Annotated in this window: 37 protein-coding genes (2 of these 37 cut by a window edge); 13 read left to right on the top strand and 24 right to left on the bottom strand. The window is 43.2% G+C overall.

Annotation, left to right across the window (positions count from 1 at the left end):
• The 3 genes in view from AB5062_RS00435 to mnmD are tightly spaced (at most 4 nt apart) and all read left to right on the top strand, a layout consistent with a single transcriptional unit that may run on beyond the window.
• Positions 1-206, top strand: partial view of a hypothetical protein gene (locus tag AB5062_RS00435; RefSeq protein WP_032952951.1) — the final stretch only. It extends 730 nt beyond the left edge of the window; 206 of the gene's 936 nt are visible here — the last part of the coding sequence; its start codon lies off the left edge, out of view; its stop codon occupies positions 204-206.
• Complete coding sequence (locus tag AB5062_RS00440; RefSeq protein ID WP_005844155.1) at positions 182-649, top strand: YqaA family protein; 468 nt, start codon at positions 182-184, stop codon at positions 647-649. The genes AB5062_RS00435 and AB5062_RS00440 overlap by 25 nt, the downstream gene beginning before the upstream one ends.
• Positions 650-653: 4 nt before the next feature.
• A complete protein-coding gene (mnmD, locus tag AB5062_RS00445; RefSeq protein WP_032952950.1) occupies positions 654-1,337 on the top strand; it encodes a tRNA (5-methylaminomethyl-2-thiouridine)(34)-methyltransferase MnmD in 684 nt (227 codons plus the stop codon).
• A gap of 396 nt (positions 1,338-1,733) precedes the next feature.
• Here mnmD and AB5062_RS00450 read toward each other — a convergent pair whose 3' ends face one another.
• Positions 1,734-4,616, bottom strand: coding sequence for a hypothetical protein (locus AB5062_RS00450; RefSeq protein WP_368326933.1), 2,883 nt, complete (start codon positions 4,614-4,616; stop codon positions 1,734-1,736).
• Between the two features lie 57 nt (positions 4,617-4,673).
• Positions 4,674-5,171, bottom strand: a complete 498-nt coding sequence (locus AB5062_RS00455; RefSeq protein WP_005844149.1) for an AraC family transcriptional regulator — start codon at positions 5,169-5,171, stop codon at positions 4,674-4,676.
• Between the two features lie 674 nt (positions 5,172-5,845).
• Here AB5062_RS00455 and AB5062_RS00460 point away from each other — a divergent pair.
• The 4 genes from AB5062_RS00460 to AB5062_RS00475 all read left to right on the top strand — a co-directional run bounded on the left by AB5062_RS00460 (position 5,846) and on the right by AB5062_RS00475 (position 12,075).
• Positions 5,846-6,751: a metal ABC transporter solute-binding protein, Zn/Mn family gene (locus AB5062_RS00460; RefSeq protein WP_016271758.1), complete on the top strand. Its 906-nt coding sequence runs from the start codon at positions 5,846-5,848 to the stop codon at positions 6,749-6,751.
• A gap of 9 nt (positions 6,752-6,760) precedes the next feature.
• Positions 6,761-7,528, top strand: coding sequence for a metal ABC transporter ATP-binding protein (locus AB5062_RS00465; RefSeq protein ID WP_005844145.1), 768 nt, complete (start codon positions 6,761-6,763; stop codon positions 7,526-7,528).
• Between the two features lie 460 nt (positions 7,529-7,988).
• Positions 7,989-11,393, top strand: a complete 3,405-nt coding sequence (locus AB5062_RS00470; protein ID WP_368326934.1) for a DUF2723 domain-containing protein — start codon at positions 7,989-7,991, stop codon at positions 11,391-11,393.
• A 70-nt stretch (positions 11,394-11,463) separates the two neighbouring features.
• Positions 11,464-12,075 (top strand): polysaccharide deacetylase family protein, encoded by a 612-nt coding sequence (locus AB5062_RS00475; protein WP_005844141.1) that lies wholly within the window; start codon positions 11,464-11,466, stop codon positions 12,073-12,075.
• Positions 12,076-12,132: 57 nt separating this feature from the next.
• Here the strand turns inward: AB5062_RS00475 and AB5062_RS00480 are convergent, their stop codons facing one another.
• The 8 genes from AB5062_RS00480 to AB5062_RS00515 form a co-directional block, all read right to left on the bottom strand.
• Complete coding sequence (locus tag AB5062_RS00480) at positions 12,133-13,305, bottom strand: DUF4861 domain-containing protein (protein WP_005850038.1); 1,173 nt, start codon at positions 13,303-13,305, stop codon at positions 12,133-12,135.
• A gap of 96 nt (positions 13,306-13,401) precedes the next feature.
• Positions 13,402-14,205, bottom strand: a complete 804-nt coding sequence (locus tag AB5062_RS00485; RefSeq protein WP_005844136.1) for a gluconate 5-dehydrogenase — start codon at positions 14,203-14,205, stop codon at positions 13,402-13,404.
• Between the two features lie 36 nt (positions 14,206-14,241).
• Positions 14,242-15,084, bottom strand: a complete 843-nt coding sequence (gene kduI, locus AB5062_RS00490; protein ID WP_005844134.1) for a 5-dehydro-4-deoxy-D-glucuronate isomerase — start codon at positions 15,082-15,084, stop codon at positions 14,242-14,244.
• Positions 15,085-15,254: 170 nt separating this feature from the next.
• Complete coding sequence (gene dacB, locus AB5062_RS00495) at positions 15,255-16,655, bottom strand: D-alanyl-D-alanine carboxypeptidase/D-alanyl-D-alanine-endopeptidase (RefSeq protein WP_022508077.1); 1,401 nt, start codon at positions 16,653-16,655, stop codon at positions 15,255-15,257.
• A complete protein-coding gene (lpdA, locus tag AB5062_RS00500; RefSeq protein WP_032952947.1) occupies positions 16,655-17,995 on the bottom strand; it encodes a dihydrolipoyl dehydrogenase in 1,341 nt (446 codons plus the stop codon). The genes dacB and lpdA overlap by 1 nt, the downstream gene beginning before the upstream one ends.
• A gap of 15 nt (positions 17,996-18,010) precedes the next feature.
• Complete coding sequence (locus AB5062_RS00505; RefSeq protein WP_008666544.1) at positions 18,011-18,424, bottom strand: PH domain-containing protein; 414 nt, start codon at positions 18,422-18,424, stop codon at positions 18,011-18,013.
• A gap of 3 nt (positions 18,425-18,427) precedes the next feature.
• Positions 18,428-18,838 (bottom strand): PH domain-containing protein, encoded by a 411-nt coding sequence (locus AB5062_RS00510; protein WP_005844126.1) that lies wholly within the window; start codon positions 18,836-18,838, stop codon positions 18,428-18,430.
• A 75-nt stretch (positions 18,839-18,913) separates the two neighbouring features.
• Entirely contained in the window at positions 18,914-19,474 is a 561-nt protein-coding gene (locus tag AB5062_RS00515) for an ORF6N domain-containing protein (RefSeq protein WP_005844124.1), read from the bottom strand.
• Positions 19,475-19,629: 155 nt separating this feature from the next.
• On the opposite strand from AB5062_RS00515, the gene nadB reads away from it, so the two are divergent.
• Positions 19,630-21,210 (top strand): L-aspartate oxidase, encoded by a 1,581-nt coding sequence (nadB, locus tag AB5062_RS00520; protein WP_005844122.1) that lies wholly within the window; start codon positions 19,630-19,632, stop codon positions 21,208-21,210.
• 249 nt (positions 21,211-21,459) lie between these two features.
• The gene (locus AB5062_RS00525) at positions 21,460-23,187 is read left to right on the top strand and encodes an ATP-binding protein (protein WP_117615942.1); all 1,728 of its coding nucleotides are present in this window, start codon (positions 21,460-21,462) and stop codon (positions 23,185-23,187) included.
• 51 nt (positions 23,188-23,238) lie between these two features.
• On the opposite strand, the gene AB5062_RS00530 is transcribed toward AB5062_RS00525, so the two are convergent.
• The 13 genes from AB5062_RS00530 to AB5062_RS00590 all read right to left on the bottom strand — a co-directional run bounded on the left by AB5062_RS00530 (position 23,239) and on the right by AB5062_RS00590 (position 51,668).
• A complete protein-coding gene (locus AB5062_RS00530; RefSeq protein ID WP_032953005.1) occupies positions 23,239-24,594 on the bottom strand; it encodes a DUF1593 domain-containing protein in 1,356 nt (451 codons plus the stop codon).
• A gap of 16 nt (positions 24,595-24,610) precedes the next feature.
• A complete protein-coding gene (pelA, locus tag AB5062_RS00535; RefSeq protein WP_032952946.1) occupies positions 24,611-26,752 on the bottom strand; it encodes a pectate lyase in 2,142 nt (713 codons plus the stop codon).
• Between the two features lie 268 nt (positions 26,753-27,020).
• Complete coding sequence (locus AB5062_RS00540) at positions 27,021-29,330, bottom strand: hypothetical protein (RefSeq protein ID WP_032938936.1); 2,310 nt, start codon at positions 29,328-29,330, stop codon at positions 27,021-27,023.
• Positions 29,331-29,349: 19 nt separating this feature from the next.
• Positions 29,350-31,389 (bottom strand): RagB/SusD family nutrient uptake outer membrane protein, encoded by a 2,040-nt coding sequence (locus AB5062_RS00545; protein WP_005844111.1) that lies wholly within the window; start codon positions 31,387-31,389, stop codon positions 29,350-29,352.
• Positions 31,390-31,401: 12 nt separating this feature from the next.
• Positions 31,402-34,737 carry a TonB-dependent receptor gene (locus AB5062_RS00550; RefSeq protein ID WP_005844109.1) on the bottom strand — a complete coding sequence of 1,112 codons (3,336 nt, stop codon included), beginning with the start codon at positions 34,735-34,737 and terminating at the stop codon, positions 31,402-31,404.
• Positions 34,738-35,266: 529 nt separating this feature from the next.
• Positions 35,267-37,510 carry a DPP IV N-terminal domain-containing protein gene (locus AB5062_RS00555; RefSeq protein ID WP_032952945.1) on the bottom strand — a complete coding sequence of 748 codons (2,244 nt, stop codon included), beginning with the start codon at positions 37,508-37,510 and terminating at the stop codon, positions 35,267-35,269.
• Between the two features lie 11 nt (positions 37,511-37,521).
• Complete coding sequence (locus AB5062_RS00560; protein ID WP_032953004.1) at positions 37,522-39,927, bottom strand: glycoside hydrolase family 127 protein; 2,406 nt, start codon at positions 39,925-39,927, stop codon at positions 37,522-37,524.
• Between the two features lie 70 nt (positions 39,928-39,997).
• Positions 39,998-42,400, bottom strand: coding sequence for a family 43 glycosylhydrolase (locus AB5062_RS00565; protein ID WP_032952944.1), 2,403 nt, complete (start codon positions 42,398-42,400; stop codon positions 39,998-40,000).
• Between the two features lie 36 nt (positions 42,401-42,436).
• On the bottom strand, positions 42,437-45,160 hold the full coding sequence (locus AB5062_RS00570) for a glycoside hydrolase family 97 catalytic domain-containing protein (RefSeq protein WP_032952943.1): 2,724 nt from the start codon (positions 45,158-45,160) through the stop codon (positions 42,437-42,439).
• Between the two features lie 310 nt (positions 45,161-45,470).
• On the bottom strand, positions 45,471-46,481 hold the full coding sequence (locus AB5062_RS00575) for a DUF4859 domain-containing protein (RefSeq protein ID WP_032944056.1): 1,011 nt from the start codon (positions 46,479-46,481) through the stop codon (positions 45,471-45,473).
• Positions 46,482-46,497: 16 nt separating this feature from the next.
• Entirely contained in the window at positions 46,498-46,923 is a 426-nt protein-coding gene (locus tag AB5062_RS00580; RefSeq protein WP_032952942.1) for a hypothetical protein, read from the bottom strand.
• A 24-nt stretch (positions 46,924-46,947) separates the two neighbouring features.
• Complete coding sequence (locus tag AB5062_RS00585) at positions 46,948-48,615, bottom strand: RagB/SusD family nutrient uptake outer membrane protein (RefSeq protein WP_032952941.1); 1,668 nt, start codon at positions 48,613-48,615, stop codon at positions 46,948-46,950.
• 20 nt (positions 48,616-48,635) lie between these two features.
• On the bottom strand, positions 48,636-51,668 hold the full coding sequence (locus tag AB5062_RS00590; RefSeq protein ID WP_032953003.1) for a TonB-dependent receptor: 3,033 nt from the start codon (positions 51,666-51,668) through the stop codon (positions 48,636-48,638).
• A 191-nt stretch (positions 51,669-51,859) separates the two neighbouring features.
• Here AB5062_RS00590 and AB5062_RS00595 point away from each other — a divergent pair, with 191 nt between their 5' ends.
• Entirely contained in the window at positions 51,860-52,159 is a 300-nt protein-coding gene (locus AB5062_RS00595; protein ID WP_008781323.1) for an AAA family ATPase, read from the top strand.
• Positions 52,152-52,715 carry a PD-(D/E)XK nuclease domain-containing protein gene (locus AB5062_RS00600; RefSeq protein WP_317218649.1) on the top strand — a complete coding sequence of 188 codons (564 nt, stop codon included), beginning with the start codon at positions 52,152-52,154 and terminating at the stop codon, positions 52,713-52,715. The genes AB5062_RS00595 and AB5062_RS00600 overlap by 8 nt, the downstream gene beginning before the upstream one ends.
• Positions 52,716-53,555: 840 nt before the next feature.
• Here the strand turns inward: AB5062_RS00600 and AB5062_RS00605 are convergent.
• Entirely contained in the window at positions 53,556-54,167 is a 612-nt protein-coding gene (locus tag AB5062_RS00605) for a master DNA invertase Mpi family serine-type recombinase (protein WP_005844090.1), read from the bottom strand.
• A gap of 378 nt (positions 54,168-54,545) precedes the next feature.
• Between AB5062_RS00605 and AB5062_RS00610 the strand changes: the two genes are divergently transcribed.
• Entirely contained in the window at positions 54,546-56,981 is a 2,436-nt protein-coding gene (locus tag AB5062_RS00610; RefSeq protein WP_008666516.1) for a glycoside hydrolase family 127 protein, read from the top strand.
• A gap of 31 nt (positions 56,982-57,012) precedes the next feature.
• Positions 57,013-57,671, top strand: the 5' portion of a protein-coding gene (locus AB5062_RS00615; protein ID WP_224205244.1) for a TonB-dependent receptor. It continues 2,389 nt past the right edge of the window; 659 of the gene's 3,048 nt are visible here — the first part of the coding sequence; it begins with the start codon at positions 57,013-57,015; the stop codon falls past the right edge of the window.

Here is a 57,671-nt window from a genome sequence, read left to right on the forward strand (position 1 = left end):
AAGCCTGGATTTATTTACTGGGTATCTTACAGCCACAGCATTTCGACATCCTGTTGCAGATGCAGATCATTGTAGGATCCATTTTAACAGGACATTTATTTACTTTAACCCACAACCGCTTTACCGGCATCTTTTTCATCATTACATTTGTTCTATTAATAGTTCTAACTATATACAATTTATGGATGCAATTCTTCAATTCCTGATCGACTGGGGATATTGGGGTCTTTTTCTAGGCTCTTTTATAGCCGGAAGTGTTCTCCCCTTCAGTTCGGAGGCCGTATTGGCAGCCTGTGTAGGTCCGTTGGGCTTAGACCCGGTGATCAGTATAACCGCCGCCACCGCCGGCAATGTTGCCGGAGGCATGACCTGCTACTGGATGGGACATCTGGGCAATATGGAATGGATCGAGAAATATTTTCATGTAAAAAAAGAGAAGATGGACCGTGCGGAGCGGTTTGTACACGGACGGGGTGCCTGGATGGCTTTCTTCGCCTTTATCCCTATTTTGGGAAGTGCCATATCCATTGTATTGGGCATGATGCGTGCCAATATATGGATTGTCATTCTCGCTATGACCATCGGAAAGATACTCCGCTACGCCTTATTGGTATGGGGAGTATTGGAAGCCTCCGCTTTAATGCATTAAAATTATGAAACTGGAACAAACAGCAGATGGAAGTTATACCCTCTATGTACCCGAACTGGACGAACATTATCATTCGGTGAAAGGGGCACTGACGGAGTCACAACATATTTTTATCGAAATGGGATTAAAGCATTCTCCCGTTTCCGAGCCCCACATTCTGGAGATAGGACTAGGAACAGGGCTGAATGCCTTTCTGACACTGCTTTCAGCAGAAGAGACCCGACGGAAAGTACATTATACCGGTATCGAACGCTATCCGTTAGCCGAAGAAACCTTGAAGCAACTGGACTACCCCCGCCTGATCGGCAAACAGCATGAGGAGGATTATTACGCCATTCACCGGGCGCCCTGGAACACAGAAACAGAGGTATCCCCTTGGTTCACATTACATAAAATTGAAGATGATTTTACCCGGCTTTTCAATACGGAGGAAAGCAGCCGTCCCGCCGTTCCCTTATACGATATCATCTACTTTGATGCCTTCGCTCCCGAAAAACAACCCGAAATGTGGGAACAATCTCTTTTCGACACTTTATATAAGGTATTGAATGAAGGAGGTATCCTGACAACTTACTGTGCCAAAGGGGTGGTAAGAAGGATGCTGCAAACAGCCGGATTCACAGTAGAACGCCTTCCCGGCCCTCCGGGGGGAAAACGCGAGATACTGCGGGCAACCAAGTCTGATTAAACTTCTAGGACCGAAACTGATGAATGGTCAAGTTTCACCTAAAACAGTAAAACCGTTGTAAAATCCTTCAAATCCGTCATATACGCATAACTGCATATTTATCAGCAAATTACCATGAAACATTCATCGCTGAATCCGTCATAGATTCTTCATATTCTTTCTCCACGCTGAGATGATTGCCGTTATATACATAAAAAATCTCCGGCTTGTCACAAGCCAGAGATTCTGTTTTATAAATCTAAAGTTTTTATTATATAAGATTCTCCTGTCGGAGAAAGTCTTATCTTGCTGAAAAAATGAACTTTATCCGAATTGGGATTGTATCGTTTCCTGATAAATTCATTTGTTTAGAAGGAACCGCTCCCCCACGAGAGGGAAGCAGTTTTTTAACCAAGTTTATTTTGCAGCTTTAACAACTACTTTCAGAGTCTTAGTTACACCGAATACATCTTTCAGTTTGAATTCGATAGTAACAGGTTCTGTAGTACCAATGCTAGAAGGCAACTGGATCATGATACCACCAGGAACAGCAGCATAGCCTCCACTCTTCACAGCTTCGTTAGCGCTAAGATCTGTAACGATAACATCTGTTGCACTGATAGTGCCTGGTTCCCAAGCTCTGGTCTTGGTATTAGCATTAGTTACGAATTTAGCATTAGTGTTAACCGTACCTACAGAAACAGGGATAGCAACTTTGTTACCGTTCTTGTAATAGTATGCAGATGCATTAGCATTAGCCAGCGTGAAGTTTGTAGCGAATCCTTCAGTACCTTCTTCAAATCCTTGACGGAGGTTCATATCAGAACGCTTATCCACATTGCCGTCAGCCTTAACACCGTCGAACAGATAGAATGTATCATCCAAAGCATCCACCAAAGTAAAGTCAGCATCTGTCAGAACCACTTCACGAGTTACATTGTTAGAAGTAAATTCTTTCTTAGCTTCTACCTTCTTAGCGTCACCCATCAAGCTAGCGAATCTCAGAGTAAAGTCTGATACTTGTTCCTTAGTTGCCGGATATACTCCGTAGAACCTGTAGTTGGCAACTATCGGAAGATTAGCTTCTCCAGTAGTTACATTTCCAACAAGAGTACGTGTATTCCATTCTTTTGCAAGACTTGAATATACGATATTAGTCAAAGGAATATTCTGAAGTCTCGTAGCATAATCTTGACCTAACACTTCATAACCGGAATAAGTAAACCAATTATCTACATTTTCATTATGGCTCAAAGTATAGTACTGAGCTGTAGAACCAAATACAGTATATTGTTTAGCATATGCAGTAGTAAATGCTTCATAGAATGGAACACTCATAATTTCTACATCGCCTTCTTTTACCAAGTCACCATAAATGCTCAATACATTCTTCTTGTCATTCCAGATAGCCTTCTCACCGTTTACACGAGTAATATCCAAAGTCGGCTGAGTGAATTCGAATGGCAAGATGATCGAAGCAACAGGTGTGTTGGTGTCTTCATCTTTCACTGTCAAAGTCAACTGATAAGCGTTCTTCAAAGTGAAGTTATACGGATATCCTTCAGATACAACGAACTGGAATGTTATGGTGTTGTCCACAATAGCATAACGAACATTATACCCTTTTGTCCAGTTATCCCAATATTCATTGTTTTCGCCTTCACCACCAATCAATTCGAAATCAATGCGTCCAGCTTCAACGGCACTCTTCCATACAGCCTTTTCTATAGCACTCATTTCATTGATTATTTTATCCAATGAATAAGCCTTAGTATTAAGAGCAAATACTTGCTTCTCATTAGCAGACCAAGAACCAGTAGTAGGTCTCAGTTCAGGATTATAATTAGGATCCTTGTCGTTTTCAACAATTAACTTAGCATCCATCGGAGTATACAGACGTTCCAAAGTAATTTCATGAGCATTTGCCATTTCTTCACGCTGATAAGCAAAGAAGTGAGGCGCATCTTTATCGCCTTGTACGATAGTACCGTCCATCAAAATGTAGTTGTAAACAAACTCAATGTAGTTATTTACTCCTGTTTCTCTTGTGAACTTGAAGCTATGACCTTCTTTATCTATTTCCACACCATACAACTGTGCGTTCTTCAAGTTCTTGGCAGATTGTTCCAAAGTAATCCAGTAGTCATATACAGCAGCTGCATCTACAGACGGAGAAATATAAGAAACAATAGGAGTATAATCTACATTAACTGCACAATTTTCCAAGTTGCGCAAACCTACATTAACTTCGCCAATCTTCTTCAACTGAGCACTCAAATCATACGGAGTTTTAATTATTGTTTCATTCAAAGTAGCAGTCAGAGACAAAGCGTGTTTTGCACCGTCATTAGCCTTGAACAACAGATAGTTCTTCGTTCTGGCATCATCAATATTTTCATAACGGACAAAGTCATGAGGCAATACCCATACTGCATTTTCAGAAGTGGCTCTAGTCAATACACCCTTAAACGGAACAGCATCCTTAAACGGCAATTCTGTATCCACATTGGCAGAGTTCATCAAGTTGAATGAATAAGCAGAAGCATCTGTTCCCTGAGGATTAACCACAACTTCCAAGTCGCGATCAAGAGTGGTGTACAAACCTTTCTTCAAAGTTTTTTTGGCTGGTCCGTACTCAACATCCTTCTCATTAATTCCATAAAGTGCATACATCGGATTAGCACCATTCAAGACATCCATATAACCCATAGTAGCACTGCTCGGAATAAAAATAGTCTGTTCATCACCATTTTCATCCTTTACAGTAATGTTCCAGCCACCTTTTACTTGTGCAGCTACCGCACCACCGGCAATATATTCTGTTTCAACGTATGCAGCCTTTTCGGTATCCCATACCATCCAGTAACCGTTTTCGCTAATCTTTGCATCATGTCCGGCAGCGGCAGCATCACCCGGTTCGCCCTGGTCACCCTTGTCACCCTTATCTCCTTTTGCAGGATATTCAGATTTCACACCGTCAAATGCCCAGTAACCGTCAATGATGGTCACAACTGTACCATTCTTACCGTCTTCACCCTTGTCACCTTTGATAGTTTCAATGGTACTTGTAGAATTGTCACTCCAGGTTACAGTGATACCGTCACCGTTCTTCACTACGTTGGTAACATACTTACCAGCATCAACTTTTGCCTGTAAAGCTGAAAGAGCCGACTTGATATCGACCAGTTCCTTGTCGATGCGGTCAATGTCCTCATCATAGTCTTTACAAGACACAAATGTTCCTGTTGACGAAACCATCAAGGCTCCGAACAGAACTGCACTTAAAAACTTTTTGTTCATAAATAAAGATTTAAATTTATAAATTTAAAAAACTAAAAATTGGTTATACATATACTGTTATAAAAGGACTTCATTCTCTATTTCCAAGTTCACCAGGTTCCTCTCGCGCGCCGCATACCGTTTCGGAGTCATACCCGTCTGACGGACGAAAGCCAGATAGAAAGGACTCTTCGAACCGAAACCGCTCCGTGACGGAACCTCGCCCAGCGGACAACCGCCGTTGCGAAGCAGCTCCTTAGCGTATTCCACCCTGTAGCGGTTAAGCAACTCCTTCAGATGACAACCGAAGTAGCGGTTCACCGCATTGCTCAGGTAAGTCTGGTTTGTTTCGAGCATCATACTCAGTTTCTTTAACGAAAGAGAGGAATCGAGGAACGCCCGGCGTATCTCCAACTGATACAATATACCTTTATATATAAGGCTGTCTGCCGGACGGACATCCGACAGTGACGAGAACCGCGCCGTCCATTCGCGACCGGCGGCACGATAGAGCAATGTCTTCTGCCTTACAGAAGTGCTGCTCGTCTTTTTACGTCTCAGAAACAGGTATTCCATCTAAACTCGTTATTCGTTCTTATTGGCCTTTTATGCAGATCTCTTAGTAAGAGATCTACAAACAGACGATAACAGGCTTTAAATCAAAATATTAACTATACAGATACAAGATTAAATCAGAGCCGGTAGAACCAGAAGAAATACTTTTTTTCACAATATTCCATATTTTTTCCGCGAAAAGTGTACTAGTTATCAAAACTTTCCTTATTTTTGCACGTGAAATGTCGATCTCTTACTAAGAGATTTATACTTTTTTCATCTTCCATACATACAATAACACATTGATTTTCAATCATCCACAACCAGTTCCTATTCCTGCTCTTAACATATAGTAAGATAAATACATGAACAAAGATTGAAAGGATTTTTTTACAAATCTTATTCTTCACGAATACAAGAGCCTTATATGGCATCTTAAAAAGATTGACAAACGACAAGACACTTCCCACCCAATATAAAGCGCATATTTATAGAGAACGATAAAGAGTACATAGAATGCCATATAGAATCTCTTACCTGAAACCAAGGCTTCTCATACAGCCACAGAATAGCCGTATGAAAAGCTCTAACCAGACTGAAATTGCTTATCAATTGAGCAATTTGGGGAGTATTTGTACCCGATTAATGAGCAATTTGCGTATATTTGTTGTTGTTAAACAGAAAAGATAACATTCATGAGAACCAGACATCACATATTTTTCCCATTGCATCCCGGCAAAAGTATCCTTTGTTCGTGCTGCATGGTACTGATAGTGTGCCTGTTTACCGCCTGTGACAGTAAACAGTCCACTTCCACAAAACCGACCCTGACTGTCACCCTGGAACCCTTGCGCTATTTCACAGAAACCATTGCAGGCGATAAATTCAAGATAGTCAGCATGGTTCCGAAAGGAAGCAGCCCCGAAACCTACGACCCTACCCCCCAACAACTGGTCAATCTGGATAAAAGCACCGCCTACCTGCGCATCGGCTATATCGGTTTCGAACAAGCCTGGATGGATAAACTGACCACGAATGCCCCTCATCTGAAAGTATTCGATACCTCAAAAGGAATAGACGTCATACACGAAACAGGACACAACCACGGTGACCATCATCACGAAGGGGGTATAGAGCCTCATATATGGAACTCCGCACGCAATGCCTCAGTAATCGCCCGTAATATCTACTCCGCCCTGAGTGAACTGGACAGTGCAAACGAACCTTATTTCAAGCATCGGCTGGACAGTCTGCAACAAATTATCGCACAGACAGATACGGACGTTCGTGACCGGCTACAGAATGCCGATACCACTTTCCTTATCTATCATCCGGCACTCAGTTATTTTGCTAGGGACTACGGATTAAAGCAAATCAGCATAGAAGAAGGAGGAAAGGAACCCTCACCCGCCCATCTGAAAGAACTGATAGAAACCTGCCGCCGGGACAATGCCCGGGTTATTTTTGTCCAACAGGAATTCGATACCCGCAATGCCCGGCTGATAGCAGATGAACTGGGAGTCACCGTTGTTCCCATTAATCCGCTAAGTTATGAATGGCGGGAAGAGATGATCAATGTAGCAAATGCACTTGCCAAATAACAGAGCCTTATGACGAATCCCATTATACAACTTACAGATATTTCCGCTTCTTACGATGAGAAGACAGTACTGAGTCACGTCAATCTCACGGTATATGAACGTGACTTCCTTGGTGTAATCGGCCCCAATGGTGGCGGAAAAACCACACTGATCAAGATCATACTAGGGTTACTGAAGCCCGCTTCGGGCAGTGTCCGTTTCTATAAGAACGAAAAAGAAGTACCCGAAATAGCCATGGGATACTTACCACAATACAACAGTATTGACAAGAAATTCCCCATCTCCGTATATGAGGTGGTATTATCGGGGCTCAACAAACAGAAATCCCTGTTCCACCGCTACACCCCCGAACAGCACGAACTGGTGAGCCGGATTATTGCCCGCATGGGACTGGAAGGTTTGGAAAGCCGTGCCATCGGCGAACTGAGTGGAGGACAACTGCAACGCGCGCTCTTGGGACGCGCCTTGGTTTCAAACCCTGAGGTTGTCATTCTGGACGAACCCAATACCTACATTGACAAACGGTTTGAGGCCAAACTCTACTCCCTGCTGGAAGAAATCAACAAGGAACGGGCCATCATCCTGGTAAGCCATGATATAGGCACTGTGCTGCAAAATGTAAAAACCATAGCGTGCGTCAACGAAACGCTGGATTATCATCCCGATACGGAAGTACCCACCGAATGGCTGGAAGAGCATTTCGGATGCCCCATCGAACTGTTAGGACATGGAAACTTCCCTCACCGCATCTTGAAATGCCATCATCACGACGAATAAATCCGATTATCGTGACCTAAGCCTTTTCATGCGGCAGGTTAAGCCCTATCCACCTTATCATTAAGCATTTTCTTACGGCAGACTTCTACAGTCGCCGGCAGTGCTCCGTACAGTCCACTGCAACAGACCGTACGGACTACTATAGCAGACTGTACAGTTCACTGTAGCGGTCTATACTGGTTTACCGTATAAAAGACCTTAACCTAACCATCAATCAAGCTTAACCATAGAGTAGAAAAAGGTTAGGAATCCAAAGGTTTCCTTCATCTGTACAAACTGAAATTTCAGAACACAGTATACAAACCAGCAATAAAACATAGAAATTCCGTTAAGGACTGAAAGAAACATTTTCTGCCGCATTCCCTAAGGATAACACTAAATAACAGACCATTGCCTCCCTATTCCAACTTTCTTTCGTATCTTTGCGCCCATTGAACGTTAACGAAACAATAATATATTCATGAAACAGTACAAATTAGTCAACAACCTGGTAGGTTGGTTAGCTTTTGTCATCGCAGCTTATACTTACTGCATGACTATAGAACCGACAGCCAGTTTCTGGGATTGTCCGGAGTTCATCACCACCGGCTATAAATTAGAGGTAGGCCACCCGCCCGGTGCACCCTTCTTTATGCTTACCGCCAACTTATTCAGCCAATTTACAAGCGACCCCAGTCAAGTAGCCAGAATGGTCAATACCATGAGCGCTCTGATGAGTGCGGCTTGTATCCTGTTCCTTTTCTGGAGTATAACCCATCTGGTGAAAAAACTGATATGCCCCGATGACAAAGAGATGACCTTGGGCAAACTCATTACCATTATGGGGTCAGGACTGGTGGGAGCCTTGGCTTATACATGGAGCGACACCTTCTGGTTCAGTGCCGTAGAAGGCGAGGTATACGCTTACTCCAGCCTCTTCACCGCAGTCGTATTCTGGTTGATTCTAAAATGGGAATCCGTTGCCAACGAGCCTCACAGCGACCGCTGGCTGGTTCTGATTGCTTACCTGACCGGACTTTCCATCGGTGTGCACTTGCTGAACTTATTGTGTATTCCGGCCATTGTACTGGTGTACTATTATAAAAAGAATCCCGATGCCAACCTCAAAGGCAGTCTGCTGGCACTTACAGGCTCCATGGTGTTGGTTGCAGCAGTGCTGTACGGTATCGTGCCGGGCGTAGTAAAAGTGGGAGGATGGTTCGAACTGCTGTTCGTCAACAGTTTCGGTATGCCTTTCAACAGCGGTCTGATAGTCTACATCATTCTACTCGCCACATCCATTATCTGGGGTGTTTACGAAAGCTATACGGAAAAGAGCCGCAAACGCATGAATATCTCCTTCATGGTAACTATCGCCATGCTGGGCATCCCCTTCTATGGCTACGGATGGAGCAGCGCCTTGATAGGCATTATCATACTAGGAATCTTGGGCGTTTATCTGTTTGCTGATTTGAACAAGAAATATCAGATTAGCGCACGTACTTTAAATACCTCTTTGCTGTGCATCATGATGATTATGGTAGGATACTCCTCATACGCCTTGATTGTGATCCGCTCTACCGCCAATACTCCGATGGACCAGAACTCTCCGGAAGACATCTTCACTTTAGGAGAATACCTGGGCCGCGAGCAATATGGAACCCGTCCTTTGTTCTACGGACAGACATACGCCTCCAAACCGGCACTGAAAGAAGTGGACGGAGGATGTGTATATGACGTGACGGAAGGCGCTCCCGTGTATCAACGGAAGGAGAAAGCGACTCCCGATGAAAAGGACAGCTACGAAGTAGTGCGTCATAAGACCGATTACAAGTATGCACAAAATATGCTCTTCCCGCGCATGTACAGCGATGCACACGCACAGGCCTACGAAGACTGGCTGGGCGGCATCAAAGGCGTGCAGGTTCCTTACGACCAGTGCGGACAGATGGTGATGGTGAAAGTCCCGACCCAATGGGATAACATCAAGTTCTTCTTTATCTACCAGTTGAACTACATGTACTGGAGATATTTCATGTGGAACTTTGCCGGACGCCAGAATGACATACAGGGACAAGGTGAAATAGAACATGGCAACTGGATTACCGGAATACCGTTTGTGGACAAGTTCCTGGTGGGCGACCAAAGCCTGCTCCCCTCCGACCTGAAAAACAACAAAGGGCACAATGTATTCTATTGCCTGCCGTTGATTCTGGGACTTATCGGTCTGTTCTGGCAGGCTTACAAGACAAAACGTATCACGACTCCGAATGGGGAAGAGATAGAAGAACCGATAGGTATCCAGCAATTCTGGATCGTATTCTTCCTGTTCTTCATGACCGGTCTGGCCATCGTGCTTTATTTGAACCAGACCCCGATGCAGCCCCGCGAACGTGACTATGCATACGCAGGTTCGTTCTATGCATTTGCCATCTGGATAGGCATGGGTGTGGCGGGTATTGCCCAATGGCTGCAAGGCAAACTGGGTGAGAAACCGGCTTCCGTCATTGCAACTGTAGTTTGTCTGTTCGTACCCATCCAAATGGTGAGCCAGACGTGGGACGACCACGACCGCAGCAACCGTTATGTGGCACGCGACTTCGGACAAAACTACCTGAGCACCGTACAGGAAGAAGGTAACCCGATTATCTTTACCAATGGTGACAACGATACTTTCCCCTTGTGGTACAACCAGGAAACGGAAGGTTTCCGTACCGATGTACGTGTATGTAACCTGAGTTACCTGCAAACAGACTGGTACATCGACCAAATGAAGCGTCAGGCATACGACTCTCCGGCAGTGCCTATCGAATGGAGCCGTCTGGAATATGTACAGGGGCATAATGAAGGAGTGGCTGTACGTCCGGAAGTGATGGAAAGCATCAATAACTTCTACAAGCAGAACCCGGAAGAAGCCGCCAAGGAATTCGGAGACAACCCGTATGAATTGAAAAATATTCTGAAATACTGGGTACGCTCACCCAAAGAAGGTTTACAGCTGATACCGACGGACAGCATCGTCATCAAGCTGGACAAGGAGGCAGTGAAACGCTCGGGCATGATGATTCCCGACTCCCTGCATGGTGAAATCCCCGATTACATGAGTATCTCCCTGAAAGGCAAACGTATGCTGTACAAGAGCGAGCTGATGATGCTTGAGATGCTGGCAAATACCAATTGGGAACGTCCGTTGTATATGGCTATTACGGTGGGTAGCGACAATCATCTGAATTTGGGCAACAACTTCATGCAGGAAGGTCTTGCCTACCGCATCACCCCGTTCAACACCACCCGGCTGAACGCACGCATCGACAGCGAGAAAATGTACGATAACCTGATGAACAAGTTCAAGTTCGGAGGAATCAACAACCCGGATATCTATATCGACGAGACTGTGATGCGTATGTGCCAGACCCACCGCCGTATGTTTATACAGCTGGCTACCCAGTTGATAAAAGAAGGCAAGAAAGACAAGGCGTTGAAAGCCCTTGACTACTGTTCGGAAGTAATCCCAAGCACCACCGTGCCCCACGATTACATCATGAGCAGTTCAAAAGAAATGGCCGACGATTATCTGGCGTTAGGTGAAAAAGAAAAGGGAGAAGCCATTCTGAATGATCTGGCAAACAAATCGGTGGAATACATCACCTGGTACCTGAGTCTGGATGACCAACGCCTGCAAGGTTCATACGAGGACTGTCTGCGCAATTTCTATATTCTGGATGAGATCAACAAGAGCCTTGCCCGCGCAAATGCTGCCGGCGGTGTACAAGGTGAAGGTGAACAACAGAAAAAATCAGATATGGCAAGCCACTATGCCAAGAAGTTTGAAGACCTCTATGAGGTGTTCAACAAACGTGTAGGCGGCGGAGCAGGCAGAAAGTAAATAAAAGGTGTGGATTCTGCGGTGAATCCACACCTTTATATTTGTATAACCAACAAAAGCACACACATTCATGTTTATAGAACAACCCCCGCTGATACTCCGCTGGCTTTATCCACGCGCCTTCTGGCGAATGGACAAGAATGAAAAAGCGGTCTATCTGACTTTCGATGACGGGCCGATTCCCGAAATCACACCGTGGGTACTCGATTTATTAGACAAGTACAATATCAAGGCTACCTTCTTTTTGGTGGGCGACAATGTGCGCAAGCATCCCAAGGAATTCCAGATGATTGTAGAACGGGGACATCGTTTGGGAAATCATACTTTTAACCATATCCGGGGATTCGAATACCGAAGCAAGAACTATCTGGCCAATACGGACAAAGCAAACGAGCTGATCCATACCAACCTGTTCCGTCCGCCACATGGCCACATGCGCTGGATGCAGTACATGGTGCTGCGGCATAAATACCAGATCGTAATGTGGGACTTGGTTACCCGTGACTATAGCAACAAGCTGAATGGAAGACAGGTACTGAGGAAGGTAAAACATTATGTGAGGAATGGCTCCATCATTACTTTCCATGACTCCATCAAGGCAGAGAAAAACATGAAATACGCCTTGCCCCGGGCCATAGAATGGCTGTTGGAACAAGGCTATGAATTCAAGGTATTTGACTGATAAAGCCAAATACCTTGTTTTTTTCGTGGCGTATACGCATACCCTCTTGTATATGTATTATTTTATGGCAACTGCCAATGGATTACGTATCTTCCGGGCATATTCTTCCAAATATTTATTCCAATCGGTATCGGCTTCGAAACCATATTTGCTCCAGCCTGATCCCCAATAATAAATATACTCGGCTCCCGGTTCATAATCATTAACCGCCAACACATGGCCCAAAGCATCCCCACGTTCCTTCCGTTCCTTTTCGGAGAACACTTGGGCAAACGCTCCTTTTACGGTAGCCGGGAATACGGCTCCTATGTAAATCACTCCATTGTTATTGGCAGCATTCTCCGTAGAGTCTGCATAAGCTATATAGCCTGCGTCTGCATCAAAACTATATCCCATAGGATTCTGTTTGTGCAATACAATGCCGGTCACCACCGGAGTGATTTCCTGCAAATTGTCAAAAGAAACCACAGTCTTGTTCAACTGCGACCCCTTGTCCAAAGAAATGATACGCGTTTCTATCACACTTGAATCCCCTTTTACAACCAACGGATTATAGACCAACTTAGCTGTGAATCGGAGCGGACCGTTATCCAAGATTTCACAATCCTTGTAACAATAGGGATAAACAATGGTACTATCGGGGAATAAAGCAGCTGTTCCTCCACCCAGAGTCGGACCCACTGCATAGCAGTCCATTCCGTTTCCATGATCTACATGATAAGAAATACCCCGGTTCAAGTCACCGTCATAACGATCCTCCACTACCGGTTCGGACACACTTTTAGTCCAGATATCATAACCAAAGGCACGCTCGCCCTTCTCCTGCAAAGCAGGACCGTATGCACGATAAGCGGCACGGTCATTCTCCCATGCCACATCATCCAGACGTTCGGGATATTGACGCCCGCAAGCAACCACATCCACCGGCTGCGGAGTTCCTTCTGCAATTGTATAAACAGCCGAGGCATCCCCTTTCACCGAAGCAGGAAAGATAAGCATATCATCGTATGTTATCTGATAAGGTACTTCAAGCCCGTTCTCGTCCAATACGATAACCTGTGCCGTATCGGGTAATTGTAGTTTGCCTGTTATTTCAGCCATAGAGATTTCCACCATTTCCCCATTTCTGTCAATGGAAAGCGGATTGGTTATAGTGACAGTCACCGGCTCCTTTTGCGAACAGGAAAACATAGCTAACGCCGTTGCGACTGCTAAAAAGATTTTTTTCATACTATTTATTGTTTGTCGAACTGAAAGACAAAAATACAAAGAATCTGCAAGTATCAACAAAGACACAAGCAGATTCTTTCTATTTATATCTACTAATTATTTAGGCTGCTTACCAATGTAGGCCAGAATACCGCCATCTACATAGAGAATATGGCCATTGACGGCATTAGATGCTTCGGATGCAAGGAATACGGCAGGACCGGTCAATTCCTGCGGATCCAACCAACGGCCGGCCGGAGTCTTGGCACAAATGAATGTATCAAACGGATGACGGCTTCCATCGGGCTGGATTTCACGTAACGGAGCTGTTTGCGGAGTAGCGATATAGCCCGGACCGATACCATTACACTGAATGTTGTATTCTCCGTATTCAGAACAGATGTTACGGGTCAACATCTTCAAACCACCTTTAGCGGCAGCGTATGCAGAAACGGTTTCACGACCCAACTCAGACATCATAGAGCAGATATTGATGATTTTTCCGTGTCCTTTTTCCATCATCGCAGGCAAAACCGCTTTAGAAACAATGAACGGAGCATTCAAGTCAATATCAATAACACGGCGGAAATCGGCAGCTTCCATCTCGTGCATCGGAACGCGACGGATAATACCGGCATTGTTTACAAGAATATCGATGGTACCTACTTCTTTTGCAATAGTGGCAACCATAGCCTGTACGGCAGGTTCGTCAGTAACATCGCATACATATCCGTGTGCCTTGATTCCTTTTTCAGCGTAAGAAGCCAGACCTTTATCCACCAATTCCTGATTGATGTCGTTGAAACAGATGGTTGCGCCCTGTTCTGCAAAAGCAGATGCAATAGCAAAACCGATACCATAAGAAGCGCCTGTTACAAGAGCTACTTTACCTTCCAAAGAAAAATTCAAATACTGATTCATGATACTTATATTATTAAATTAATGAAGTTATATGATTTATTTCAAGTCTGTAATCAATGAGAAGTCCTGATCACCGTAATCCAGATTCTCTCCACCCATACCCCAGATAAAGGTATAGTTGTGTGTTGCCGCCGCACTATGGATAGACCATTCGGGAGACAAGACTGCCTGATCGCCTTTCATCCATATATGACGGGTTTCATCCACTTCTCCCATAAAATGGCAAACAGCGTGTTCATCGGGCACTTCGAAATAGAAGTAGGCTTCCATACGGCGGCTGTGCACGTGCGCCGGCATGGTGTTCCACACACTTCCCGGTTTCAGTTCGGTCATTCCCATCTGCAACTGGCAGGTAGGCAATACCTGACTGACCAGCATCTTGTTGATGCAACGATGGTTGGACCCTTCCAATGAACCCATTTCAGCAACGATGGCATCTGCCTTGGTCACTTTTTTATCGGGATAGTTACGATGAGCGGTAACAGAGTTAAAATAGAATTGGGCAGGGTTCTTGACATCTTTACTTTCAAAAGTCACTTCCCGGTCTCCCGAACCCAGATAAAGCGCTTCTTTATAATCCAGTTCGAACACGGCATCTCCGGCTTTGACCACACCGGGACCGCCCACATTAAAGATCCCCATTTCACGGCGGGTAAGGAAATAAGGCGCTTTCAACGGATCGATAGCCTCCAGCTTCAATACCTCCCCTACGGGTCTGGCTCCTCCTACAATCATGCGGTCATACATGGAATAAACCATGTTCACCTCATTGTCCGAAAATACTTTTTCCATTAAGAAATCCCGTCGTATCCTTTGGGTGTCATAGCCTTTGGCATCTTCGGGATGCGCGGCATAACGGATTTCATAATTTGTCTTCATAAGCAGCTATTTTATGTTTTTATAGTATTCCGAATTATTTCGACTTGGGCAAAGTTACGAAACAATCTTGTTCCGATGCTGCAAAAATCGTTCAGAATAGGTATAAATTTTGTCCTATTATATGCAAAATCTGCTACTTAATACGTTTCAGAACATTCAAAAACTCAAATTCAACGAGATAAAATATCACAAAACTTATCTTGGAACGCACGCGCCCGGCTTAATTTCAGTACATTCTGATTGATGATAACAAAGGCCAGTTGATGTCCGTCAGCAGCTTTTACATAGCCTGCCAGCGAGCTGACTCCGGTTACAGAACCTGTTTTTGCATGCACATTTCCACGGGCCTTGGTCTGCTTCATCCGGTTTTGTAAAGTACCGTCCACTCCGGCTATGGGCAGGGACTCATAGAAAGGAAGAAAAATTTCCCGATGATAGTAGGCATATTTCAAATACTCCAACAGTAAACGTGGAGAGATATAATTATAAACGGAAACACCGCTGCCGTCCGCTATCTTATAGTTCTCCGGATTAAACCCTAAAGCTGTTTTCATAAAGGCGTGAATGGCATCGGTTCCATCTTCTCCCGTCACCCGTTTATGCAGGGAACGCTTGGCAGCCAAATGATAAAACATCGATTCGGCGCACAAGTTATCACTTTTCTTCAAAGCTCTTTCCAACACTTCCTTGAGTGGTCTTCGGACGGTATAAAGCGTAACTATACTGTCGGCCGTTACAGGACAATCGGCATACGTGCAAGTTCGCGCTTCAATTCCTTTGCTGCGCAAACGGCTGACAAAAGTATGGAAAAAGAAGTCTTTGGAAGTATATACATTCAATTTCTCAGTATAGGGATAAGAAACATTTCCGGAAACGGTAATGATATTGCCATTGCTGAGCCAGTTGCGGGTGATTTTTAGCTTCCCGGCTTGCGGATTACGGCTCACCCCGTGATTATGAACTTGATAATAATCGGAAGCCGGCGTACAAACAACTTGGGGCAACGAGTCCTTCTGAGCAGGAGAGACCGATACATCCACGCAGCCCCTATTCAGCATGAGAGGGGAAAGATAGGGCTGGAAGGAGTAAGGAGTATCGTCCCAACACCAGCCGGAACCCCAATAAACCGAGTCCGTCATGGAAACATCCGCCGCAAGGGTATCTGTCACATAACGGATGCCTTGACTTGCCAACGCATCTACCAGACGGTCCAGATCCTCGTCCATAAATTCCGGATCAAAACCGCCTATCAGATACAGACTGCCTTTCAACGTGTCATTTTCTATTTTTCCACGATAACGAAGACCGGTATCCATGGTATAATCCGCTCCCAGTTGCGCCAAGGCGGTAACCGAAGTGATTATCTTCTCAACAGAAGCAGGACGGTATAGTTTCTCGTCCTGATAACGGTAAACGGATTTCCCGGTGGTCAGATCGAATACGGCAATACCCACCTCGGATGTTTTCAGAACTTCCTCATGCAGTAAAGCGTCCAGCCGCTGAGATAGCGGCTGGGCGTTTATGAAGTGAATAGATAAAATCAGTAAAAAGAAAAATAAAACTCGTTTCATTATAGTTCCCTGAATATCTCACCCACAGTAGGATGAGGGAATACATATCGTTTCCAATCCTCTATGGTCTTACCATCCTCAATAGCCATACCTGCCAATACAATCAGCTCGGAAGCAGGATTACCCAACATATGCGCTCCCAATACAGTACCGTCTTCGGCTGTCAAAATTTTGCAGACACCGTTCACTCCTTCATTCTCGGCTACAAAACGCCCGGAGTAAGCCATCGGCAACTTAACGGCTCGATAAGGAATACCTGCGGCCTGCAAAGCTTCCTCGCTCATACCTACCCCGGCAATCTCAGGATTTGTATAGACCACACCCGGTATGGCACGATAACTCATCGCATCTTCCTTACCTGTAATATGATGGACAGCCACTTCCGCCTCACGCACGGCGGTATGTGCCAACAAAGAGACTCCGTTCAAATCACCGCATACATAGACACCGGGGACAGAAGATTGCAAATGTTCATCTACTTTGATGCATCTGCGCTCCGTCCATTCCAAATTCAGATTTTCCAGTCCGAAACCTTTTGTCACCGGACGACGGCCTACACTCATCAATAACTTATCAGCTGTAACAGTTCCTGCTCCATCTGCATTTTCGTATGACACAGTAATACCGGTCTCCCCTTTGGATACCTCTACTACTTTCGTACTGAGCAGGAACTTGATTCCTTTTTTGGCATATTCAGCCCGGAGCATGGCCGACAGCTCTTTATCCATGCCACCCAGGATTTCATCCAACATTTCGACAACTGTCACCTGTACTCCCAAACTGGTAAAGAAAGAAGCAAATTCCATACCGATCACTCCACCGCCGACAATAGTCAATGAAGCAGGTACTTCTTTATTATCCAGTGCATCACGGTGCGTCCAGTAATCCACGTTTTCCACTCCCGGAATAGGAGGAATAAATGTTTCACTGCCGGTACACAGCAGCAAATTCTCACATTCGTAGGTTTCCCCACCGCATTGGATGGTATTCTTATCTACAATCGTGGCTTCTCCCGTTACTATATTTACCTGATGCGCAGTCAGTTTTGCCTTGATTCCCAATACCAGCTTACGAACCACCTTTGATTTACGCGCCACAATCTTTCCTAAATCAAAAGAAGCTTCAGGCACATTCACGGCATACTTTGAAGCATGTTTCGCATAATCATATACTTTAGCCGAATAAAGCAAGGTCTTGGTAGGAATACATCCCTCATTCAGGCAGACACCGCCCAGACTTCTTTTTTCGAACAATACAACACTCAGTCCTGCCTTTCCGGCAGCTTCGGCAGCAGTATACCCTGCGGGACCTCCACCGATGATTGCAATTTGATATTTCATGGTATTTATTTTGGGTTAATTAGTTTTTATCTGTTCAAAACCTTCAACAGACAGATTTGGATCTATTTCTCTCAATGCTTCTACAAATTCCAAAGGCTTATCAGGGTTAATCATTACAAAACCTTGGGCGTGCTCTATTTTCACCTTTTGCATTCCTATTGCATTCGGATTATAAGACACTTTACGGATTCCGTCTACACATATTCTGTTCCCCCATCCCGGTTTAATTTCCAGAACACCATTGTCTTTTACAATATAAATGGTTTTCGATTGCGAATAAAACATTAATACAGAAATAATAATTCCCCCAAGCGCCGAAAAAGCCCAACTTTGCTCCAAATACACATTCAGAAAAATAATCAGAACAACCAGACTGACTATAATAATCCACCACCTACGAGCTCTTTTTGTTTTAAATACTTGCTCCATAATTTATTCCTCCTCTATCCTATGCTCCAGCCGCTTCACCAACGCATTGATAAATTCTTCCGGCTTTACAGGAACCAATGACAATAAATTTTTCTTCTCATAATGTATCAATACATATTTCGAAGGCATAATTCCACCGAATCCGGAACTTCGTTTCAGCTCCACATCCGTAATGTCAGTCAAGGGAATGGTCTTCCCTTTATAAAAACGACCATAATACACCACCAGCTTTCCATCCGCAGTCAGCGTATAAGTAGAATGGATAATACGTTCAATGGTAATGATCAGCCCCAATGCCACCACCAATCCTATCATTGCCTTCATACACCAGAAAGCAAATACCATGACGGCTGTCAGCAGTATCAGAAACAGATAAGTGCCTCCTGCTATCTTCACATGAAAAATTCGATTCATCATCTTATTGTAATTTGCCCGAAAGATAATAAATTTATCGTTTATCGACCTCATTACGGCGCAGAATGAGAGAATTTATCCTTTTTTTGTCCTCTTTACTGTACGTTTCATCTTCAAAGCATACAAATTTAATTCGATAGAAGATTCCGTTTCTGTTATATCACCCTCATCAGTCAGCAGTTCATTCAGCAGTTCTCCACTACGTTGTACCAGACTCTTCCTCTTTTCCTCATCATACTCGGTAGCCATGATATTTACATTCCGTACTAATGTCCTTAACTTAAAGAATGATTCGATAATGGCAAAAGTAGTTGCGGTAGCTCTCGGACTTCTTAAAATTGTAGCCAGCATATAAAGCCCTTTTTCGGTAAATGCTTTAGGTTCTACGGGAGAATGTTTCAAACTACTGAACCGGTCGAAATTTTCGACCAGTTGCTGTTTTTCAGATACTTGCAACGAAAACATATAACCATTTGGGAATTTGTCCCGATTGTTTTTTACTGCTTCATTAATTCGTTTGGTTTCTACGCCATAAAGCTTAGCTACATCCCGGTCTATCAGTACTTTCTCACCCCTCAACTCAATTATAAGTTCTTTTACCTCACTTTCGTGAATGATTTCTTTATTGTTTTCCATCCTATTCTATTAAAAAATGCAGAAAGTTACACTTTTAATTTCATACTTGCATTATCTATTTCGTTTATTCTTCACGAAAAAAATAGTAAAAACAAGAGCAAAAGGTACAATGAATAAAGGTTTTTCGTAGCTTTGCACCCATAAAGCATATTATCATGGTTAAAAAATTCGATTTCCTTGTTATCGGCTCAGGACTTGCCGGAATGAGCTTCGCACTGAAAGTAGCTCACAAAGGTAAAGTCGCCCTGATTTGTAAAGCAGGACTGGAAGAAGCCAATACCTATTTTGCTCAGGGAGGTATAGCATCTGTTACCAACTTGAAAGTAGACAATTTCGAGAAACACATTGAAGACACGATGATTGCCGGCGATTGGATCAGTGACCGCGCGGCTGTAGAAAAAGTAGTGCGAGAAGCACCTGCACAAATCCAGGAACTGATAAAATGGGGAGTGGATTTTGATAAAAAAGAGGATGGAGAATTCGACCTCCACAAAGAAGGAGGCCATTCCGAGTTCCGTATCCTGCACCACAAAGACAATACAGGAGCTGAAATACAAACCAGCCTGATAGAAGCGGTAAAAGCTCATCCCAATATTACCATATTTACAGATCACTATGCGGTAGAAATCATTACCCAGCATCATTTGGGAATTATCGTCACCCGCCATACACCAGGCATCAAATGTTTCGGTGCTTACGTATTGAATGAGAAAACAGGAGAAGTGGATACGTTCCTGTCCAAAGTAACTGTAATGGCAACAGGCGGATGCGAAGCGGTATACCGCAATACAACCAATCCACTGGTAGCTACGGGAGACGGCATTGCTATGGTGTACCGTGCCAAAGGAGCAGTAAAGGACATGGAATTTATACAATTCCATCCCACCGCCCTCTTTCATCCGGGAGACCGTCCTAGTTTCCTCATCACCGAAGCCATGCGCGGTTACGGTGCTGTCTTAAAGAATCAAAGTGGCGAAGAATTCATGCAAAAATATGATCCACGCCTGTCATTGGCCCCACGTGATATCGTAGCACGTGCCATTGATAACGAAATGAAGCAGCGCGGTGAAGATCATGTATATCTGGATGTGACGCATAAAGATCCGGAAGAAACAAAAAAACATTTCCCCAATATTTATAAAAAATGCCTCAGCCTAGGCATTGATATTACTAAGGACTATATTCCTGTGGCTCCGGCTGCTCATTATCTGTGCGGAGGTATCAAAGTCGATCTGGACGGACAGAGCAGCATCAACCGTTTGTATGCCATCGGTGAATGTTCATGTACCGGTCTGCACGGAGGTAACCGTCTGGCTTCCAATTCGCTGATAGAAGCAGTGGTTTATGCGGACGCGGCAGCCAAACATGCACTAAATGTACTCGACCGGTATGACTTCAATGAGGATATCCCCGAATGGAACGATGAAGGAACCATGAACAATGAAGAACGGGTACTGATAACCCAAAGCATGAAAGAGGTGAACCAGATTATGGAAGCTTATGTAGGTATTGTGCGCAGTAATACGCGATTAATCCGTGCTTGGAACCGATTGGATATTTTATATGAAGAAACCGAGCGTCTTTTCAAACGCTGTAAGGCTTCACGCGAACTTTGCGAACTGCGTAACATGATTAACATCGGGTATTTGATCACCCGTCAGGCAATGGAACGGAAAGAGAGTCGCGGACTGCATTATACGATTGACTATCCACATGCCGCGGCAGAGAAGAAATAAGAAACTGATTTCAGAATCCACCAAGAGGGTGTGCCAAAAGGTCTAAATAATAAACATGGCTTTTGGCACGCCCTTTTTTTCGACCCAATAGAAATCTAGCGGGGAGTAATAAAGAATTTTCTTTCAAGCGCATAACTTACCTTGAACATCTTCTTTCTATTAAAAACTTTATTTCCTTTGTTCCTTCAGGAAGAATAGACTATCTTTGTTGTATTGGCATCCGGATACGAACTAAAGACAACAGAAGCAATGATGGAAAATATAAAAGAAATCCCCTATGGCATTGCCAACTTCGTGGAAGTGGCAGAGCAGAACATGTACTATGTAGATAAAACCATGTATCTGCCTTTGCTGGAAAAACAGCCCCGGAACCTGTTCTTTATCCGTCCCCGCCGCTTCGGCAAGAGTATCTTTTTGAGTATGCTGCGTGCGTATTATGACATAGCACAAAAAGAAAAGTTCCAGAAACGCTTCGGCAATCTATGGATAGGCAGCCGCCCCACCCCCCTGCAAGGAAAATTTCAGGTGGTGTATCTTGATTTCTCGCGCGCCAGTGGCGGAAGCGGTTCACTGGAAGAAAATTTCAATAACTATTGCGGCATGGTGATGGACCTGTTCGGCAAAGTGTATGAGCCTTATTATTTTCCCGGATTTGCACAAAAGATGGAAGAACAGCCCGACTTTGTCAGCAAGTTGAACTACCTGAACCTGCATGCGGCTGAATCCGGAATGAAACTTTACCTCATCATCGACGAATACGATAACTTTACCAACATCGTTCTGAACGAGCAGGGAAAAGACATTTATCATGCCCTGACCCATGCCAGCGGATTCTACCGTGAAATATTCAAGAAATTCAAAGGCATGTTCGAGCGCATCTTCATGACCGGCGTCAGCCCCGTCACCTTGGACGACCTGACCAGCGGATTCAACATCGGCTGGAATATCAGTACCGACTACCAGTTCAACATGATGCTGGGATTCAGCGAAACGGACGTGCGCACCATGTTCCAATATTATAAGGATGCCGGACAGCTCCCGATCGACGCGGACATCGAAGCAATGATCCGGGAGATGAAACCGTGGTATAATAATTACTGTTTCGCAGAAGAAAGCCTGGAACGCGACCCGAAAATGTTCAATTGCGACATGGTACTTTACTACCTGCGCAATTACATCACGCTGGGCAAATCTCCTAAAGAGATGATAGATCCCAACACCCGTACGGACTACAACAAAATGAAGAAACTAATCCAGCTGGACAAGCTGGACGGCAACCGCAAGGGCGTATTACGTAAAATCACCGAAGAAGGGCAAATTATCACCAACCTGATCACCACCTTCCCGGCCAAGGAAATCGCCAAACCCGAAATCTTCCCCAGCCTGCTCTTCTATTATGGCATGTTGACCATCACTGCCACACGCGGCAGCCGCTTGGTATTGAGTATCCCCAACTATAATGTGCGCAAACAGTATTACGAATTCATGCTGGAGGAGTACCAGGACAAACGCCATATCAACCTGAACAATTTGATGGACCTGTTCGATGAAATGGCTTACGAAGGCCATTGGCGCGAAACACTGGAATTCATTGCCCATGCCTACAAGGAAAATTCATCTGTACGCAGTGCCATGGAAGGCGAGCGAAATATACAGGGTTTCTTCACCGCCTACCTCAGCGTAAACGCTTATTACCTGATGGCTCCGGAAATGGAACTGAGCCACGGTTACTGCGACCTCTTCCTCATGCCGGACCTGATGCGCTACGAGGTGAAGCATAGCTATATTCTTGAACTGAAATATCTGTCGGTGAAGGACACGGAAGAGAAAACCCGGACGCAATGGCAGGAAGCGGTGAAACAGATTAACGAATATGCTGCCGCACTCCGGGTACGGCAGTTGGTGCAGAACACGAAGCTGCACTGTATTATCATACAGTTCCGGGGATGGGAGCTGGAGCGGATGGAAGAAGTGTAGGCCTCCTGTTCAAAACAACATGACAGTACAGATGAAAATTCATACAGGAAGTCAATTCACATTCAGAATCACTCTTTTATAAGACTTTAGATTAGGCGTTCCATTATCTGTAAGTTCAAGTATCAAATGTAACTGTTTGCCCGGATTATCCGGTACAATTATCTCCGCCCTCTTCTCATCGACGTGCTTTATAGCCACCTTTGTTTGCACACTGCCTGCTTCCCGATATTGCCACCATTGGTAAGACAATGAATTTTTATCAGGGTCAAATGAAGGAGAGGCATCCAGTATTATTTTTTCTCCCGGCCGGACTGTGCGTACACTTTCTCCCAATATCCGGGCAACAGGTTGATGATTTGCCTTTGAATATTCATCAGCCACGCACCAGTCGGCACGAGCCGCCCAGTCATTTTGTATAGCAGGCAACCAACGCTGGAAAGTATAATGCGAATCCGGCACACCGTTTTTCAAATCATTCCCATCTTGCATGTGATTGCCATTTTTATACTCCGGGCGTCCTCCCCATCCTCCTAATGTATAGTCTGTATGCTGTTCAAGTCCATTACGTATAAGAGGCATAAAAGAAGGAGTATCCCCCTCACTGGTATATTCCTGAGGATAGGCGGCACACAGTGGTCCGTGCCCATTCTTAATATGGTCAGCCAACCAAGGTTTATCCATGATCTGTTGCAACTCTTTTGAATTTTTACTAAGTCTGTTCTTAAAATAATAATCCACACTCATGTAATCCCATACATATCTCCATCCTCCATCATGATCCGGTGCGCCCGATTCATAAATAATGATTTCAGGAAGATTCTGTTCTATCCATTTTCCACCGCCGTCCTGATACCAAATACAATATAATCTGGCTTTTGATACCGCTTTTGCCCATTCTGCAGCAGAATATTTCTGCTTGATCTGCCATAAGGCATTGGCCTGGGTGTTGGCTCCACCCCATGCTAAAATATGAACAGGCCTCGGATCAGAATCAAGCAATGTCCTTATGATGAGCTGTGCCCCCTCGCTATCAGACAGTAAAGGAGGCAATTTATGCAAGTCCTCTCTGTTCTCATTACCAACCGCCAAGACACTTAGCAGATATTCAGCATCGGGATAATCGGGATTATGTTTCCTCAAATTAGGCAGACATTCCGCATATTTGGCAATTTGTGATTCGATCCATTTATCTTTACTATGTCCGTCTTTCTGTACCCCATTGACTTGAACAATGCCTGCGACATCATAATCAGAAGAATACATAAGAAAACGAATCATAGAACTTTGATCGTCAATCTCACCATCCGTAGTGACAATAACCCGGGGCTTCTCCTGCTGTCGGGCAACAGCAGATAACATTGACACAAACAAAAAAACAATACAGCATAAAACAGGGGGCATTTTCATATTACAAACTGTTAAATTAGTAGGCCAACACATTCCAAAGATCTCTGATACGTTGTTCGGGGTCCCATTTGCCATTGAATGTCCACTTGGCGGTAACGCCATAAAACTCCGGAGCATTCTCCGCCTCCTTTAAATTATCGTTTAACCAGCCACTATGCCCTCCTTCACGGGTACAACCATAATAATAGGTACGTAGCCCCCACGGACAGGGATCAAGCACTTTATCCGAATAAGCATAATGAATATTCCCGTCAAGCACATTCTTCGACATTTTACATTTGATGAGATAAAACTGGGAATCATGATGATAGCGTCCTAAAAGTGTCGGTGTCTTAGCATCAAATGAAGAATTGGTAATAACCAGTTTCTTGTTCTTGTCACCTCGTCCGTCATGCCAAATCATGGCACGGCTATCACCATAAAAATAGCAGCGTGTGGCATAGCACCATCCGCGAGGACAAAGAAAATCCACACCCGGACAACGAAGATAGAGATCGGCATGATAATACATACCATTGCTTCCGGGCGCCCACAAGGAAAGGGCATCGTTTCCATCGGCCCATACATTACTGTTGATGATGATGGTACGAGTGGCACGTCCAAAAATCGCCATCTGATGGATGGTCGTATTTTCAACGGCAGTTCCGTAATTGTTGTAAACAGTCAGTCCGCTAATAACACAATCATCCGCACCTTCCTGCAACACAATGACACCATTGCCTACCGGACGTCCATGATATTCCGTGATGGCACGTGTCTGGGCTGTTTCAGCCAAGACAATACGCGTACTGTCACGGTTTTCCCCCACCAAAACAATATTAGGCCTGTCAATAATCACTTTTTGATGATACGTTCCGTTCAGCAATAAGATTTTAAAAGGTACTGTCGGAATTTCCGGAGCCTTTTCAATAGCTGCCTGAATACTCTCTCCCGGCTTTACCACCACATCAAAAGCCGTACGCTCTGCCATAGGACGACGATACATTTCGATAAGCCCGTTTTCATTCGCTCCTTTGGTTGCCAGACTGATTGCCACTTTATGCTTCGGATCATATTTGTCCGCCCATGCATTGTATATGGCAAAAAGCTCAGCCGGTCTGCTATTGTACCAACTATATCCGTTACGACGTTCTGTTCCTATTTCTTCCAAATGGCGACGTGGCAGCCCGTCACGGTCACATACATACGGTTCACAATATTTCAAATCATAATAACGCGCCCAAATAGGCTTGGCTTGAGGATCTTCCACAAGACGAGTATCCCGCTCACCATTTGCCAGCACGATACGCTCACATTTCAAACCGGTAAGTTTATACCTGTCAAACCATTTCATGGCTCCGTGAACCGCCCGCTTCACGCGTGCGTCGGGTGCAGGTAATTCCATGAGCAGACGCACAATTCCGGCACTCTCCGCCGAACAATAAGACGGCAACTCATACGCACGTGCCGGTGCAGGCTTCAATGTTTCCCTATCATTCTGCTGACACCACACAGAAGGTTCTCCATCCTTTATAATTTGTGTAGCCAGTATACACTCTATTCCTTTATTAAAGGCTTTTCCCAAACGTACACACAAAGTCTTGTCTATCAAATCATCCTCATAAGGCGCTTTGTGATTCATCATATCACGTATCATATTCAATGTATTGACAATGGCATCGTCATTAAAAGTAATATGTACCTGATAACCACGCGGACCGGGCCAGAATTGCGGCCATCCTCCGTTTTCGTATTGACCACTCAGCAAATATTCCACTCCCTGGAGGAAAGCATCCCGATAACGTATATCCTTAGTCTGCCTATAAAGACGGGCTAAAAAAATCATCTGGGCAGTTGTGGCATTATTATCTATCGTAGAATCATCACGACGTGATTTATCCTTTATCACTTTAGCCAGCTCTTTATCATTCATGCGGCGGGCCATATCTATATTCTTCGGCCAACCGCCCGTACAGCGTTGAAAAGCCAATACATTTTCAGCAATCCGCCGAGCTTCATCTGTCAGAAAGAAAGAATCCTGCTCCATACGTGCTATTTGTTTCCATTCCTTAGGATACGACTCATTATCCTTTTTATGAGCTCTTTGCTGCGCAAAGGAGCCGGTTGCCATGGCAAAAGCCATAAAGCCAATAAACACTTTTTTGAATGTATTTTTCATTATTCCTATATGTTTTGATAAAAACCAGCAAACAAAATTATGCGTTTTCCAATCTGAATACAGAGAATATTTGGTCTTTTTCAGGCAGATTTTGCACAGACATCATCAAACCTATACAATTTTTGATACTCTGCCCCTTTACCTATACATAAAAAAGCCTATCTATCACAGATCGGCTTTTCTATCAAATATCTGTCTTTCAAAATCCAAAGATTCTCAGAAGACATTCACATTATAATAACTATAAAACTTATCAAACCCCATTCTACTATCTAGCAGAACCATTACGCCATTTAGCCGCACCAATGTTCAACTGATAAATTTTTGACTCCATAACTTTACCTGTCTGATTGTAATACAAGTTTACACCATGCTCTCCAGCCGTACCATCAAGTGCATCTGCACGATGCATATATTGATCGTTATCAGCAGTAGCCTTATGTGGTGGATTTGGACTTACCATCAGTTCTAATGGAGAAATATCATCAACAAAAACTTCCAATGTTCCATTTAAAGTAGCAGAACCATTGTTGACCAAGGTGCCAAAATTATTTTTAGTCGCAGTCCATGGATTATTGCTAAAAATTTGTCCGTTGGATAAAAAAGTATTTGTAGAATAATTATTGTCAAAATTCAATGTCACATGTCCGGCTGTACCGTCTGCCATAGTCATTGTCTTACGGATATCAGCTCCTGCCATAGTCATCTTTCGGACATCACCGTCCTGCTTGGTCAAAACAATCAGGTTATTTTTCACCGTATAAGTACTTCCATCTGGAATATTACGCATATTGAAAATATTTCCTGCCGCACGAGTGTTCCAGTTAACCAAAGTATTGTTTTCAAACGTTATATTCCATGCCCCTCCCTTCCATGCACTCTGCTTGGTTTCACTGAAAAATGAAGGGAACGGACAATCATAGAAAGTGTTTCCACGAACCACAAAGTCCTTATATAAATTAGAATTCGCATTATTCCCGGAACCGGCAATCCATGGATAACCTCCGGCACCATTACTATAATAGCCACAGTCAAAGAACTGGTTATCCTCTATCAAGACATGATCCCAAATTTTGTAATTAGGCCCCTGCTCACGAATGAACCCACGTACCAGACGCTTGAAAGTACAATTTTTCACCACAAAACTTTCCAAATGTACAGCCATACCATTAGAAAACATATTAATGAAATAATTACCTGTAGCCGAACCCAAACCGGCAACATTATCACCATAAGTAAGAGCCATTGGACAATCGAAATCAATATCATAAAATTCGAGCATCTTCATATAAATTTCTCCTCCTTCTCCAGCTTGTGGCTGGCGCCCGAACATCAAATTCATAGAATTAACATTAGTACCTGTCATATGCATACCACCTAACAATACTTTAGCACGTTTACCTGCTGCTACATCCTCAGGACGAGTACGAAGAACAAAACCTTTGCAGGTAGTTAAATTATCAAACATACAATAAGTCTTTCCACCTTCCAAATAATAAGTCTGTCCTTCGGCTAAATTTACATCGGAAATGAAGTCTGTTAAAAGGAAATCAATACGCATTGCATTGTATTTCAGAGCAGCCTCGTGCTGTATCAAAGCATTTTGATAAGCTTCATCTGAATCAAACCGGTCACGACTTGGAGCACTTAAGTCATGAGTTACTAAAATAGGCTCTCCCGGTTCTCCGTCTGAGCGGGCAGAACAAGTATTGTAATATGCATCCCATTTTACCTTCACATTCTCGTTGCGAACATTAATCACATAAACAGAGTTTTTCTGAAGTCCGTCAATATCTACATATCCCTTTTCAAAATCCTCATCGGTTAATTTATATTTTCTCCATTTTTCATTCACTGTTGATTCAGGATTATTAGGAGACGGATCTACTTCCAACCACTGATAAACAAAATTATCGTTAGCATCAAGCTGAAATTTTTCACGATAAATAGCCTTATCATCGTCTGATACCCCTTCTGTTACAGTTTTGAAAGCACGATTCAACATCACACGCATAGTAGTCTGTGTAGTCTTAGAAGCATCTACATAGACACAGAATGGAGTTGCATATCGATCAGAAGTGGTAATGCCCATCCATTCTGCCCACTGTCTGCCATCACCATGTCCATACCATTTGGATGCATGTGAAAAATCAGTCACATTATCATCTTTTGTTGATAACACGCGAATAGCAAAACGATAATCAGTGGAATACTGTTGATCTTTAATAACTAAATCAAGGACCTCCGGTCCTACAATGGTATCTAGTAACAAAAGACCGTTTTCGGCAGATGTACCCCAAGCATCTGCACCACCCGAAACATTTGGCTGTAGTGCCTGACGAATCTGGTAGCCCGCACAGTTATTCACTCCATACCAATAAAGATGAATATCATTGCCATTCGGTCCCTCTGCTTTACAATTATAAGCATAGTCATCCCCTTTTCCTCTATTATTATCACAAATGAACATAGTCATCCATTCTCTATCTATATTTGCCATTCCTTTCTCATCATCAGAACACGAAATACATGAGAAACCTGAAAATAACATTAATGCATATAAAAATATTTTTTTCATCATTCTGTCCTTTTATAAATTATTTATAGCCATAATAGTTCTTGTATACACCTGCTGAGCGTTGGATAGCCGCATTAGGATAAGGTAAAATATAACGTACAGGAGGTAAATCATTCACCTCAGGAACAGAATTACCATCCAGTGGTGATTCTGTTCCATCTTTGACCAACACAATCATTCCTTGTTCTGTATGACGAATATATCCATAGAATGAATATTTACATTGGTTAGTAGGCTCCGAATCATTGCTCCACTGATAAAATTCCGCCATCTTCCAAGTTGCTCCATCAACAGCTACCAAAGCTGTCGCTGGTTGATTAGCTGATTTGTAAGGATTATAAATATAGAGCATATCCAATATCTTATTGGGATAAGGATAGCCATAAACTTGATTTACATCCACACGCCATTCAACCGTTTGTGGAAGAACATGGTAATACATAGATTCGGGAAGATCATCCAAATAAGCACTACCATCATGTTCAGCTATATCATCTTCGAAGCCAGTAGAAGAACCGGCATTAGACATTCCTACAGAAAGATAGCGCAAAAAACTATAAACAATTTCCTGTCCATAAAGATTATTACGGACAAGATCTCTCCAGCGCATATTCTCACCCGCAAACTCCCATTTACGTTCATCAAGCACGGCTTTCAAAAAAGTTTCTTTAGAAGAAGCCACCTGAGCAATATAGGCAGAAACAACACTTTGGTCATCGAATGCCCGTGCATGGACTTGACGAAGTGACTCCTGAGCAGTGGCAGTAGGTCCTTCCAACTCATTAACAGCTTCGGCATTCATCAACAAAACATCCGTATAACGCATATAAGGGAAGTTAATACCTGTATTACTGGCACTCAAATTGGTAAACTGTCCCGCATTCGCCCATAATTTAGACCATTTATTATTATGGACAGTATAATCCGCACGAATCATACAAGAATCCTGAGTAGCATTATTAGCACTGTTACCATAATACCAAAGTCCATTAATAAAATCTCGACGCTTATCATTCTCATCGAATGAATAACGGTAAAAAGCACTCAAACGTATATCACCTTTAGATTCTCCCCATACATTCTTACCCAATGTCTTTCCTTCATTAACGGTTGATGTAGGTCCTTGGGAATACCCTGTATTACCTGTAGACTCCTTAGCAAAAGGAATCTCAAAAATAGGATCACCTTTAGCAATAATTTCAAAATTGCTTTCCTTGGTAAAAATATCTTGATAAGAAGTGCCTACAGAGTGTGTCCCCGAAGCAATAACCAGGCTAGTATATTCTTTTACGATTTGATAATACTTCTGATAATCTTCCGGACGTTTCATCACACCATAACTATTTGCATTATTTTTATCCGGATGAAGTGAATAACCTCCGGCAGTCAATGCAATACGTGCAATTAATGCCCAAGCAAACTCCTTAGACGCACGTTCTACTGTTGTTGTTGTAGTAGAAGACATCTTAGGAGCAATATCCTGCAAATCTTCAATAAGTTTATTTTGGATTTCTTCGCGATTCATTACAGGAATCACATAATTATCACCTAATTGTGAGGCTGGCAGGAAAGTGAAAGGAATATCCCCGAACATCACTACCAGATCATGATAAACCATAGCACGAAGACACTTGGCTTCGCCCAACATCTGCATAACAGCGGTATTCTCTTCATTATAAAGCGGACCAGTTTCTACACCCCGGATAAAACGGTTAGCATCTTCAATAGCTTTATAAGAAGCTCTCCAATATTTATCAATTTCGCCACCTTGATCGTCACAATCAAAACGTGCATAGCTATTATGGGTTGCTACATTACCTGTATACATCTGCATATCAACATCACTGTTCAAATTAAAAGTTTTCTGATAGGCACTGCCATAAAGATCACCTACCAAGATAGAAGCATAAACACCGTTCAACGCACGGCTAATTTCTGTTTCTTGGCTGAACACAAAGTCCTCATTGTAACTTGATGGAGAATCCACGTCAAGGAAATCATTGCATGATATTAGAGTCAAAGTTGCTAATCCTATTATTAAAGTATTTTTTAATTTCATGTGCTTTCAAATTTAGAATGTAATATTAGTACCTAGTACAAAACTGCGACTACGTGGGTAACGGTTATAGTCCATACCACAAGTTAATCCTGTCTGAATATCCACTTCAGGATCATAACCCGAATACCCAGTAATAATAAACAAATTAGAGGCTGACACATAAAAACGAGCTTTCGAAATCCCCCATTTAGAAGTCAGATTTCCAGGTAACGTATAGCCAACAGTCAAATCCTGACAACGCAGAAACGATCCATCCTCGATAAAATAGGAATGAGTTATTTTTTTTGTCACATCCGTCGGATTCCAAAGTGTCCTACCTTCGTTTAATTCACGGTACATATCCAACGAACCATCAATATAGTAACATTTGTACAAGCATTCGCCATCACCATCACGGGTATAACGCCAACCTTTGTCGGCAAATGTGGAAAGCACATTGTAGAACTTATTCTTATTGCTTTCGGATGAGGAAAGCTGGTAAGCTGTCGCATTATTCACATCAAAATCAAGCATAAAGTTGAAGTTCATGGCAAAATCAAAACCCTTCCATTGTCCGCTTAATCCAAAACCTCCCTGCACTTTTGGATTGGTATTACCTATAACAGTACGGTCATCTTCTGTGATATATCCGTCACCATTCAAATCCTTGAACTTGACTTTGCCCGGCAGAGTAGCTATGCCTGAATTAGAATCTCCTGAAATCTGATTGATTATTGTTTTTGGATGTTCCACACCGTCTGCATCCATAATAGGTGCATCTTTCGAAGTTCCGTTTTCAGCGGCCGTTGATCCCCAAGGTACTGCTTGCAAGTTATTAGTGGGATCAAAATAGAATTCATCCATTGAATATAAACCATCATATACAAAACCATAAATAAGTCCTACTTGGTCACCCACCTTCAAACAATAATCATTGTAACTTGATTTCCAACGGTTATTCTGATCCCAAATCACATTGTCTGTACCATTTAATTTATCAACTTTCATTTTATTCATACCTAAAGAAAGATTTGCGGAAAGCACATAATCCCTGCCACTGAGAATATCTCCTGATATAGTTAATTCAACCCCTTTATTAGTTACTTGTCCAATATTTTGCATCTGACTTACATAACCAGTTGCTGAAGGAATGTCCGATTTATAAAGTAAATCTTTCGTCGTATTCCAATAAATCTCCGGAGTAACAGTGAGACGACCATTAAAAAGCGTGATATCAGCAGCAAGATTACGAGTTAATGTAGTTTCCCATTTAATATTTTTATTGGCAAAAGTAGTACCCCCTTGATTACCATACCATTGCTCTCCAAACTGAGTTGCTTCTCCAAATCCAGGTCCGCCGGTAGAATTAACAGTATATAAATAACGCCACATATCATCACTGATACGATTATTTCCTGCCAACCCTATAGCTGCACGAAGTTTTAACTGATCAATCCATTTTATATCTTCCATAAACTTTTCTTCTGAAAGCACCCAAGCACCTGATACTGAAGGGAAATATCCCCATTGATTACCTGGAGCAAATTTAGTGGAACCATCAGCACGCATAGTTACAGAGAGTAAGTATTTGTGGTTATAGTTATAACTTGCCTGCCCAAAGAAAGAAGCAGTGCGATCTGGAGTCGAAAGTGATGAAGTTGACTCCTGCGGTGTACCGAATCCCATATTATCCCAAGCCTGTCCAGCCTCAAATGCACGTGGGAAATAACGATTCTTTTGGAAGTTCTTCTTATTTTGGCTATGATAAATTTCTTGCCCCAATAACATGGAAAAATTATGCTTATCTTTAATAGAAAAGCCATAAGATGCCGTGTTAGTCCAAATATATTTAAAAGACTGATCTTTCTGAATACTTGCTACAGGCAACGAATTATTTTTTGTACCTTCACCTGTCAAGGCACCCCAAAAACGATATTGATCTTTCCAGTTTAAACTAAGAGTGGCTTCTGTACGAAGCACCAATCCTTTAACAGGCTTCCATTCCAATGAAATAGCATTAGTATAGTTATAAGCATACTTATTCTGTTGATTAATGGCAATATCACTTTTCGGATTAGTATAAGTAAACAATGCTTCTTCATCAGGGTCAGCATAAGAAGGATCTATATATCCGAATTCACGTAATCCGTTAGTGGGTCTATAACGGAGTACATCAATAATACCGCCTGTACCAATATTATCACCTCCAGCTCCTTGATCACGGCGAAACGTAAATTTAGGATTGATATGCAATGTCAAATTTTTAGTTATATCAATAGCTGTCTTGATATTCAAATTGGTACGGCGCACACCCGACCCCATAATAATACCTTTATCTTCGCTTTGAGTAAGAGAAGCAGTGAAGCGCATCTTATCTGTACCTCCACCAATAGTTACATTAGTAGAATAATTGATAGGATTCTCTCCCATTACCTCATCCTGCCAGTCATGAGTAGGCAAAGAATAATACATATCCAAATCTTGCGGATTGCCAAAATTAGCACGGAAAAATTTGGCATTGCTAGAACGGCTACCATTACACGCCGACCATTCATATTGATAACGTGCAAACTCTGCTGAATTCATTAAATCTAATTTTTTAGACAAATGACTAGTAGACAAATGGGCATTGAAACTTACCTGTATTTTTCCAGCTTTGGCCGATTTAGTAGTAACAACCACTACACCATTACCGCCCTTAGCTCCATAGATTGCCGTGATAGAAGCATCTTTCAATACATCAATAGAAGCAATGTCTGTAGGAGGAATATCATTGATGTTATCCACCTGAAAACCATCGACAATGTAAAGAGGATCATTGCTCTGGGTCACAGACGTACCTCCACGAACACGAATGTTAATATCTGCCCCTGGAGCACCATCGACCGTAGTTACTTGCACACCAGCTATTTTTCCCTGCAAAGCCACAGCGGCTGAAGTAACTGGTACAGCAGCAATCTTCACACCAGACACGGAACCTACTGAGCCAGTCAGATCTTTACGAGCCCTGCTACTGTAACCCAGCACTACTACCTCTTCAAGCGCTTGTGAATCATCTTGCAGCGTAATTGTCAGTTCTTTTCCGGTAACCGCATCCACTTCTTGCGTTTCGTAACCTACAAAAGAAATAACAATTCTTTTTCCTTTAGACACGGCCAAAGTAAACTTTCCGTCAAAATCAGTTATGGTTCCGTTGGAAGGATTTCCCTTCTCCACAACGGAAGCTCCAATAACGGCTTCACCTGCCGAATCAAGTACAGTACCTTTTACGGTAATGCTCTGAGCAAACATCATCACCGGTATCAGTAACAGCACTGAAAACAGAAGAAGTCTGCTTTTCACTCCTCTTAATTCATTTGTAAATTTCATAATAAAATATTAAGTTAAACAAAAATTTAAAGTCCATTTTTTCCGTGAATGTGAAATAATATAAATCACTATTGTTATTTATATTCTATTCTAAAAGGAAACAATTACAATTTTTATGAGAATAATAGATACTTATTAAAATAGCACACGCATTCTTATAATTTCCGTGTACGCACACAAAACGAGTGAAAAATATTAGATATACAAATTCCCATGCTAAATAAAGCACATCATCAAATACATTAACAGTAATGTTTTCCATTATAATTTAATGTTAGTATTAGAAAATTGGTTTATTTTTATACTATATACGCCACAAATAAAAATAATACTGTTGACTGAACCTAATTTTTGTATTGAAAAAAATTAGTTCAACCAATAATTACAACAGAATGAACAAAAAAGACACATTCATCAATGAAAACACGGAATTACATAAAAAAGCAGTGCTATGGACTTGTCCTCCATAACACTGCCACCTCTATTTATCATAACTGACAAACTCCTACAGCTACAAACCTCACTCCTCCTATTTTATCTCATCCCACTTCGGTGGATTCACCTGCATCAAATGACGGACAAAGAAATCATACCGCTTATGTTCGCCAAAATCTTCCCCCATTGTATGATGCGCTCCGGGAATCACGACCAATTCAAAATCTTTATTCGCCTTTATCAATGCATTGACCACCTGCATGGTAGAGGCAGGATCTACATTATCATCCAGTTCTCCCACCACTAACATCAAAGGACGACTCAACAGATGTGCATTTTCCACATTAGACCCTTCCTTATATTGATCTCCTACCGGATAGCCCAACCAAAGTTCATTCCACCAAATCTTATCCATACGGTTATCATGACAACCACAAGCCGAATAAGCCGCTTTATAGAAATCAGGATAAAGCAAAACTGCATTTGTAGATTCCTGACCACCGGCAGAACAACCGTAAATACCTACCCTGTCCACATCCATATAAGGATATTTCCGTGCAGCCGCCTTAATCCAAGCAATATGGTCCGGCAGACCGGCATCTTTCAAATTCTTATAACATACATTCTCAAAAGCACGCGAACGGAAAGAAGTTCCCATTCCATCGACCATTACGACGATAAAACCAAGTTCAGCCAAGGAAGTCATATTCCAGTCATAAGGACGGAAAGTCTTCGGAACATACTGGTCTCCGGGACCCTGATAAATGTATTCGATAACCGGATATTTCTTGTTCGGGTCAAAGTTGGTGGGGCGGGCAATCAATCCCCACATATCCGTCTTGCCGTCCCGCCCTTTGGCAACAAACACCTCCGGAGCTTTCCAGCCTTCGGCCTCCAAAAGAGTTATATCGGCTGTTTCCAACGGCATCACCACTTTGCCATCCCTGGCACTACGTAACACAGCGACGGGAACCTTGTCCACCATAGAATAAACATCTACCAAATACTTCATATCTCCCGAAAACCAGGCACGGTGCATCCCTTCTTCGGGAGTAAGACAGGTAAGACCTTTGCCATCAAAACCGATGCGGTAATAACGGATGAGATAGGGGTCTTCACCGGCTTCCATACCATTTGCCGAGAAATAGATCTGACGGTTATCCTCATCTACCCGAAGCACTTCGCGTACATACCACTCTCCTTTAGTAATTTGATAATCGGGCTGTGCGGTAATACGGTTGTACATATAAAGATGATTCCAATTGTCACGCTCACTCATCCATATCATCTGCTTGCCGTCTTTTAAGTCATGACGGAAATGACGGGTATAATTCACATATGTATCGCTGGTTTCTTCTACCAACGGGCGCACTTTTCCCGTTTCGGCAGAAAGTTCAAGTACTCTGTACACCTGATGTCCGCGCTGGTTATATTCAAAAGTCACGGCACGGCTGTCGGGATTCCATTCGGGACCATATACTTCATATTGCCGGTCGAACAATTCGGTAGAAGGAATAATGCTTCGTCCGCTTTCCACTTCATAGATGCAGGGCACTTTAAAAGGAAGTTCGTCTCCCGGCTTCGCATACTCCTGTTTGTGAAGCTTGGGCTGAAGCTGGTCAGCCGGAGAAGATTCCACATAATAAACATAGCGCTTTTCCACCGGACGGATCTTGCAGGAAGCCACCTTCTTACTGTCCGGTGACCAGCGGATGTAGGCTGAATAATAATTACCCAGTGTCCCGTCCAAGCTCAGTTGCTTTTCTTTTCCGGTAGCCACCTCCTTTACATAGATATTCTGATTTTTAATAAATGCGATCCATTTACCATCAGGAGACGGAACCGGTGATGCCGTCTTCTCATCATCCACCTCCATCCAATGCTTTTGCCTGATAAGGAGGGGAACCGCACCTTCATTGACCAGCTGATTTTTCCGGGACGCATACATCCAACGTTGATTATTAAACACAAAGCGCAGCGTATCCAATCCCTTACTGACCGACAAACGCCCCAATGCAAGAGCTTCCGGCTTGACCTCCTTTCCGGATGCAGCACCCAACGCCTTTGCCAAACGATGAGAATCAAACAATTCTTTTCTAGCTTTCTTATCCGCATCCACAGATACATACAGGCGGCCGTCCGGCGTATTCCGCACATACCAGAATTGATGCGTACCCTCTATCCATTGCGGATTGACATTGGAATAGAAAACTTTGTCCGCACTGAATTTCTCTTTCAATGCATAAGCACGCCGATAATCATCGACCGTACCTTGAGCGACAGCCATGCCCCCACTAAGGAACATGGCTACCAGCCAACCTAACTTACCAACCTTCATTTTGAATTATTCTATTTCACTTCCCATTCAAACAAACCCGATGAATTATCGGCCGGCTGAACAATCTCCAGTTTTACCGCTTTTGTCTTTACCGGGTCAAAATTGACTGTATTCCCCGTACCTTTTTCCACTCCATACTTATCCGCTCCACTCACCGGTTGCCACTGGCCTTGTGCATCTTTATAGTACATCTTCCAACTTTGCGGTATGCGGCATCCTCCCCAAGGAGCATCATCATACCAATATACGGTAGCACTGGAAACAGTCGCTTCGGACGGGAACTCGTAGGATATCCATTCAGTAGTTCCCTGTTTGGGCCACCAATGGTAATAGGGTACGGAACGGTCATTCTCATCTTTCGGCACCAGACGGTCATTAATGGCGGAGATGGATTTCACCTTATGCGAAGCATCCACTTTGCTTTCCGATGCCAGCGTAGCAGGCATAGTCGGACGGGAAGCACTTAATTCCTGAGGCAACCACACTGCCATAGCACCTGCACCGCGGTGTGCCCAAGCATAGTAAGGGATCAACGTCAGCTTTACATCAGTAGCCGTCAGACGATCTCTGTCGTCATAGCCCAGAATCTGCGCATCCGTCTTCAACTGGTTAATGCCATAGAGCAAATCCGGTTTTTCAACCACCTCGAATTGAGGAGTGCGGTTCATAAACACGCTCAGCACATCAAAATCATTATCCGGCCATTCCGCACAATAAACGATCGGGCCACGCTCCACGGCTATACGTCCACGATCTGCCTCCACTTTATTATTGGCTTTCACCGTACGAGGCTCCATATCGAAATGAACGGCTACTTTATCTCCTTTTTTCCAACGGCGGTCTATGCAGAAATAACCGTCCTTCAGTTCACTCTGTACCGGTTCTCCATTTACTTTCACTGTATAGCTCAAACGCTTTCCATCCGAATAAGTGTACAGGTCACTGGGAACTACCTGATTACGCACCCATCCCGGAATACGGATTTTCATTGTAAACTGTCCGGCATTGTTCTTGTTGACACCGATAGTGACATCACCGTTCCAAGGATAATGAGTAGCCTGCTCCAAAGAAACAGCCTTGCCCTCTACCTTCAAGTTCGAAGTATTGGACATGAACAGATTAACATACACGTCCTTACCTTTCACCGCATACACATATCCCGGCAAGGAAGGAATGAAACGACAGATATTGGACGGACAACAGGCACAGCCGAACCAAGGCTGGCGCTGGTGCTGCCCGATGCTTTCCAACGGATTAGGATAGAAGAACCCGCCACCATCCAGGGACACGCCCGAAATAAGACCATTATATAAAGTACGTTCCAGCACATCATAATATTTTGCCTCACCATGAAGCAGGAACAAGCGGTAGTTGACATACACATTACCGATAGCCGCGCAAGTCTCGCAATAAGCTGACATATTGGGCAGTTCATAGTTCTTGCCAAAAGCCTCCCCATTGCTGGTGGCGCCGATGCCGCCGGTAATATAATATTTCTTGCCCACAATGTTGTCCCAAATACGGTCTATGGCATGGATATAAGCCGTATCCCCTGTCAGTGCGGCCACATCTGCCATGCCTGCATACATATAAGCGGCACGGACAGCATGTCCCACGGCCTCATCCTGCTCCACTACCGGCTTGTGCGCCTGACTGTATTCATCCGTACGGGTAGTATGTCCGCGCTGGTCCAAAAAGAATTTGGCTTGATCCAAATATTTCTGTTGCCCTGTTACCAAGCACAGTTTGGCAAGGGCCATTTCGGCAATCTGATGTCCCGGCACACGGATTTGTTGCCCTTCGCCCGTACCTATCTCCCGGCATACACAGTCGGCATAACGGATAGCGATATCAAGGAAATTACGTTTTCCGGTAGCCTGGTAATGCGCAATAGCACCTTCTACCATGTGTCCCAAGTTATAGAATTCATGACTCAGTTCCTCCACCTTCTCCCACCGTTTGCTTCCTGCCCACTCATGCGGATGCTTCGGGTTCATGGTACGCGAAGTATAGAGATAACCATCCGGTTCCTGTGCCGCAGCGACAATAACCAGCACACTATCAATATACTTAGCCAGTTTTTTGTCCGGATAGGTCTGTAACAGATAACTGGCACCTTCTATCGTTTTGTACACATCGGTATCATCAAAAGCCAGACCGCCTACTTTAATGGTATCACTGGGATGGGCGGCATTGACAAAGTTAGTATAACGTCCTGTTTCCTCGCATTTGCTGAACGCCAGAGGAATCGTTACTTCACGGCTGGCATTCAACCGTTGCCCCCAGAATGAATCGGTTACTTTCACCGAAGTGAAAGGTACGGGGTCGATAGGATAGCCGTGCGACTGATTTTTTACTTGCGCTGTTCCGCCTGCTACGGTAGCAGTCAACAGAGCAGTGACTAAAAGTTTCTTCATGGTTCTATCATTTAATTGTTTATCATAGTTTTTGCAAAAATACATATTCCGGTCATAGGAAAAGGGGGAATCACTCTTTCAACGGCAAATATTCATCCCATAATTTCAATGAGTGCAGATAACCGGTAAAGGGCCAGTCTCCTTCGGCATTGCGTCCCAATGTGATGAATTGTGACGGTTTCACCAGCAACTGGATATCTTTTTCACTGACTAATTTTCCATTGATATAAACCTGTTCCATCCGCCCATCAAAGCAGATATAGATGTGCTGCCACTTTCCTGCCAATTCCTTCATGTCCTTATATCCTGCATCTTCATACCAGCCATAGTGATTGATTACTCCACAACGAGGCTCCGTGCCGTTGACCAACATGATTTTCTCCAATTCATCATGCGAGGTAGTAAAATCGGCCACACATTCATTTTCACTAATGGAATCATTCAGTACCCACGCCTCCAAGGTATAAGGAGCATTATCCTGCAAAGTGGCAGGAAGCATAAAACTGGAAGTATAGACCTGAGTACCCTCAAAATGAAATGCCTTTTTCCCTTTCACTTCTTTCACAACGAGAGGTAATTTCCGGGCTTCAAAATACCCTTTTACTCCTCGGTTTTCCAGATAAGGAACCGTATCGTTCACTACAAAATCATCGGCAGAAAGACTGACCACCAGCCCATGTTTCTGCTGATCGGCTACAGGCAGACGCACGATATCCGTTTCCGCATCGTATGCCTTTTCCGCTGCTTCCTGTTTCCAATTGTAGTAACGGAAATTGGTAATGACCAAAGGTTCGGTGGAACTATGCAGCGTAATCGCTCCTGATGAAAGACACGACCCCGCTTCATAACTCTGCCATTTACCTGACCTGTAAACCAACCCACTAACTGTATGCTCTTTGGACGAGGAGAGTAACGGATGACTATACTCCAATGTAGTTCCCGGTTCCAGTACCAACGCATCGCGTCCACCGATACGCTGTGTGCGTGCCGAACCTTCCTTCAATGTAAAAGCCCCTCCCAGCATCCCTTCATTGTTCTGCCATTCACGACCATTCCAATCGGCAGCGGTAAGTCCCAGCCATTGTTGCGGAGCCGATGCTTCCACCCCATCAAAGATTTTCAAGTTCCAGACCGCCCCGCCAAATCCGTTCTTCTGTCCTCCGGTAAAGGTAAGGCGGACATAACGAGCCTTCACCTTGCCAAAATCGACCATCGGGCTGCCTGCCAGACGATTATTCCGCTTATCAGCGAAAACAGACCAATGCTTGCCATCGACAGAAGTTTCAATTAAATATTGATAAAATTGTGTGCCATACTCAAATTGAGTCCAGATAGTTTGTATCTGCTGGGCAACACCCAAATCCACTTCTATCCACTCCTGTCCCATGCCACGAGGACGCCATAAAGTCCCGTTATTATCATCTACAGCATATTCGGGACGGAAACCGGCATCATAAAAAGAAGAAGCCCTCACCTTAGCACCCAATGCCAGATTTTTTGATTTCACTACAGAAGATGCCAATGCACCTATTCCGTCATGAGTGGGAATAAGGGATTTAATACTTCCATCTTCGGCAAACTCCATACGGTCCACACAAAGCTGACGATGAAATCCGCGGTTGGAATGCGGATTATCATGACGGTGATAGACCATATAATATTCATTGCCTTCTTTCAAAACGCTATGATGTCCCGGCCCATGAATTGTTCCATCGGCATTGGTTTCAAGAATACATCCCCGATAGGTGTACGGCCCCATAGGCTTGTCCGAAGTGGCATACTGCACCCGATAGGTGTGGTCGTGACAGGAACCCGAAGAATACATAAAATAATAGATCCCCTTTCGTTTCATCACAAAGGGTGCTTCAAAAAAATCCGTGGCTTCCGTATTCGGAATCAGACGCGTTTCAGTAAAACTCTTCATATCGGAAGCCAGTTTTCCGGCTCCGCAACCGAAACCTTTATAAATCCCCCAAGTCCCCCAATACAAATATACAGAACCATCATCATCCACAAAGGTCTGCCCGTCCAATGTAATGGCATTCGTCACAAAACGGTCGGGTACAAGAACAGCCTCACTTTCACCCAATATATTTTTCCAAGGACCGCGCGGCGTTTCACTGACCCCGCAATGAATCATACAGGGCTGACAATAAAAATAATAATAATTCCCATCCGTATGTTTCATCACATCGGGAGCCCATATCCAATGACTGTCCGGCCAGTTCATGGGCATTAACGTCCAGTTTACAAAATCCTTGCTGGTCCACACCTGTGCAGGACCGAAACCGGCCCCACTGCCATCCGTAGTGGCATACATATAATACGTATCGCCAAACTTCTTCACCGTGGGATCGGCAAAATATCCGGGAATAATGGGATTCCCCGTACCCGAAGCATTAAAAGGCTTCTGAGCAAAGCCTGTAGCAGCTCCCAACAATAAGGAAGCAACAACCAATCGTATCTTATTCATCTCTATATAGCAAAATTCTATTTGTCCCTGCGACGCTTATTCATGCACCACATTATGAATGGGAATTTCTATCTCATAAAAATATTCCTGCAACAACCGATACATATCCGGATCATACGTCTTCAGTTTCGTGCGGCGGTTCACCCAGTTATGAACTCCGTTTGCAGGTTCGGCATAGCGGTTACAGTTAAAGAAAGACTGTACGCACTCGGCAAAGTATTCCTCTTTATTGCTCACTGCATACGTCTTTTCCCACAGCCCTTTCCGGATTGCATTCTGACGAAGTGCCTCCAAACGCTCATTAAAGTCTGGCTCCACTCCCACTATACCTACCGTATGAATAAGGTGAGCGAACTCATGAATCAGGATATTCTCACCTACATATTTATCCTGCGGCAATGCCAGCAGATTCTCTTCTCCGCAACTGGATGAAAATTCATCTTCCGGTGCTCCGCCAAAACCACGGGCACGCCAGTTCCAATATTTAATGCTGTCCTCACAATTGCAGATATGGGCAAACTCCGGCAAATCGCAAGTTTCCTCATCTTTACCGATTATCATGACGTGGCAGCCTTTCTTCACCATGTGTGCCTTCACATCCGGACGTTTTGCCAACATCAAACTGATGATATCACAAGCTTTCAATAAGGCCTCATCGCTCACCTTTCCGGAAGAGGTGACATACAGACCTTCTGTCTCTATGTATTTCTGATAGAAAGAAGGAATATTTTTCCCTTCAGGAATACCGGTAACCTGTCCGTGAACAGGGCAAAGCTCCAACTTCATGGCAAATCCGCCGCCCGATGCCAGATGCAAAGTCAACCGGCTGTCCTTATCAATCCGGATGGTTTCCTTGCGATAATCCTCGGCCTGCTTATTGGCATTCACACCGTCTTTAAACAAAACAGCCGTATAAGACATTCCTTCGGGAAGGAAAGAGAAATCGAGCTGCACATCACGTTCATCCCAACTGGTCATACCGCCGATATACCAGTTCACATCCTTCTTACGCACTGTTACAATATATTTTCCCAACTCGCCCGAAGCAATAAAAGTAGAATCCACCTCCACAGGCAGAGAAGCTATGAAATCCACACATTCCTGCTCATTCAGATAGTTGGTAGGCGCATCACACAACATGGTAAAAGGAGAATCGTGTACAATATAGGCAGCCAGCTGATGACACCGGGTTCCCATGCTGGCCGGCGTGTAATACATGGCGCGCCAATCTGCCTTCGTGGCATTGCGCATAGCTCCCGGCGTATAATCCACCGGTCCCGCCATCATACGGATATAGGGGAAAGTAACATCATAAAGAGGCATATTATTCTTGATATCCGTCCATTTCACCTCTTCCATGCCGAACACGCTTTCAAAATTGATAATATGAGGGTAGGTACGGTTGATACCTGTCGGTTTGTAAATGCCGTGCAGATCAAGGGTTAATTTATACCGGGCCGTCATCTCAGCGATGCGATACACCATTTCGACGGCAGTCTGATCATCACGATCCAGGAAATCCACCTTAAAACCTTTGATTCCCATATCCGCATATTTCTTACAAGCTGCTTCCAACTGGCTGTCGAGTACATTAAACACCGTCCAAAGCACTATTTCCACCCCTTTGGATTTGCCGTATGCTATCAGTTCCGGCAAATCAAGTTCGGGAATAACGGTCAGCATATCCCCGCTCTTCGGATCATACCATCCTTCATCCAACACAATAAACTCCAATCCGTTCCGGCTGGCGAAATCGATATAATATTTATACGTATCCATGTTGATACCGGCTTTAAACGGCACTCCTTTCAGATTCCAGTCATTCCACCAATCCCATGCCACTTTGCCTGTCTTTATCCATGAGGTATCACCGATACGGTTGGGAGAAGCCAGAGCATAGACCAGGTTGTTGACCGGCATATCCGTATCTTTTTCAGTAATGGCCAACACACGCCACGGATAGGAACGGGAGCCACGGCTACGGGATATAAAATCGGTAGTTTCAGTTACATATTCCTGCTTCCGCCAAGGATAAAAGTCTGTTTTAGCCGGATAAGGAGCAAAGACACCTTTCAATCCATACTTTCCCTGCTGTGACTGCACAAACATGCCCGGATAAGCTTCGAGGTCGGACTCCAACAGGGTCAGTTTTACGCTGCCGCAATCCACGGTAACCGGAAGAAAAGCCAGTTTAGGCTGTGCTTTTGACAGAGGAATGATGTCATATACATTCTGATAAGCCATCGCCATCGGTTTTTTATCATTGGTGGTATAAGGAAGATAAGCCGTATAATCTTCCTTAAAATTAAACTCGGCCTGTTCCTCCTTTATAATGATATCCGAAGATTGTGTGGTATAGAATCGATAGGCGACTCCCTCATTGTATGCACGGAAGATGATTCCGAACCCGCCTTTCAGCTTCAAGTCGAGTTCGTTGCCTGTTGCAACGAACTCCTTGAAACGGTAAAAAGGTGATTCCATGTTATCCTTTATCTTTCTCCTTCTTTCCCCTGTGATACGGGGAGTTTTACCTACTATAGTTCCGTTTTCCAGAACCAAACCTATATTAGAGTGTGAGAGAATTGTATCATTTCCATGCATCACTTGGTAGGCCAGTTCGTTTCCGGCGCTGATTTCCACTTTCAATGTTCCATCGGGTGAAGAGAGTACATATTTCTTTTCCTTGGCTGCAAATGAAGCATTTCCAATCAATAAAAGCAAAGATAAAATTGCAAGACAGAGTTTCTTGTTGTTTTTCATAATCTATCGGTTGTATACGTTGTTCACTTGCAAAGTAAAATAAAAAAATTACAAGAAAGGGAATATATAATATAATGTAATGGCAGAATCGTCCAATAAATCTCATTTTATGGATTTGACAGTTAGGCGGTTGTACTATTCTTCCATTCGTTTAGACTATTTTTTTATCGGGTGGAAGAGCGAATAGGAATACCTATTTTCAGTGTCTACCCTAAATATCCGGTACCATATTATCCAAAGTCCTCCTGACTTAATACTATTAATGGAACCTGTTCCAATGAAGAACAGATTCCATTGTTTACCAAGTATATTATTCCATTGTTCCCGAGACAATAAATTCAACATATCGGCTATGATCCTCTATCATCGCATATACAAAATGCGCCTTTATAGTGGTTCCTGAGGCAATATTAACATAGCGTCCCACAAAAACACTTCCTTCACCAGATTCAATAAAGTAGACACAATTATCTCCATACGATGAAACATTCGATTTTCCGTCAAACCAATAACCAAGACCATTGGCTGTATACTCGCTAGTTTCATCCCAAGTCCCGTCTTCCTTAACGGGGTACATAGCAATTGTAGGAGTTATGGAAGAGTCACCTCTAGCATCTCCGCTGTTCTTTACTTGTTTTGAAAATTCGTCTACGGATAATCCGATACATGGTTCTATAGCATCGGCATAATCTGCAAAGTTGATTGAAAATCCCGCATAATCTCCTGCTGCCAATGTACCACTTATTACAATCTTAGAGGGGTCAGTAACAGTTACATCAAAAGAAAAACGAATATAATCATCAAAGTCGGCACCATTGTTTATAGCAAATCCGACATTAATCGACATAATTGTACCTACAGAAGCGGTTTCGAGCACATTAAGAACCAGCTCCTTCTTTGTTGCATCCAACTCAATACTAGCTATACCAGAAGCTGCATCACAAACACCGCCTGCCGTATTATAGTACCAACCGTTGGTACCCTTGGTAGGAGCTGTTCTATTCCAACAGTTTTTCGAAATATTGATAGGATAAAACACCACACTCCCATTAGACAATGCAGCCAACGTCTCATCTACCGTCATCCCCAAATACGTATGAAACTTTTCTGCATAATCAGTCAGTTTAACCGTCTTCGCTTCCAAACGGCTGATGGGAAACTCTGCTTTGGTAGAAACCACAGCATCCGCATTCGTCTTCAGATAGGGGTTTTCATTCTCCCCGTACACATGCTTGCTGGTAGCATCCTCCGGATCCGTACTGCATGCAGCCAGTGACAGAGTGAAACAAGCAATTAAAGCATATATAAAATTCTTTTTCATCGTACTATTCTTTTTATTAATCTGTTATCATTATAGTTATTACTGTAGTAGCATTAGGATCCAATGGTATTACATCTTGAAACGTATCTATTGAACTAATTTTTACAATTTTATCATATCCTAAACTATTAGTTATATGCAAGCTACGATAGTGTACTCCTGATTCAAAAGGTCCAGATATTCGAAAAGATAACATTACTAAATTGGGACCGATAATAACAGGGGTTTCTACTATTGAGTTTATCCCATTATAATTAGAGATGATGCCTCTCACTGGAGATGATACCTCTATTGTCACCGGAGTTTGATGAGAGCCTAAAGTTTTTATCATTGAAACCCTGACCAAATGTGGATATGAAGAATTTATTTTATTTTCCAAATTCCCTGCATAAACATGCAATAAGTGGCAAACCATATATATGAAAAGAATATACTTTCTCATAATTTTAATTTTATAATTTTTAATCTAATATCCCGAATTCTGCTTCAACTTAATGTTGCCATCCAATGCAGACTTAGGTAACGGAAAAATATCACAATGCCTGTCTGTCTTATCCGTCTTCGCATCTTTGCAAAACCATGACTTGCCATTATATACATTCTGATTGGTTCCGTTTATACGGAAACGGATCAAGTCCTGACGACGGTGATGCTCTGCCACAAACTCCCAGGCCAGTTCGTCCAACAAACCACCCAGTTCAATATCATCGCCCCCTTCTTCTGTGATAATCCAGTTATCGGCTTCTCCCATGATTCCCTGATTCTCCCGATGTCCGTAGTTATAACGGCTGCCACCCTTCAATTGAGCTACAGTAACCGTTGCTTTACCGGGATCGGACTTGAAGGCACGTTGGCGTACAGCTGTTACCAAATCGGCCGCCACTTGCTCGCTTTCTCCATTGTAACCACCTAAACGAAGCAAGCACTCCGCTTTAATAAAATAAGCATCAGCCAAACGGAAGAAAGGCACATCATCATAAGAAGTTCCATAGTCGCCTGAAAGTATTTCATATTTCACCAAGCGTTCACTTTCAAAGGGATAGCAACCGGGGTTGTCTATACTGTGTAATTCCCGAGTATATACCAACGGTTCACTGTCCACATAAATGGGAGCACCGGCATAGTCATATTGCTGTCCTGATATCCAACAGTCTTTATAGCGACTGTCTTTTTCATCGTATGTTTCCAGAAATTGAGGAAGAACAGCCGCTCCACCGGTAGCCCATCCGTTAAACTGCCACGTTGCACGTCCGGCTACATGCATCCACATATTTGCCATATAGTTACCTCCGGCGTATTTAAACTCAAACGGAATACCAAAGATAATTTCAGGCGAACCGGAAATATCTTCTCTAAAATTATCCGAATAATTCGGAGCCAAAGAGAACTTGCCACTGTTAATCACTTCATTTACCTCATCAATAGCCTTTCCGTAATAAGAATTATCAGAGTAATCATTGAACCATGCATTGTGGTTCAAATACATTTTTGCCAGAAGCATATTGATGGCATAGTCGTTCAGCTTACCCATTTCTACTTTTGTTCCACATTTCCCCTTTACATCCGTCAACTCACTGATCAGGAAATCCCACATCTGTTGGGGAGTTGCCTGTTCGGGCAACCATCCGTCTTCATGTTCATATTGCGTATCCAATGGGATGTTGCGGAACAAATCGAATAAAATATAATAATAAAGAGCGCGATAAGCCCTTAATTGCGAAGAAGTGGTTATATCAGCAGCAATGACTTCATCTGCCAACAGTTTGTTACAGGCATTGATACCGGCATAGTTACGGTTCCATGTATCATTGAAATGGGCTATCTGTGAATGGAACTGATGTTTGTGCATAGACACGTACAAATCCCCCCAGCCGATACTGATCCGATAAGGAATACACCATGAATCGGACGACTGGTCCATCATATCGGCATAACTATACCATCCCCAATACACATCACGAAGACTGCTGTATACCGGAGCAAACATGGCCGCCCGGTCTTTTTCTGTAAACTCATACTTCTCGGAAGCAATCGTATCATAAATCGTTTCGCTCAAATCTGTACAACTGCCCAAAGACAAGGTACAAGCTCCTATCGCTGAAGCCCAAAGTGCTTTATTGAATATTGTTTTCATGTTAGTTCTTCATTTAAAAGTTAGAAAGATACATTCAGACCGAAAGTGAATGAACGGGTAGAAGGATATTTATCGCGCCAGTCAATACCCAAAGACCAAATATCACCATTTGACATTTCAGGATCCAATCCATCATATCCGGTAATGCAGAATAAATTATCGGCAGAAACATAAGCCCGGATATTTTTCACAAACTTACTGCTTTTCAATGGAATGTTATAGCCCAACGTAATGTTAGTCATTTTCAAAAAATCACCATCCTCCAAATAATAGCTTACAAAAGTCTGTTTTTGGGCTGTTGATAAGGTATATTGTCCACCATAAGGAGCCTTTTGCACAGATTTCAAGCGATTATAAGCGATCGAGTTGTTCTCATAATAAGCACGAGGCTCGTTCAGAATCTTAAAACCAAACTGGCCTGTCATCTGGAAAGATAAATCAAAATTTTTATATCTGAACGAGTTGTTCCATCCCAAATACAATTTAGGAAGAGCATTCCCTAAATATTGACGGTAGTCATCATTAGACAGCATATTGTCTGTAAACTCTTCAATCTCACCAGTCTTTGCATTTTCAATCAGCCATAAGCCATTCTCTGAAACACCAACGGACTTCATGCCATAAAATTGTCCCATAGATCTCCCCACTTCCATCCGCTGGGTAGAAAGATTGATAGGTTCACCCAAATAAGCATGATCTATCTGATTTGAAGTCTCATACAAGTCATTTGAAAGACTCAATAATTTGTTCGCATTATGAGAGGCGGTAACTGTGGTTTTCCATTCAAAATCCTTTGTCCGTACAGGAATAGCATTGACAGCAATTTCAATACCTTGGTTACGCATCTTGCCGGCATTAGCCAAAGTCTTGTTATACAAATTGGGAGGAGTCGGTACCGTAAAATCATACAGCATATCCGAAGTCTTCTTCTGATATACATCAATAGAACCACTCAGGCGTTCATCCAATACAGCCCAGTCCAGACCAATATTAAATTCCTTGGAGGTTTCCCATTTCAAATCAGGATTAGGATTGGATTTTACGCTTAACCCCTGATGCCAGACGCCATTATCATAGAAATAAGGAGAACCATACTCATACCGGGTTAATGAATTATAAGAGTCACCTACAATGACACCTGTCACACCATAACCGGCACGTAACTTTAAGTTATTCAGCCACGTAAGGCCTTCCATGAATTTTTCGTTACTGATAGTCCATCCCAAAGAAACAGAAGGGAAAGTAGCCCATTTATTGTTCTCACCAAATTTGGAAGAGCCTTCACGGCGTACACTCAGCAGAACATTATATTTATTATCGTAACCATAGCTCACACGTCCGAAGAAACCAATCAAGGTATTGTCATTCTTGTAACTGCTCATGCCGGCTTTTCCATCTTTCAAAGCTGTACCTAATCCCAAGTTATTCCAAAGATAAAAATCTGTTGGATAATCATAGTTATTAGCTCCAAAACCTTCATTTACATTATACTGATAATTATAGCCCACCAATGCATCAAAACGATGTTTATTCCAAGTATGATTATATTTAGAAGTAACTTCCAGATTATCTGTGGTATATTCATTCTGAGAATGATAAGCATATCCTGTGTGATTCTCGCTCTTCTGTGAAAAATATTCGGAAGTATAATATCCACGATTATGATCACTAGTAACCCTACGGCTTAACATGAGGTTGGTCTGCCAGTTTTTAATCGGTTCAAAGGTGATATTCCCCGTCATCCGGGTATTCTCACTATTGTATTTACCATCCTGTTCACGGATGATACCTACCGGATTATAATAATAATTTACGGCAAAATTCTCGTAAAAAGTTCCATCCTCATTCCAGATGGGTTCAGTAGGGTTACGCATAATAGCCTGTCGGTAAATACCCAGACCTGCCGCATCAATCGGACCATTCTTATGGAATGTCTTTACCATATTGAAATTCACTTTCAACATATCATTTAACATCCAGTGAGAAACATCAAACCTCATTCTCATCTCTTCATTATAGGTCTCAAGCAACACACCTTCCTCTTTGCGATACGTAAAATCCGCAGAATAAGTGGTATTTTTTGATCCTCCGGAAATATTAAAATTATGGTTATGAGTAAATGCAGTACGGGATACCGCATCCAACCAATCCGTATCATACCCTTTATCAGCATAGTTTGTCAATCCCTGACGGATTTCCTCTGCTCCATAGAAATCAAGCGTCTTGCCAAACTTGGAAAGAGACATATACCCGGAATAATTGGCAGCCGTACGCGACTCGCGCTGGCCGTTTTTTGTAGTAATCAAAATAACGCCATTAGCACCTCGTGTACCATAAATAGCTGCCGCAGAAGCATCCTTCAACACATCAATAGAAGCTATGTTTTCGGGGGAAACCGTTCCTAAACCACCTTCTATTCCGTCCACCAATACCAATGGAGTAGAGCCTCCCTGCAATGAAATCACACCACGCAAACGAATTGTAGATTCCGCATTCGGATCACCGGAGCCTTTCGCAATGGTCAATCCCGCCACTTTACCTTTAATCAGTTCGGCTGCATCTCCAATCTTACCTGCTGTAAAGTCTTCGGCCTTCACAGAAGCCACCGCACTGGTTACATCTCCCTTGCGCTGCGTACCATAACCGATTACAACCACTTCATCCATCAGTTCGGAATCGTCTTGCAGGGTAATATCTTTCTTACCACCATTTCCGACTGGAATTTCCTGGGTCTTATAGCCAATATAAGATATTGTCAAAACGGACTGGGCACTTTTTACCTTCAGCGTATATTTACCGTCAAAATCGGTAATGGTACCGTTGGTCGTTCCTTTTTCCATGATATTGGCACCAATGATAGGCTCCCCTTTCCTGTCTTTCACCACACCGCTTACGGTTACAGTTTGCTGTTGTACCATTTCGGTTCTCATAGATTCTGTTGTTTCCGGTGTTGCCCATACACTACTGACTCCTGCACCCGCAGTAAGGAAAAGACAGGTGGTAGCCTTCAGCAAAGCCCTGCTGAACAAGGTCCGGTTCTCATGTGTTTTCATCATACAGTTTTATTTAAAAGGTTTATATGTTCATTCAGTTCACTTTCCATTCAATCACCCCTCCCGAAGCTCCTTTCTGCAATTGTGCTGCAATTTTAAGCCCCTTTGTTTTGACAGGAAGAAGAAGAAAATAATTATACACATATATTACTGCATGTTTTATTTTAAGCTTGGCATGTGAAGATGTTAATATGAGTCACCCGGTATTGTTTTATCGTAAACGGATAAAACTACCATGGACAACACCCCACTCCCGAACGCAATTCTTATCTTATTATCTATCCATGGACGACCTGACCAGCGGATTCAACATCGGCACCAATTACACGCTGAATCCACAATTCAATGAAATGACAGGATTCACAGAAAAAGATGTACGGGATATGCTGGAGTATTACTCCACAACATGCCCATTCAATCATTCGGTAGACGAGTTGATAGAACTGATTGCTTTTCTACTTCGGAATGCTGGCCATCAGCGGAATGCATAAAGGAGAAACCAAACTCACCATCCCTAACCAGGTGGTATGTGAACAACTCTTTGCCTACATTCTGGATACTTATCATGAAAACGACTTGACTTTCGACAGTTATGAAAAGAGGAAGCTTGCCTCAGGGCTGGCTTATGATGGCAAATGGAAACCTTATTTTGAATACATTGCCGGATGCCTGCACCGTTATGCCTCGCAACGGGACAAGCAGAAAGGTGAATATTTTGTTCATGGTTTTACTCTTGCCATGACCGCACAAAATCCTTTCTATCGTCCTGTGTCCGAGAAAGACAGTCAGGAAGGATACGTCAACCTGTTCTTGCATCCGTTATTGGATATTTACAAAGACATGAGCCACTCCTACATCATCGAACTGAAATATGCCAAAGGAAAAGACAGTAGCGAACGGATAGAACAATTAAGGCGACAAGCCATTGAACAAGCTGAACGCTACGCTTCGAGCGAGTCTGTGCAGAAAGCGATAGGTCCTACCATGCTACATAAAATCATTATTGTATACCGAGGCATGGAAATGGTTGTTTGCGAAGAATTGTAATCGATAAGAGGCAGTGTCTGCTCTTACAATGGAAGCATTCATTCGTCCGTTCTATCCACGTTTTCATCGAAAGTACAAAATTGTTCATTTGTAATTACAAAGATAAGATGCCATTTTTTCGATGATTTTTCGTATCAGTTTCTTCTGCATCAGCACATTACCATTCCAAATCATGAACAGTATATTACTGTAAATCAACGACATACTGTGTAAATAGATTCTAAGTCCCCTTGAAACGGTTTGCCATTCTCCGCTGTCAAATTCGGCTTGACGTATACAGGTTGTTTTAATTCCTGTGCCATAGCTGTGGTCGCTTCCTTGCAAGAGAGCATAGCTGTGGCATATTTTGTCTGGCTGCGTTCGTTGCTTCGCCTAGGTGAAGAGGCGATTTCACTTTAGTGAACAGCCATTTTCACTAGGGTGGAATAGTTGCTTCACTTAGGTGGAATATCAAACGGAACGGAGTGAAGATACGATAGAAACAGGTTCTTATTACATACGCAACAAGGTTCAATAGCCGAAACAAACAGTATCCTGTCAGATATGAACTATGATGCCCACGAGTAGCCGGGAGGCAGTGAGGGGCTGACTCTACATCTTGTCCGCTGGTATTCCCGAATGCGAGCATTCCCAAAAACGGATTTGTTTCCCCACCGACATACCAATTGAAGGGGATTTGAGAGACTTTTACACCGGAAGTGATTAGTAATGTGCATTTTACTGTGACAGAGCGTTTTTGTGCTTTATGTATATCCTTATGCTAAAACCGAAATTTAAGTAAGAATAATCTATCAGAGGCTTTGTTTCTTCTTATTACGAATAACAGACATATCACTTTTATCAGTTCGAAGGAATCCCTGTCCTGTTTCTGTTAAGGAAAGCTGCCAATGTATTCCTGCTCACTTTCAATTTCCTCGCCATCTCCGCCTTACTGGTTCCCGCCTCCAGCATAGCCTTAATTTTTTCTTCTTTTCCCGTAAGTTTATATTTCGAGTTATGTCCTCCCATGGGACGTCCCAACTTTTGTCCGGAGGCGATTCTGCGTGCAAGTCCCTCACGGGTACGTTGGGAAATCAAGTCGCGTTCTATTTGTGCGGAAAGGGAAAAAGCGAATGCCAATATTTGAGATTGTATATTATTTCCCAGCTCATATTTCTCTTTCACCGTGAGCAGGATGACATTTTTCAACATACATGCATTCAGTATACTCATTACTTCCATCAATCTTCTTCCCAAACGAGAGATCTCCGACACAATCAATGTATCCCCTTTCTTTATTCTTTTCAATAGTACGCCAAGCTTTCTGTCTTTGGCTGACCGTGTTCCTGAAACCGTTTCTTCCACCCACACATCAATTTGGAAATCCCTTTGTTTGGCAAAACGATTTATCTCGAACCGCTGGTTCTCTACAGTCTGTTTATCAGTTGAAACCCGAATATACGCATATATCATAGCTGCATCATTAAGTTTTTTATTGAATAAGGAACGCCAATCTAATTTATATTATCAGAGAAGGAAAGTTTCACCGGATCTTATTGAGGTTTTCTAAGAAGAATTAAGTATCTCCAACTATTCAAGCTCAAAAAACAGACAAATCTGCTTAATCCTTGTCTTTACAAGATAAAACGATTGTCCAATAGAATGAAAAAATTGTCTATAACAATAGTATAAAATACTGATAATCAATATTATTATGTTGAAAATGGATTGATCATCTTTAAGACGATTTTCGCAGTATAATAGATTTTTCTTTTATCTACTTAATGGTTTGTTCACTTACTTTGCATCTGTTGACATAGTTGATACTGAAATAAAAAACACAGATATAGTATGAAAAACAAATTGCAAATAGTATGGAGCAGCATTGCTATAATAAGTGTATGCGCATGTAGCACACCTTATACACAACCTGATGCTCCTATCAAAGAAGTTCCTTTCACCCAAGTTCATTTAGATGATAATTTCTGGTCACCGCGGATTGAAACCAACCGCACCGTTTCCATCCCATCCGCTTTCAAAGAATGTGAAAAGAACGGCCGATTCGATAACTTTGCCATTGCGGGTGGTCTGATGAAAGGCGAGCATCGCGGTGACTTTTCTTTCGACGATACCGATCCCTATAAAATTATAGAAGGAGCTTCCTACTCGCTGGCCGTAAAATATGACGGGAAACTGGATCATTATCTGGACAGTGTAATCCATATCATAGCTACCGCACAGGAACCGGATGGTTATCTTACTACTTGTGTAACCAATCAATGTACCCGTTTATCCGGTTGGTGGGGCACGCACCGTTGGGAAAAAATCAACAGCCACGAACTTTATAACAGCGGTCATTTGTACGAAGCCGCCGTTGCTCATTATCGCGCCACCGGAAAACGTACATTATTGGATGTGGCTATCAAAAATGCCGATCTGGTATGTCAGGTCTTCGGACCCGGCGAAGGGCAGATCCATCGTCCCAGCGGTCATCCTATCGCCGAGATGGCTCTTGTCAAACTATATAAGGTGACAGGTGATGAGAAATATTTGCAGACGGCTAAGTATTTTGTAGAAGAAACCGGCAGAGGAACAGACGGACATAAACTGAGCGAATATAGTCAGGATCACAAGCCCATCCTGCAACAAGACGAGATAGTAGGTCATGCCGTCCGTGCCGGATATCTCTACTCCGGAGTGGCAGATGTAGCCGCTTTGACTCATGATACCGCCTATTTCAATGCCTTAACCCGTATTTGGGAAAATATGGCCGGCAAAAAACTCTTTATCACAGGCGGAATCGGTTCCCGCCCACAAGGTGAAGGATTCGGTCCGAACTATGAACTGAATAATCACACAGCCTATTGCGAAACCTGCGCCTCTATAGCCAATGTGTATTGGAATCATCGTATGTTTCTCGCTACGGGAGATGCCAAATATGCGGATGTGCTGGAACGCGCGTTGTATAACGGGGTCATTTCGGGCGTATCACTCAGCGGTGACAAGTTCTTCTATGACAATCCGTTGGAATCCATGGGGCAGCATGAGCGCCAACACTGGTTCGGATGTGCCTGCTGTCCGGGCAACATAACCCGTTTCATGGCTTCAGTACCTTATTATATGTATGCCACTCAAGGCAATGATGTGTATGTCAATCTCTTTATCCAAAGCAAGGCGGATATTGAAACGGAAAGTAATAAAATAAATGTGGAACAAACTACAGGCTATCCGTGGGACGGAAAGATAAGTATTGCCGTCACTCCCGAAAAAGAACAGGAGTTTGCTTTGCGTGTGCGTATCCCCGGATGGGCGCAAGACGCTCCCGTACCCACAGATCTCTACTCATTTACAGACAAGGCTCAGGCTTACAGCATTTCTGTGAACGGTTCCAAAGTCAATGCGAAGCAATATGACGGTTATGCCACCCTTGTACGCAACTGGAAAGCGGGTGATGTGGTTGAAATCAATCTTCCTATGGAGGTACGTCGTGTGAAAGCAAATGACCAAGTAGAGGATGACCGTGGCAAACTGGCTATAGAACGGGGTCCTATTATGTTCTGTCTGGAAGGACAAGACCAGGCCGACAGTACTGTATTCAACAAATTCATCCCCGACGGTACTCCGATGGAGGCTTCTTACGATGCCGGTTTGTTGAATGGCGTAATGGTGCTGAGCGGTACAGCTAAAGAAATTGACAGGAATGGTAAGGTAAAAGATGTTCCCTTCAAAGCAATTCCTTATTCTACATGGAACAACCGCGGTGCCGACCAGATGGCTGTATGGATTCCCGAAGCGGCCGAGTATGCCCGCCCCACTCCGGAAGCTACTATTGCCAGCAAAGCACGTACTCTGATGATACAGGCTCCTATACAGAAAGATGCTCCCGAATCGGCTTCGGTGGAAACATGGGCATGGGGGGTAAATGACCAATGGGAACCTAAACGCTCATCGGATATCTCGAAACCTTACCACTATTGGTGGCTGAAGAACGGTACTGTCGAAACACTGGCTTATGAATTCGACCAGCCTTATACCGTATCGAACGTACAAGTGTATTGGTTGGATTTTGACCATTATGACGGGGATTTCCGTGTGCCGGAAAGCTGGAAACTATATTATAAAGAAGGCGAAAGTTGGAAAGAGGTAGAGGCGTTGACTGAATATACTGTAAAAAAAGATTGCTATAATAGTTTGGATTTCAAACCTGTCAAAACAAAGGGGCTTAAAATTGCAGCACAATTGCAGAAAGGAGCTTCGGGAGGGGTGATTGAATGGAAAGTGAACTGAATGAACATATAAACCTTTTAAATAAAACTGTATGATGAAAACACATGAGAACCGGGCCTTGTTCAGCAGGGCTTTGCTGAAGGCTACCACCTGTCTTTTCCTTACTGCGGGTGCAGGAGTCAGTAGTGTATGGGCAACACCGGAAACAACAGAATCTATGAGAACCGAAATGGTACAACAGCAAACTGTAACCGTAAGCGGTGTGGTGAAAGACAGGAAAGGGGAGCCTATCATTGGTGCCAATATCATGGAAAAAGGAACGACCAACGGTACCATTACCGATTTTGACGGTAAATATACGCTGAAGGTAAAAAATGCCAAATCCATATTGGTTGTTTCTTATATCGGTTATCAGACTCAGGAAATTCCAGTCGGAAATGGTGGTAAGAAAGATATTACCATGCAAGACGATTCCGAACTGATGGATGAAGTGGTTGTGATCGGTTATGGTACGCAGCGAAAGGGTGATGTGACCAGTGCTATTTCAAGTGTAAAATCAGAAAGTTTTGTGAAGGGGGCGGTAACCGATGCAGGCCAGCTGATACAAGGTAAGGTAGCAGGGCTGAATATTTCTTTACCTTCAGGAGATCCTACCGGCAACACACAAATTATGCTACGTGGTATTTCATCTTTAAAAGGTGGAACTTCACCATTAGTATTAGTTGACGGAGTGCCAGGAAGTCTGAATAC

Origin of the sequence: Phocaeicola sp. RTP21359st1_B8_RTP21360_211022, from assembly GCF_040911965.1 — a bacterium.
Classification (GTDB): Bacteria; Bacteroidota; Bacteroidia; order Bacteroidales; family Bacteroidaceae; genus Phocaeicola; species Phocaeicola vulgatus.

Excerpts from the sequence above, each read along its gene's own strand:
- mnmD (WP_032952950.1), top strand. The coding sequence starts at position 654 with ATGAAACTGGAACAAACAGCAGATGGAAGTTATACCCTCTATGTACCC.
- AB5062_RS00555 (WP_032952945.1), bottom strand. The coding sequence starts at position 37,510 with ATGAAGGTTGGTAAGTTAGGTTGGCTGGTAGCCATGTTCCTTAGTGGG.
- lpdA (WP_032952947.1), bottom strand. The coding sequence starts at position 17,995 with ATGAAATATCAAATTGCAATCATCGGTGGAGGTCCCGCAGGGTATACT.
- AB5062_RS00485 (WP_005844136.1), bottom strand. The coding sequence starts at position 14,205 with ATGAATCAGTATTTGAATTTTTCTTTGGAAGGTAAAGTAGCTCTTGTA.
- AB5062_RS00505 (WP_008666544.1), bottom strand. The coding sequence starts at position 18,424 with ATGGAGCAAGTATTTAAAACAAAAAGAGCTCGTAGGTGGTGGATTATT.
- AB5062_RS00595 (WP_008781323.1), top strand. The coding sequence starts at position 51,860 with ATGAGTCACCCGGTATTGTTTTATCGTAAACGGATAAAACTACCATGG.
- AB5062_RS00440 (WP_005844155.1), top strand. The coding sequence starts at position 182 with ATGGATGCAATTCTTCAATTCCTGATCGACTGGGGATATTGGGGTCTT.
- AB5062_RS00465 (WP_005844145.1), top strand. The coding sequence starts at position 6,761 with ATGACGAATCCCATTATACAACTTACAGATATTTCCGCTTCTTACGAT.
- AB5062_RS00580 (WP_032952942.1), bottom strand. The coding sequence starts at position 46,923 with ATGAGAAAGTATATTCTTTTCATATATATGGTTTGCCACTTATTGCAT.
- AB5062_RS00590 (WP_032953003.1), bottom strand. The coding sequence starts at position 51,668 with ATGAAAACACATGAGAACCGGACCTTGTTCAGCAGGGCTTTGCTGAAG.
- AB5062_RS00540 (WP_032938936.1), bottom strand. The coding sequence starts at position 29,330 with ATGAAAAAAATATTTTTATATGCATTAATGTTATTTTCAGGTTTCTCA.
- AB5062_RS00550 (WP_005844109.1), bottom strand. The coding sequence starts at position 34,737 with ATGAAATTTACAAATGAATTAAGAGGAGTGAAAAGCAGACTTCTTCTG.
- AB5062_RS00605 (WP_005844090.1), bottom strand. The coding sequence starts at position 54,167 with ATGATATATGCGTATATTCGGGTTTCAACTGATAAACAGACTGTAGAG.
- AB5062_RS00475 (WP_005844141.1), top strand. The coding sequence starts at position 11,464 with ATGTTTATAGAACAACCCCCGCTGATACTCCGCTGGCTTTATCCACGC.
- pelA (WP_032952946.1), bottom strand. The coding sequence starts at position 26,752 with ATGAAAAATACATTCAAAAAAGTGTTTATTGGCTTTATGGCTTTTGCC.
- AB5062_RS00575 (WP_032944056.1), bottom strand. The coding sequence starts at position 46,481 with ATGAAAAAGAATTTTATATATGCTTTAATTGCTTGTTTCACTCTGTCA.
- AB5062_RS00460 (WP_016271758.1), top strand. The coding sequence starts at position 5,846 with ATGAGAACCAGACATCACATATTTTTCCCATTGCATCCCGGCAAAAGT.
- nadB (WP_005844122.1), top strand. The coding sequence starts at position 19,630 with ATGGTTAAAAAATTCGATTTCCTTGTTATCGGCTCAGGACTTGCCGGA.
- AB5062_RS00515 (WP_005844124.1), bottom strand. The coding sequence starts at position 19,474 with ATGGAAAACAATAAAGAAATCATTCACGAAAGTGAGGTAAAAGAACTT.
- dacB (WP_022508077.1), bottom strand. The coding sequence starts at position 16,655 with ATGAAACGAGTTTTATTTTTCTTTTTACTGATTTTATCTATTCACTTC.
- AB5062_RS00530 (WP_032953005.1), bottom strand. The coding sequence starts at position 24,594 with ATGAAAATGCCCCCTGTTTTATGCTGTATTGTTTTTTTGTTTGTGTCA.
- AB5062_RS00455 (WP_005844149.1), bottom strand. The coding sequence starts at position 5,171 with ATGGAATACCTGTTTCTGAGACGTAAAAAGACGAGCAGCACTTCTGTA.
- AB5062_RS00480 (WP_005850038.1), bottom strand. The coding sequence starts at position 13,305 with ATGAAAAAAATCTTTTTAGCAGTCGCAACGGCGTTAGCTATGTTTTCC.
- AB5062_RS00570 (WP_032952943.1), bottom strand. The coding sequence starts at position 45,160 with ATGAAAAACAACAAGAAACTCTGTCTTGCAATTTTATCTTTGCTTTTA.
- AB5062_RS00610 (WP_008666516.1), top strand. The coding sequence starts at position 54,546 with ATGAAAAACAAATTGCAAATAGTATGGAGCAGCATTGCTATAATAAGT.
- AB5062_RS00545 (WP_005844111.1), bottom strand. The coding sequence starts at position 31,389 with ATGAAATTAAAAAATACTTTAATAATAGGATTAGCAACTTTGACTCTA.
- kduI (WP_005844134.1), bottom strand. The coding sequence starts at position 15,084 with ATGAAGACAAATTATGAAATCCGTTATGCCGCGCATCCCGAAGATGCC.
- AB5062_RS00560 (WP_032953004.1), bottom strand. The coding sequence starts at position 39,927 with ATGAAGAAACTTTTAGTCACTGCTCTGTTGACTGCTACCGTAGCAGGC.
- AB5062_RS00450 (WP_368326933.1), bottom strand. The coding sequence starts at position 4,616 with ATGAACAAAAAGTTTTTAAGTGCAGTTCTGTTCGGAGCCTTGATGGTT.
- AB5062_RS00585 (WP_032952941.1), bottom strand. The coding sequence starts at position 48,615 with ATGAAAACAATATTCAATAAAGCACTTTGGGCTTCAGCGATAGGAGCT.
- AB5062_RS00525 (WP_117615942.1), top strand. The coding sequence starts at position 21,460 with ATGATGGAAAATATAAAAGAAATCCCCTATGGCATTGCCAACTTCGTG.
- AB5062_RS00510 (WP_005844126.1), bottom strand. The coding sequence starts at position 18,838 with ATGAATCGAATTTTTCATGTGAAGATAGCAGGAGGCACTTATCTGTTT.
- AB5062_RS00600 (WP_317218649.1), top strand. The coding sequence starts at position 52,152 with ATGCATAAAGGAGAAACCAAACTCACCATCCCTAACCAGGTGGTATGT.
- AB5062_RS00565 (WP_032952944.1), bottom strand. The coding sequence starts at position 42,400 with ATGAATAAGATACGATTGGTTGTTGCTTCCTTATTGTTGGGAGCTGCT.
- AB5062_RS00470 (WP_368326934.1), top strand. The coding sequence starts at position 7,989 with ATGAAACAGTACAAATTAGTCAACAACCTGGTAGGTTGGTTAGCTTTT.